Consider the following 56,961-nt stretch of genomic DNA (forward strand, 5'->3'; position numbering starts at 1 on the left):
GGTCAGCGCCAGCCGCTGAGCGACCAGTCCTACGTCGGGACGCTCTTTGCTCCTATTGGGAAGTCGGCGCCATGCACCCAACTGCATTGCATATCAACGCATCCAGGAGAACTGCATGAATAACGACAACACCAACGCCCCTAAAGACACCGGCCTGCGCGATGGCGGACCTGATTCATATGCGGGCTTCGTGGCCAACGATGCCGACGGTGACTCGAGCATCGGTCATCCTGCCAAGGGCACCAGCCAATCGGGCATCAACAGCAATTTTGCGAAGGCCTCGCCAGAGAGCAATGTCGGCCCTGCTGGCGCACCCCAAGCCAGCCACGGGCAGGCAACCGGTGACGTACCGGGTGGCTCGCGCCCCAAGGCGCCGGGCGAGCCGGATGGCGAAGCAGCCGATGGCGGGACAGATACGCCGACGCGCCAGGACTGATTGCCGTTCATACAGTTATTAGCCGCGCAACAGGCGCGCCGATGACGTTCCCGGCGTCGAACCGGGAAACAAGACGCGCGCCGTGCGTTCCGGATCCAGCTGAAACGCTTCGGCGCACGCGTGCGCTACCAGCGCATCCAGGCCGAGCGTCGGCCTGAGATCGCGATTGTCGAGCAAATCCCCAGGCGCCAGCCCGGGCCAGTCGGCAACGATCCTGCCTCCCTTGACCGCACCGCCAATCAGCATGGCAGCCGACGCCGTCCCATGGTCGGTCCCGCCGGTACCATTTGCCGCGACGGTGCGCCCGAACTCGGTGGCAACGAGAATCGTTGTCTGACGCCATGCATCGCCAAGGCCCTGCTGCAAGCCGCTGATCAAGTCATCGAGATTGTTCAGCTGCGTGGCCATGCGCCCTTTTTGCGCACTGTGCGTATCCCAGCCGTTGGTTTCGATCATGGCAATCCGGGGGCCGTCCGCGCGCGCAAGAAAGCCGGCAGCGGTCTTGCCCAGTTCGACCGGCGACTGTTGGCCCTTGCTGCCCTCGGTCGTACCAGCCATGCCCTGGGCCTTGAGCGCCGTCGACCAGAGTCCGCTCAGCTGGGCATCGCCTTCATACAGCTTCTGCACGCGCAGCAGCAGATCGTCGTTGGCATGCGGCAGGCCGGATGGCGCGTACGACGCGACATCGATCGCGCCACGCAGCGCCAGCGGCAGTGTGGGCGCAAACGCGATCGCCTGATTGCTGCGCCGTGGCAGCATGCCGGCCAGCCGGTTCATCCAGCCGTCCTTGACGTCGAACGGCGCCTTGCCGCCCGTCTCGAGAACATTTTGCGCGTCGAAGTGCGAGCGATCGCGGTACGGTGACGCCACCGCATGGAACAGGCTGGCCTGCCCTGCCTTGTATAGCCCGGCGATGCCGGTCAGCGAAGGGTGCAGCGCAAACGTGCCGTCCAGCTTCAATGCTTCGGTGGGATCGATGGCAAGCGCACCGCGCAACCTGGCATACGCGGGATCGGCATAAGGGATCAGCGTGTGCAGGCCATCGGCAGCGCCGCGCTGGATGATGAACACGAAGCGGCGCTCGGTGTCGGCGCCTGCAAATGCGATGCGGGGCGCGGCAAGCAATGCGGCGGCGCTGGAAATAAAACCTCGTCGGTTGAGCATGTTTTACCTTCTCAGGAATTCAGGCGATGCCAAAAGCAACGCCAGCGCATTGGCCGGGCTTTCTGCCTGTGCAATCGCGGTGGCGGTCGCGCCACTCAAGGTACCCGGCAGCACGCGCGGCGCCAACGCGCGCGCATCGATCTTGCCGCCAAACTCCGTGGCCAGGCGCTGTGCGATTTCTACCCGGCGCAGCAGCGCATCGGGGGCCGCCCAGGTGGCAGTCACGTCGCCATAACCGGCTGGCGAGCCAGGCCGCCAGACGGGCTGGCCAAGCCGGCCCGTCAGAAACTGGATGCGCGCCGCCGGCACGGTCTGCACGCCCATGGCGCGCAGACCGGACAGCGTCCAGTCCCAGGGCGACTTGAACTTGGCGGCCACTGGCGGCACATCACCGGCTGCGCTCACCAGTTCGCGGTACAGCGCCGGCAGGTCACCGCCGGTCTGCAGAAACCGGTCGGCCAGCCGCTTGACCAGTACCGGCGGTGGATCGTCGGTGATGAAATGGCGCGCGAGCTTGGTGGCGATGTGGCTGGCGGTGGACGGCGCCCGGGCCAGGTCGCGCAGGATGGCCGTTGCCTGCTGCTGCCCATCGTCGGCATAGCTGCGACCAAGCACCGTCCGCACGCCGGGCTCGTGCTGGTTTGCCTGGAACCGGAAAGTTTGCGCGGCGTCCTCAGGCGACTGTTGGCCAGGCAGCGTCCAGCCGGTCAGTGCGCGGGCGAATTCCAGCACGTCGGCCTGGGTATAGCCGCTGCGCACGCCCAGCGTGTGCAGTTCGAGAATTTCACGCGCCAGGTTTTCGTTCAGGCCACGGGTCGGGCGATCCGGCGCTTTCGCGCTGGCCCGGCGCGCAGCGACGCTGTCCGGCCCGGTCGATACGGACTGGTCGAGATACAGCAGCATGGCGGGATGGCGCGCCGTGGCGAGCAGCAGATCTTCGAACCGCCCCAGTACATGGGGCCGAATGGCATCGGCCTCGAAGCTGGCGGCAAAGCCCAGCACCGGTACTTTGTCGACCGAGATTGCAAAATGGTTGGCCCAGAAGTGGGTCAAGCGCTCGACGAACGGCGTGCTGCTCTGCAGGGCGCTGTTGGTGCGCGCCTCCACGCCGGCCAGATAGGCTGCCCTGCCCGCGCGCTGGTAGTCTGCACGGACGCTGGCACGCTGCGCCTCGGGTGCGCTGCGGATGGCGGCTTGCTGCTCGGTCCACTGCGCCACGCGCATCGAGGTGCGCTCGATGGCGCGCCATGGCGGCGGCAATGGCTCGTAATCGTCGAGCTGCGCCAGCAACCAGCGCCGTGGATCGGCAACGGGCTTGTCGTCCGGTCGCGCACCGAGGCCCAGGCGGTTGCGCGCAATGGAATCGTTGATCATGGCCCGAGTATAGAACCGTAACTGCCCTGGCAGGCCATACCGGCCTGTATGGGATGTAACTGTCCGTAACCGCCTGGACGGTAATGCGTGCAGAATTTCTTTTATATTTGTGTCATTACAACAGTGTGGGCGCAAATACATTCGCACAAATCTATATAATGTGGCCTCGTCCCCTCGAGCCCACCATGTCCCACGACCCCTCCCCGCACGACGTACGCTCCGCCTTTAAACGCGAACTCATTTCTGCCAATCTCTGGCGCACCCGCATCGTTGTCGTCGGCACGGCCTCCATCGCCGGCCTCGTGGTCGTGGCGTTTACCTGGCTGGCCGAATCGGCATTCGCCCAGTTCAACAAGATCGCCGATTTCGCCTGGTGGGTGCCCCTGATCTGGACCCCGCTCCTGTGCGCCGCCATCGTCTGGGTTACCCGGCGCTTCGTGCGCGGCGCGGGCGGCTCCGGCATTCCGCAAGTGATGGCGGCGCTCGACCCGGCTATTTCCGGCGGCCGGCGGCCCCTGCTCGTGTCCCTGAAAATCAGCTTCGCCAAGATTGGCCTGACCTCGGCGGGCCTGTTGGGCGGCCTGTCACTGGGGCGTGAAGGCCCGTCGGTCCAGATCGCTGCCGGCGTGATGCTCGCCGCGCGCCGCTGGCTGCCGCGCGGCAGCGGCATCAGTGCCCATTCGCTGCTGGTGGCGGGCGGCGCTGCGGGGATTGCGGCCGCGTTCAACACGCCGCTGGCGGGGATCATGTTCGCGATCGAAGAATTGTCGCGTGCGCCCGAGCAGCGCAACAGCGGCCTGATCGTCGCGGCGATCGTGCTGGCCGGCCTGATTGCCGTGTCTGTTCACGGCAACGGCCCGCACTTCGGCGTCATCCATCCGGGACCGATCGGATTGTCGCTGCTGTGGCCGGGCTTGCTCGCCGCCGTCGTCTGCGGTTTTGCAGGCGGCCTGTTCGCGCGCGTGCTGATCGCCAGCCTGCGGGGCGTCTCGCCCGACCTGCCCACGCGCTGGCGCGCCCGCTATCCGGTACGCTTCGCACTGGGCTGCGGTTTCCTGATCGCGGTCATTGGGGTGCTCAGTGGTGGAGCGACCTATGGCAGTGGCAACGAAGCCACACGCAGCCTGCTGGAGAACGAAGCCAATGTGCCGGCGGCGTTTGCGCTCTTCAAGTTTGTCGCGACCTGGCTGACCGCCTGGTCGGGCGTGCCGGCCGGTATCTTCGCGCCATCGCTGTCCATTGGCGCGGCCATGGGCCAGAACATCGCCTCGCTCACCGGTTACCCGTACAGCGCGGCGCTCATCGCGCTGGGCATGGTGGGCTTTCTGGCGGCCGCCACGCAGGCGCCGCTGACGGCCTTCATCATCGTCATGGAAATGGTTGATGGCCACAGCATGGTGCTCAGCCTGATGGCCTGCGCGGTCGTTGCCAGTACAGTCTCGCGCGTGCTCACGCCGCCGCTGTACAGTGCACTCGCGACGATCCAGTTGCCGCCGCGCCCAGTTCACCCGGCAAGCCCGGGCGAGCCGCCAGAGCGTGCGCCATGACGCGCCGCCCGCGCCAAAGCGTGGGCGGCTTGTCGATTGATTACGTTATAATCCGACCAGGGTGTTCATGCCGCCAGGCATGACAGGATTTGCGCTGGTCGGGCCGCCACGCGGGCTACTACGCGACCACCATGCACCTGCACCTTACGCCGCACTCCACTCGCACGCCAGCAGCAGCTGCGCCGCCTCATCCAACACGGGGGTTGCCAGATGACGCCCAAGCACTTTTGGAGAACCACCATGCGCATTGAAAAGCGTCTATCGAACACGTTCAAGGCATTCGCCGCGTCCGGCAAGGCGGGCGGCACGGTCCTGATCCTGTGCACCATCCTGTCGCTGCTGGTCGCCAATTCCCCGTGGGGTGCGCCTTACCTGGCGTTCTGGCAGATCAACCTGGCTGGCCTCAGCGTCGAGCTGTGGATCAACGATGCACTGATGGCCATCTTCTTCCTGTTGATTGGCCTCGAACTGCAGCGCGAACTGAACAATGGCGAGCTGTCCGACCTGCGCAATGCGCTGCTGCCGATCATTGCCGCGGCGGGCGGTGTGGCGGTGCCGGCGCTGATTCACTTCACGCTCAATGGCGGCACGCACACCCAGCCGGGCATGGGGATTCCAATGGCCACCGACATCGCGTTCGCGCTGGGCGTGCTAGCCCTCTTGGGCAGCCGCGTGCCGGCGTCGCTCAAGATTTTCCTGACCGCGCTGGCCGTCATGGATGACCTGGCCGCCATCATCGTCATCGCCGTGTTCTATACGGCAGAGCTCAAGGTCGGCTACCTGGTCGGTGCGCTGGGCATGTTCGTCGCCTTGTTCGTGATGAACCGCCGCCTGAAGGTGCTGGCGCTGTGGCCCTACCTGCTGGGCGGCGCGGTGATGTGGTTCCTGATGCTGATGTCGGGCGTGCACGCGACGATTGCCGGCGTGCTGCTGGCCTTCACCATTCCGTATTCGCACACGCAGGACGATCCCGCGTCGCCAGCGCACCGGATGGAGCACGTGCTGCACACGCCGGTCGCTTTCCTGATCCTGCCGATCTTCGCGCTGGCCAATACCGGCATCGTGATCGGCGCTGGCTGGGCCGGCGAGCTGATGTCGTCGAACAGCCTGGGCATCATCGCCGGCCTGGTCGCTGGCAAGCCGGTGGGCATCTTCCTGTTCACCTTTGCCGCCGTGATGCTCGGCGTATGCCGCTTGCCGCTCGACCTGGCATGGCGCCACGTGATCGGCGCGGGCCTGTTGGGCGGGATCGGCTTCACGATGTCGATCTTCATCACCAACCTGGCGTTTGTCGGTGAGGCCGAGATCATCAACGCGTCGAAGATGGCGATTCTGGCGGCGTCGCTGACGGCGGGCGTCCTGGGCTTCGTCTGGCTCAAGCTGTTCGGCGCGCCGGCCGAAGGCGATCTTGACCCGGACACCATGGATTTCGACGACGGCGCCACGGACACCGGGCCAGCCCGGGCGGCATGACCACCATCCTGCATCCGGCCAGGGTCGTCGTCCTGCTGTTTGCAGGCGCGATCCTGGCCGGCACGCTGCTGTTGATGCTGCCGCTGGCCAGCGCCAGCGGCCATGGCGCGCCGTTCATGGTGGCGTTCTTCACGGCGGTATCGGCCGTGTGCGTCAGCGGCATGGCCGTGGTCGATACGGGCACCTACTGGTCGGGCTTCGGCCAGGCGTCGATCATGGTGTTGTTCCAGCTGGGCGGCTTCGGCATGATGACGGCGGCCACGTTGCTCGGCCTGATGGTCAACCGCTCGTCGCGCCTGCGCACGCGCCTGATCGCGCAGACCGAGACGCGCTCGCTCGGCATGGGCGACATCGCGAGCGTGGCCCGGGTCGTACTGACCGTGTCGGTGCTGCTGCAACTCGTGATCGCCGGCATCCTGTTCGTACGGCTGCGCGCCGGGCACGATCTGGCGTGGGGCGATGCGGCGTGGAGCGCCCTCTTCCACGCCGTTTCGGCGTTCAACAATGCCGGCTTTTCGCTGCACGCCGACAGCCTCACCCGCTATGCGAGCGACACGCTGGTGCTGCTGCCGATCATGGTGGCCATCGTGGTCGGCGGCATTGGTTTTCCGGTGCTGCACGACCTGCGTCACCGCTTGCGCGATCCGCGCCACTGGTCGCTGCACACCAAGCTCACCCTCACCGGCACGCTGATGTTGCTCGTGGGCGGCTTCGCCACGGTGCTGCTGTTCGAGTGGAACAACGCCGCCACGCTGGGCGCCCTGTCAACGCCCGACAAGCTGATGAACAGCATGTTCATCTCGGTGGCATCGCGCACGGCGGGCTTCAACACCGTCGACTACAGCGCGCTGACGCCCGAGACCTGGGCGCTGCACTATCTGCTGATGTTCATCGGCGGCGGCAGCGCGGGCACGGCGGGCGGCGTCAAGGTCGCCACTGTCATGATCCTGGTCCTGCTCGTGGTGGCCGAAGCGCGCGGCCAGTCCGATACCGAGGCCTTCGGCCGCCGGGTGGGGATGGCGGCGCAGCGCCAGGCGGTTACCGTGCTGGTACTGGGAAGCGTGATCGTGGCGCTGGGCACGCTGGCGCTGCTGCGGATCTCGCATTTCCCGACCGATCAGATTATCTTTGAAGTCATCGCCGCTTTTGGCAGCGCCGGCCTGTCCACCGGCATCACGGCCCAGCTGCCGGCATCCGGCCAGGTGGTACTGGCCTTACTCATGTTCATCGGCAGGGTCGGCACGATCACTCTCGCGACCTCGCTTGTCCTGGGCAAGCGGCGCATGCCCTATCGTTATCCGGAGGACCATCCAATTGTTGGGTAGAATTTTCACAGAACAGTTCGCCTTTTCGGCGGGCGACAGCGTCGTCGTGATCGGCCTGGGCCGCTTCGGCGGCGCGGTGGCGCAATCGCTGATGCGCCTGGGGCACGACGTCATGGGCATCGACCGCAAGGAAGAACTGGTGCAGCTCTGGAGCGAGCGCCTCACGCACGCCGTGCAGGCCGATTCGACCAACGAGAACGTGATGCTGCAGCTGGGCGTGGCCGACTTTTCGCACGCCATCGTCGCCATCGGCTCGGATCTCGCCGCCAGCCTGATGACGCTGATGGTGCTGTCCGAACTGGGCATCAAGGATATCTGGGTCAAGGCGATGACGCCCGAGCACGGCCAGATCGCGCAGCGCATCGGCGCCCATCATGTGGTCTACCCCGAAGCCGACATGGGCGCGCGCGTGGCCCACCTGATCACCGGGCGGCTGATGGACTTCATCGAGTTCGAGGACGGGTTTGCGATCGCGAAGATCAATGCACCGGCCGAGACGCACAACCTCACGCTGGCCGAGTCGCACGTGCGTGCGCGCTTTGGCGTCACGGTGGTGGGGGTGAAACGGCTCAACGAGGATTTCCAGCATGCGCTGGGCGAGACCCGCATCCTGCCGGGCGACCTGTTGATCGTGTCGGGCCCGACCAAGAAGATCGAGCTGTTCGCCGGCGGCGAGAAGAAAGGCAGGAAACGGTAGGGCCGTGCCAAAGCCCTGGGGCTAAGCGACCGCTTACTCGAACACTTCCGCGGTGGCGAACATGGTGCCCTTCTCGTCCTTGGCCGACACCGATGGCGTCGCGCTGATCGGCCAGGTAATGGCCAGGCTAGGATCGTTCCAGACGATGCAGCGCTCGTGCTCGGGCGCGTAGTAGTCGGTGGTCTTGTAGACGAACTCGGCCGTTTCGGACAGCACGACGAAGCCGTGCGCGAAACCTTCAGGCACCCACAGCTGGGCCTTGTTCTCGGCCGACAGGATTTCACCGACCCACTGGCCGAACGTCGGCGACGCGCGGCGCAGGTCGACCGCGACGTCGTACACGCTGCCAGCGACCACGCGCACCAGCTTGCCCTGCGGCTGCTTGATCTGGTAGTGCAGACCGCGCAGCACATTGCTGGTCGATTTCGAGTGGTTGTCCTGCACGAACGACACCTTGCGGCCTACCGCTTCTTCAAAGCGGGCCTGGTGAAAGCTCTCGTAGAAAAAGCCGCGGTCGTCACCGAACACACGCGGTTCGATCTTCAGGACGTCTGGAATTGCCAAGCGAGTAATCTGCATCAAAATACCTTTTCATTCAAAACGCGCACCAGATACTGGCCGTAGCCGTTCTTGCGCAGGGGTGCCGCCAGTTCTTCGAGCTGGGCGGCGTTGATCCAGCCCTTGCGAAACGCGATTTCTTCGGGGCACGCCACTTTGAGGCCCTGGCGCTGTTCGATCGTCGCGATGAACTGGCCGGCGTCGAGCAGCGACTCGTGGGTGCCGGTGTCGAGCCAGGCGTAGCCGCGCCCCATGATCTCGACATCGAGCTTGCCGATGTCCATGTACATGCGGTTCAGGTCGGTGATCTCGAGCTCGCCGCGTGGCGACGGCTTGAGCGTACGTGCCATTTTGGCGACGTTCTCATCATAGAAATACAGGCCAGTCACTGCATAGTTCGAGCGCGGCTTGGCCGGCTTTTCTTCCAGGCTGATCGCCTTGCCGTCGTCGTTGAATTCCACCACGCCGTAGCGTTCTGGATCCTGCACGTGGTACGCGAAAACGCTGGCGCAGTCGGTGCGGGCATCGGCGCGCTCGAGCAGCTGGTTGAAATCGTGGCCGTAGAACAGGTTATCGCCTAGCACCAGTGCCGATGGCGAATTGCCGATGAAGTCTTCACCGATGATGAAGGCTTGCGCCAGGCCATCGGGCGACTCCTGCACTGCGTACGACAGGTTCAGGCCCCAGCGCGCGCCATCGCCCAGCAGCTGCTGGAAGCGCGGCGTGTCTTGCGGCGTCGAGATGATCAGGATGTCGCGAATGCCGCCGAGCATCAGGGTGCTCAGCGGGTAGTAGATCATCGGCTTGTCGAAGACAGGCAGCAGCTGCTTTGAAATTGCCAGCGTGGCCGGATGCAGGCGGGTGCCGCTGCCACCGGCGAGGATGATGCCTTTACGTTGCATAGCATTGCTCATAGGTTTCCTTGTGCCGACAGTTCGGCGATCAATCGGTTGACGTGGTGGCGCCAGTCGGGCAGGCTCACGCCGAAATTGGTGCTGAACTTGCTGCAGTCGAGCCGCGAATTGGCGGGCCGTGCGGCCGGGGTCGGGAACGCGCTGGCCGCGATCGGCTGCACGGCGTCCGGCCCGGCCTTGAGCACGGCGCCGTGGCTTTGCGCCTGCGCCAGCACGTGCTGGGCGTAGGCATGCCAGGTGGTGGCGCCGGCGGCGGCCAGGTGGTACACACCCGACAGGTGCTGCGCATCCAGGCCAGGCGCGGCGATGCGGTGCAGCGCCAGCGCGGTGACGTCGGCCAGCAGCTCGGCGCCGGTCGGCGCGCCATGCTGGTCAGCGACCACATTGAGCGTCTCGCGCTCTTTGGCCAGGCGCAGCATCGTCTTGGCAAAGTTGCCGCCGCGCGGTGCGAACACCCAGCTGGTGCGCAGGATCAGGTGGCGCGCGCCGCTGGCGGCAATGCGCTGCTCGCCATCGTACTTGGTGCGGCCATACACCGACAGTGGATTGACGGCGTCGGTTTCGACCCAGGCGCCCTCTTTCGTGCCATCAAAAACATAGTCGGTCGAGTAATGCACGAGCCAGGCATTGCCGGCGGCGGCTTCCTCGGCCAGCACGCCCGGCGAGACAGCATTGACATTGTGCGCCATGGCGGCGTCGGCTTCGGCCTTGTCGACCGCGGTGTAGGCAGCGGCGTTGACGATGACGTCGGGCGCAAACGCGCGCACGACGGCGCGCAGCGATTCGGGATCGGTGAAATCGGCGTCGACGCGGCCCAGCGCGCGCAGTTCGCCCAGCGGCGCGAGCGCGCGTTGCAGTTCCCAGCCGACCTGGCCATCTTTACCCAGTAGCAGGATCTTCATGCGGCAGCGTTTTCTGCCGTGTACTGGCGGTCGACCCATTCCATATAGGCGCCGCTGGTGACGTTCTCGACCCAGGCGCCATTGGCGAGGTACCACTCGACCGTCTTGCGGATGCCCGTGTCGAAAGTTTCGGCCGGGCGCCAGCCCAGTTCGCGCTCGAGTTTGCCGGCATCGATCGCATAGCGGCGGTCATGGCCCGGACGGTCTTTCACGAACGTCATCTGCGTTGCGTACGACGCGCCGTCGGCGCGCGGCTGCAGTTCGTCAAGGATCGCGCACAGCGTGCGCACGACGTCGATATTGGCTTTCTCGTTCCAGCCGCCGACGTTGTACGTTTCGGCCAGGCGGCCGTCTTCGAGCACGCGGCGAATCGCGCTGCAGTGGTCGGTGACGTAGAGCCAGTCGCGGATCTGCTGGCCATCGCCGTAGATCGGCAACGGCTTACCGGCCAGCGCGTTGTGGATCACGAGCGGGATCAGCTTTTCCGGGAAGTGGTACGGGCCGTAGTTGTTCGAGCAGTTGGTCGTCAGGACCGGCAGGCCGTAGGTGTGGTGGTAGGCGCGCACCAGGTGATCGGACGCTGCCTTGGTCGCCGAGTACGGGCTGTTCGGTTCGTAGCGGTGCTGCTCGGTGAAGGCCGGCGCATCGCTGCCCAGCGTGCCATACACTTCATCGGTCGACACGTGCAGGAAGCGAAAGTCAGCCTTGGCTTGCTCGTCCAGGCCGTTCCAGTAAGCGCGCACGGCTTCGAGCAGATTGAAGGTACCAACGATATTGGTCTGGATGAACGCACCCGGGCCTTCGATCGAACGGTCGACGTGGCTTTCGGCCGCGAAGTTCAGCACGGCCCGCACCTTGTGCTCGGCCAGCAGGCGCGCCACCAGGGCGCCGTCGCCGATGTCGCCGCGCACGAAGTGGTGGCGGCTGTCGCCTTCCAGGCTCGTCAGGTTTTGAAGATTGCCGGCGTACGTCAGCTTGTCGAGGTTGACGACGGGTTCGTCATTGTGAGCGAGCCAGTCGATGACGAAGTTCGAGCCAATAAAGCCCGCTCCGCCAGTCACGAGGATAGTCATGCCTGCAGTTCCTGGTAAAGGTATCGGTGGCTGCGCGGCGCCCTGGGCGCTGCGCGAACCTGAGAATTGTCGTGGACGAACGGCGCTGGCCATCCATGCACTGTTGCTACTATTTTATGATGACTAGATAGCAAAAACGTGACATGTCGGCACATTCTCCCGGCACTGTAGGTATTTTGTCAATGCCGGATAGCTTCGTACGTTTCATTGAGGTAATACTAACATTTGGCTGGAAAGTGTGCCGCGCGAATAAGCGGCCGGCTGGGTGGAACCAGCTACATCCCGTCAGATTGCGGGAACACCAGGGTGAAGCGATTGCCCGTGTCGTTGCTTTCGGCCCGGGCTTCACCACCGTGCAGATGCATGATCGAGGCGACAATGGCCAGTCCCAGGCCGCCCGAATCACCGCCCTGGCTGCGTGCCGGGTCACAACGATAAAATCGTTCGAACACGTGCGGAAGGTGGACGGCCGGGATGGGTGCGCCGGTATTGTGCACGGCGAGGCTGACCGTGTCGCCATCGGCGCGGGTGTGGATCGTCACCGTACCTTTGGCATCACCATAACGCAGCGCATTGGCCAGCAAATTGGCGAGGGCACGCCGCAGCAGCGCGCGGTCAGCAACCAGTTCGCCGGCCGCGTGCACCACCACGCTGATCCCGCGTTCTTCGGCCACGCCTTCGAAATAGTCCACCAGCTGGGTGCACAACTCTGCCAGATCAATGGTCTCAAGCGTGACGCTGCTGGCCGGCTGCTCCGAACGCGCAAGGAACAGCATGCTGTCGATCATGCGCGCCAGGCGCTCGTATTCTTCCAGATTTGACGCCAGCAGCTGTTCATAGTCGTCGGCGCTGCGGCGCTTGCGCAGCGCGTGTTCCGTGTGGCCCATCAGGTTATGCAACGGCGTGCGCATCTCGTGGGCAAGGTCTTCAGAAAAGCGCGACAGCTGGACAAAGCCGTCGGCCAGGCGCGTCAGCATCTGGTCGAGCGCTGCGCCCAGTTGCTGCAGTTCCTGCGTTTCTTCCAGCGGCACCGGTGTCAGCTTCACCGCCACGTTCTGCTGCAGGCGCCGCACGTCGACAGCGGCGGCCTGCTGCGCCATCAGCCGCACAGGCCGCAGCGCGCGCTGGCTGATCAGCCAGCCCAGTACAAACGACAGCAGCGCCCCGCCGGCCAGCGCCGCCCCCAAGGTCATGCGGTAGCTGGCCAGCATGCGCTCGCGCTCAGCCAGCATCTTCGCGGCGACCACAGTGAAACGGCGGTTGCCCTGCCAGACATCGACCCAGGCCAGCCGCGCCGCCTGGCGGGTGGCGACATCGGTGAGGCGGATCGATGGCGCGGGCGGCAGGGACGGCAGCGCCAGGCCGCCCGGATTCACGGCGATCAGCAGCTGGCCCGTGGCATCGAGCATCCACAAGGCGTTGTCGCGGTTGCCCAGCATGTTGGCGTACAGCTGCGGGCGCCGGCGCAACGCCTCGATACTGTCGCTGTCGGCAACCAGCGCGCGCATGCGATCGATCCGGCCTGCCAGCGCGATGTCGTCGCGCCACGCCAGCTCGCTTGCCAGGGACCGGTACAGGAACACGCCGATGGCCCCCAGCAGCAGCGCGCTTGCCAGGGCAAACCACAGCGCCAGGCGCATGCTCAGCGAACGAGGCGTGAACGCAAGCCTCATGGCGTCTCGCCCAGCATGTAACCCATGCCACGGACTGTATGAATCAGTTTCAATGGATAGGGATCGTCGATTTTCACGCGCAGGCGGCGGATGGCCACATCGACGACGTTGGTGTCGCTGTCGAAATTCATCTGCCACACGTGCGAGGCGATGACCGCACGCGAGAGCACCTCGTCGACCCGGCTGACCAGCAGGTGCAGCAGCGCGAATTCCTTGCCCGTCAGGGTGATCCGGTCACCCTGACGCGTGACCCGGCGGCGCAGCACATCGACCTGCAGGTCGGCGACGCGAAATTCCTGCATGTCGCGCGGCGGTCCGCGCCGCAGCAGCGTGCGCACGCGCGCCAGCAGTTCGGCAAACGAAAATGGCTTGACCAGATAGTCGTCGGCGCCCAGTTCGAGGCCGCGCACGCGGTCTTCGATGGCGTCGCGCGCCGTCAGGAACATCACCGGCGTGGCCGACCTGGCGCGCACCAGTTGCAGCAGCGCCCAGCCGTCAATGCCCGGCAGCATCACGTCGAGGATCACCAGATCGAAGTCGAACTCCTCGATCATGTAACGGCCGTCAAAGCCATTACTTGCCACTTCGACGATGTAGCCGGACTCACGCAAGCTCTTTTGCAGGTAGTCGGCCGCCTTGCGTTCATCTTCCACGATCAGTATGCGCATTGCCTGCTCCTTGTGCCGCAATCTTACTGCCCGCCGCGCGCCAGATGACAAAACTGTCATCTGGCCGTCATCTGGTTGTCGCCGGGCGCTGCGTACCATGCGGCCATTCGAACACCACCGGGATGATTCCATGTACCACCCACTGCCTGCAGGTTTGCTGACCGCGTTGTTACTGGCCTGCCCTCAGGCCAGCACCGCCGCCCCGCTGACCGTACCCCACCGCACTATTTCACTCGATGGCGCCAGCCGCCTGCTTGACGCAGCAATGGCTGCCTGCCATGCCGACGGCAAGGTGCTGGCCGCCGCCGTGGTCGACCGCGGCGGCAACCTGGTTGCCCTGCGCCGCGATGATGGCGTCGGCCCGCACAACACGATCGCTGCCCAGCGCAAGGCCTACACGGCGCTGTCAACCAGAACGGCGACCCGCCTGCTGGCCGCCAATGCCCGCGCCAGCACCGAAGCGGCCAACCTGAACACCGTCGACACGCTGCTGCTGCTCGGTGGTGGCGTGCCACTGATGGCTGACGGCGAGCTCATTGGCGCCATCGGCATTGCCGGCGCCGGCGGACCGGCCACAGACGAAGCCTGCGCACAGGCCGCCATCGACAACGTGTTCCGCAAGACACCCTGATCGCTGGCGGCATTGACGTTCAGCTTATTTCTACACTTACCCCTACGGAGAACGCATGAAATTCCTTCAGACCCTGCTCGTTATGACCCTCGGCGTTGCTGCGCACTGCCCCAGTGCCGCGGCCGCAACCACCGTCGCACCTGCCACTGCGATCAACCCGCTCAGCGTCCACGTCCTCAACCTGCAGGACGGTTTGCCATCAGCCGATGTGGCTGTGACGCTTGAGCAGCGCGTGGGAGACGGGTGGACGATGCTCGGCGAAGGCGTCACCAATGCCCAGGGCCGCATCCCGGCCCTGTTCCCCGCCGGCGTGGCCATGGTACGCGGCACTTACCGGGTCACATTCAAGACTGGCAAATGGTTTGCCGAGCACAAGAGCCCGACGTTCTTCCCCGAGATCCCTGTCATCTTTACGGCCGACGGCAGTGTCCCGCATTACCACGTGCCGCTGCTGCTGAGCCCTTACGGCTATTCGACTTACCGCGGCAATTGAATCCGTGCAGCGGGAAAGACAATCAGCAGCGCGCCGGCACAGAGCATCAGGCGCCTGACGTCAAATCCCGCACCAGGTCGGTCAATACGTCGACCAGTGCTTTGCTTGCAGCCGTGCGATACGCCCCTTTGCGCCAGGCATAGACGACATAGCGCGACGGCATTGGCGGCAGCAGCGCAACCGCGTGCAGATCGGTATAGGCGGCAGAAATCGGGTTGGGCAGAACTGTTCCCAGCGTTCCCTGACGAACGATTTCGACCAACGCGCCGATGGCATTGACTTCGACGGCGACCTTTGCCGCGATACCGTGGGACGCGCAGTACGCATCGATTTGCTGGCGGGTGGCGAACGACTTGTTGAGCAACACCAGCGGTTCGGCAACGAACGCCGCCAGCGGCAACGCGGCAGACCCGGCGGCGAGTCGATGACTGGCGCCGGTCACGAAGCCGAGCTGTTCTTCGTACACCGGTGTGTAGTCGAATATTCGCAGCCCGCAACCCAAACAATCTCCTCATTTTTTAGAAAGATGTCATCTTGTCGTCCTTTCAGCAATGGTGTCGCGACTTCCTTCCCGCCCCGATTCAAATAGCGCCTCGTGAACAGTTACGCAGCAGTCTGGGCGCGCTGATCGGGATCTTCTTTACGGGCGTGATTGCCTGGTTTTTCGGCGGACCAATCGACAATCTGCCATTGCTGGCAGCGCCCTTGGGCGCGTCTGCCGTGCTGTTGTTCGGCGTACCGGCAAGCCCGCTGGCCCAGCCATGGGCGATCATCGGTGGAAATCTGATCGGCGCAGTAACAGGCGTCAGCTGCGCTTACCTGATTGCGATGCCGCTCCTGGCGGCAGCAGTTGCCGTGGCGGTCACGGTCATGCTGATGTTTTCGCTTCGCTGCGTGCATCCGCCGTCCGGTGCGGTGGCAATCACCGCGGTGCTGGGAGGCAGCAAGATTCATGCGCTTGGCTATGCATTCGTGCTGTTCCCGATCGGCCTCAATTCTGTTGCCCTGCTTGCCGGCGCCCTGGTTTATCACAGGCTCACCGGGCATCGCTATCCTCACCGCGCGGTTCACAAGACGCCTGCGGCCAACCATGACGCGACGGAGATATTCACACGTGCGGATCTTGACGCGGTATTACTCAGGCGCACCGAAATACTGGATGTCGATGTCGATGACCTGGAATCGGTGCTGGAAGAAGTGGCGCAGGAAAGTCAGCGACGTCGTATGACCATATCCAATTCATCCTGAAACGGGCGATGATGGAATACAGGCCACTTCGATTGGGTTGCTGCCTGTTGAGACCGGCAGCAATTTTCAGCCTGACGACCTGCTAAACTGACGCGGGCGGCCAAATTCGGGCATGACGGAACGCTAGTAACACCGCCAGCCTTATCGTGCTCATCTCATGGATTACCTTGCAAAATATGAAAAATTTTCTGAGTACCGGGTCGGGAACTGCCATTGGAACACTTCTCTACACTGGCTTCCTGAGTACGGCGCATGAATTTGACTGGGCGCGTGCTGCATTCGTGGGAGTCGTTTGCGGCGCCTGCGCCGCCGTATGGTCCAAGAAAAAGCATGAACAATAATCTGCGCGATGAAATCTCTGCCTGAACTTCGGCTCAGGTACGATTCCTGCAGATCACGGTAGTCGCCGGATTTTAGCTCGGCAATCTACTACGCTGGCCGACTGACTAAACTCCACCTTGGATTCAATCGCTCGACATGACTGAAATACGTTGGCACTGGGTCGCTCCCTTAGCCCTGGTCGCTATCGTGACCTTATTCCTCATTTTCCGCTTTCGAAACAAGCATTGGTTGCGGCCAATCGCTGTCACAGCTGCAGGCGCAGTTTTCTCACTTCTTTGGGAGGGCATCAGCGGCGACAGTAGCGCTCTTGGTCCAATTTTGCTCACTGGTTTCATTCTGACTATTACTACTGCAGCCGTTGGGCGCAAATAATCGCCTTGTCTCTACGCTCGGCACGTTGACCCGCATCCTGATTCGGTATTTGAGCAGTGTGCGCCAGGCATCGACAGCAGCTGGCAGAACCGCGCTCAGGGCTTGCGAAACACGACCGCATGCTGGATCGGCAGCGACTTGATGCTGCGTTCCCACTTCAGGCCATGCGCCGTGGCTTCACGCCGTATCTGCGCCTCGCTCATCTTGTGCAGCGGCTTGATCGCGACTGCCGGATCCTCGGCGCGATATTCGACAAAGACAACGCGCCCGCCCGGCTTGAGGGCGCCGACGATGCTGTCGAGGACTTCTGCGGGATAGGCAAGTTCGTGATAGACATCGACCATGATGGCCAGGTCGATGCTGGCCGGTGGCAGTTTGACGGTGGTTTCGCTGCCCAGCACCGAAACGACGTTGCGCACGCCGCGCTTTGCCATCTGGCTGTCGAGCATGGCGATCATTTGCGGCTGCACGTCGACGGCGTACACACGTCCGCCAGGCCCGACCTTTTTCGCCAGCTGCCAGGTGTAATAGCCGGTGCCGGCGCCAATGTCGGCCACCGTCATGCCGGGCGCCAGCGCCAGTTCCCGCAACAGCAATGCCGGCCGCTCCTCGTGCGCGCGGCTTTCGCGTTCGAGCCATTGCGCGCCCTCCCACCCCATCACGCCGGAGATCTCGCGCCCCATGTAGCGCTTGCCGATCCCATCCGGGCTGGGTGCGACACGTTCATAGCGCGTGTCGGCGGTCGCTGCCTGTGCCACGGCATCGATACTGAAGGATGACAGCAGCGTCAGCGCCGACAGGCAGGCGAGCAGGATGGGGAGCGCACGGTAGGTGCGGCCGGTGCGGCAATTGCTCGGGAGGGTGCAGTGCATGATCGGTTTCCGTAAGAAGTCGCGGCCGGCAATGGCGCCGGCAGGCGTGCCGTGGTTGGGAATGATCAGTGTAGCTGTGTTGACTGTCCGACGTACTTTCACGTGGCGACCTCCGTCGAACGATGGACGCTATTCAAAAGGGAATCAGCGAATCCGCGAATCGCGCTCGGCTCGTGACTGCTTCGCTATTCAACTGGTGCGCTCCGGGAGGAACCAACTGTCCGTGAAAGTATGCAACGCTTTCCCCTTGGCACCCTGTTACGATGAATTTAACTACCGGGTTCGCCCACAGCGGACATTCTCCTGTTTTCACATCTGGAAGCGACTTATGAAAATCCGCTGTGCTTCGTGCGCTTTGGCGTTCCTGTTATTGACTAACATTGTCGAAGCAGCCCCTCTTGTGAGCTATTTCCCATCGAAGGATCTAGGACTCTTTTTGGCGGATAAGTTTGACTTGGCCAGTATCCGAAGTTCTTTCGGGCCACGCCGCTCCCCTGCACTGCGCACATTTGCTGATTTCGGCATGACGCCGAGTAAAGCCATTGAGAATGCGCTTGTGTTTGAGACGCCAGGCAGCTGGTTGTATGAGTTGAAGATTGTGAGTAGGAAGGATGTCAATGGGGATGGCATCGAGGACCTGGAGGTTTGCTTCGTCGATCAGGCATTGAACGGCGGAACCTACAACACATCAAAAGGCCTGCTGGTTACGCGCTACTCCGCTGACGGCTATGCAGTTGCCTTGAATTTCAGTCTTAACGATGGCATTTGTCATGAACATGCTCGGTAGTGGTGCTGGCTGCCTGCGCTTGCTCGCGATATCTGCCAGCACGCCAAAAGAAAGTCGACATCGATTTAATAGAAAGCCAGCAAAAAGAAGGAAGACGGCGAGAAATTAAGCCGGCAATGCTATGAACCGGAGCTCGCGTGACCGCTTCAGGTCCGTGCTAGTTCTGGCCGCCAAGTGGCAATCCAGGACCAGATCCCGAACAGTTTTCGCCCATGGTCAAGGCCTTATTCCACCACCGGCGGCCGAGCCACATTGTGTGTCATGGATATGACGCGGCACGCTGCCTTACACAGGTACACCCCGCAAATTCCAACGCACACGAAATGCATCGATAAAGGCACGCCATTGCGAAACAAATAGTAGGCTATCAGGACGTGTTGTTTGTTGGTCACATCGATACACGAAAGTTTAAGTTAGTTGTATGATTTACTCTTTCCATAGTGCAACTATGATTGCACTCCCTTTTGTCAGTGACATCACAATTTAGGAACACGAACATGCCAGTACCATTCCTCTTATGGGGCGCAGCTGCATTGTTAGCCGGGACCGGTGTAGTCAAGGGTGTCGGCGCGATGAGCGATTTCGACGAAGCCAAAAAAATCGGTGAGACCGCGCGCCGACGTTATGAAAAGGCTGAAGCAGCGCTCGATAAAGATCGGGATAATACGAATACCGCGTTCGAAGATTTGGGCAGGTTCAAGCTGTCGATCTTCAGCGAACAAATCAAGCATCTCGTAGAAGTCATAAAAAGGTCGAAGAGCGCAAAATCGATCATGAAGGACTTCGATGTCAAAGTCAGTGTGGACGAACTCAAGGAAATGGAACGCCTTGTGCTGAAATCCCTGGAAATCGAAAAAGGGTTGGGTGTTGGCGCGGCAGCTGGAGCGCTAGCGGCCATGGGTGCATATAGTGGGGTTGGAACCCTAGCTGCAGCTTCGACTGGTGCAATGATCTCAGGCCTTAGCGGCGCTGCTGCCACCAACGCGACTATGGCCTGGCTCGGCGGTGGAGCATTGAGTGCTGGCGGCTACGGCATGGCCGGTGGCGCAATCGCGCTAGGGGGCATCGTACTGGGACCGGCATTAGCCATTGGTGGTTTCATGATGGCCAGCAAGGCGGAGGAAGCACTTACCCAATCGCGTGCCTACGAGGCAAAAGCCGATACCGCTGTAGCAGAGATGAAAAAAGTCACTCTGGCGCTAGCGGCTCTACGCTCCAACGTCAAGGAGTTGTCGGCAGCATTGGAAGGTCTCGTGCAACGTTTCGATGCCGTTAAAGTCGACGACGACAGCGATCCGCAAGCATTCGCGACCATGGTCATGGTTGGCAAAGGGCTCAAAAATCTGCTCGACGTCGCGATCATGGGAGCAGACGGCGCCGCTGTGCCAAACATCAAAGCCAAGATCTCTGGTCTGGCAGAGTTGTCTTAAGGTCAGCCATGCTCCACATCCTCTCAAAAGCAGCCCCTGTCGCTGGTGATGCCGGTCGAGCGCTCGAGAATATCGTCGACGCGTGGAAGCAATACAAAATAACAGCAGAAGTCGAACAGACGAAACGGGAATCGATCCGCGCCACGCGTGACGTTAACATCAAGATGATTGATGAGAATGCCGCGATCCTGAAAGCTTACCTGGCCAGTATGTTCAAGGAACGTGCAGAAATCATCGAAGGCATGTTCGTGCGGCTCGACCAAGGCTTAGCTGCCGGTAATGCTCAAGCGGCTTCCGATGCCATGGCCGCGATCGTTGCGGTGACTAAACAGTCCCCGTTGGCCGGCGCACGTGAATTGCTGCTCGATCTTCGTAACCCTGAGGTCACTAGCATCGAGATATGAGGGACGCTTTTCCGTGCAATCAATGCGGAGCCTGCTGTAAGTCGGTTGAACTATCTCCACAGACTGCAGGGCTGGATCGCGGTGACGGTACCTGTCGCCATTACGACGATGAAGAACGTCAATGCCGCATCTATGCACTGCGTCCCGACGTCTGCAATGTAGAGAAAACCTACGAAGCCCAGTTTCAACATAGATTGGTGTGGGCCGTCTATGTCGAATTGAACGTGCGAGCCTGTGTCGAACTCAACGCGCGACAGGTCGAACGGAGTGGCATTAGAGAGGCGTAGTCTAATCGTGAAACGGTGCCGTGCCAGGCCTGTCCCACCGATAGCCTGTGGCAGACTTCTTTATTCGGCCAAAGAATAAACGTGCGTGCGCCTATGCCGCGGTCGTGAGATTGCCCTGCTGGCCCTGACCAGCAGGCGCTGCGCGCAGCAGCGCTTCGATGGCATCCGGCGCCACTGGCCGGCTGTAGCAGAAGCCCTGCATCTGGTCGCACCCGTGGGCCAGCAAGAAGGCGAGCTGGTCGGCCGTTTCGACGCCTTCGGCAATCACGTTGAGCTTCATCGAGTGCGCCAGGCCGATCACGGCGTCGACAATGGCGGCGTCATCGGCATCGTCGATCAGGTCGCTGACGAACGAGCGGTCGATCTTGAGGCTGTGGATCGGGAAGCGCTTCAGGCTGGCCAGGCTCGAGTAGCCGGTGCCGAAATCGTCGATCGCCAGCTGCACGCCCATGGCCGCCAGGCGCGCCATCGTGGCGGTGGCCGCCACCGGGTTCTGCATCAGCACGCTTTCGGTGATTTCCAGTGTCAGCGCGCGCGGATCGCACCCGGTTTTTTCGAGCAGCACCGCGACGCGCTGGGCCACGTCCTGGCCCAGGAACTGGCGCGCCGACAGGTTCACGCTGACGCGCACCGGCGGCAGGCCGCCCTGCTGCCAGGCCACCTGCTGGGCCATCGCGGTTTCCAGCACCCACTCGCCGATCGGCACGATCAGGCCGGTTTCTTCGGCCAGCGGGATGAAGTCGGCCGGCGACACCATCGGTTTGCCCTGCGGCTGCCAGCGCAGCAGCGCTTCGACGCCGCCCAGGTGGCCGGTGGCAATGTCGACCACCGGCTGGTAGTGCAGCACGAATTCGCGGCGCTGCAGCGCGCGTTGCAGCTCGCTTTCCATGCGCAGGTGCAGCGCGGTCTGCGCGCCCATGTCGGCCATGTAGAAGCTGAAACCGTTGCCGCCCTCACCTTTCGAGCCGTACATGGCGCTGTCGGCGCACTTGAGCAGTGTGGCGCTGTCGGTGCCGTCGCGCGGGTACATGGCGATACCGATCGAGCCGGTCGGGAAGACCTCTTGCCCGCACAGCAGCAGCGGCTGGAACAGGTTGTCGAGGAGCTTACGGGCCACGCGCGCGGCGTCGGTCTCCCCGGTCATCTCGGGCAGCACGACGACGAATTCGTCGCCGCCCTGGCGCGCCACGGTGTCGCTCTCGCGCAGCGAACCGGCCAGGCGGCGCGCGATCTCGACGATCAGCTGGTCGCCCGCGTCGTGCCCGAGCGTGTCGTTGACGTGCTTGAACCGGTCCAGGTCGATGAACATCACCGCTACCTGGCTCCCGGCACGGTGTGCATGGGCAATCGCGCGTTCGAGCCGGTCTTGCAGCAGCACGCGGTTGGGCAGGCCGGTCAGGGCGTCGTGGTTGATCACACGCAGCAGCGCTTCTTCGGCGCCCTTGCGGCGCGAGATGTCTTCGACGACCGAGATGAAACGCTGGTTGCCATAGGCATCGCGCATCGTCGAGACGCTGACATTGACCCAGATCGGCGTGCCGTCGCGCCGCAGCAGGCGCCGCTCGCGCTGGTAGTCGCTGATCTCGCCATCACGCAGGCGTTTGACCAGTGTCAGCTCGTCGGGTAAATCGTCGACGTGGGTCAGTTGCTGGAAGAAGCGCTGCAGCAGTTCGATTTCGGTGTAGCCCAGGATCTGCGCCATCTTGCCGTTCACGCGCAGCAGGCGCCCGTCCGGGCCCAGCAGCACGATGCCCACCGCCGCCTGGCTGAAGGTCAGGCGGAAGAACTCCTCGCTCTCCTGCAGGCGCAGGCGCGCCTTGCGGCGGAAGGTGATGTCCTGGCCAATGAGCAGGAGCATGTAGCCACCGGCCTGCTCGGTGCGGCGGATATTGAATTCGAGATGGCGCACGCCGTCCGGGTGGCCTTCGAGCGAGACGAGGATGTGGTCCTGCGGCATGCCGGTAGCAAGTGCATCGCTGACGCGCGCGGCCAGGCCGGCGTCGGGCAGCCAGCGCGCGAGGGGATGGCCAGCGCTGGCCGATTCTTCCGGCGCGTCGATCAGCTCGGCCATCATGCGGTTCATCGAGCGCACGCGGCGCTCGGCGTCGATGACCAGCAATCCTGCCGGCATGCCGTCGATCACTTGCTCAAGATAGTTGCGGTTCTGGCCAAGCAGCGCATGGGCGTCCCGCAGCGCGTGGGCTTCGCTGGTCTCAGGTTGATCCTGGGTGGCTGCGGCGTGCAGGCTGGGGGCCACATCGGTGTGTGGTGCGGGAGTCTCGTTCGTCTGGATCATCATGGGAAGCGCCTCTGGCTATCCAACATGATCGAGTGTTATTTTTTGTTGGATACGATTGTTGCATGATAGCAAAGCAACGCCGTGCAGGCGACCGTTGTCGATCCTCTGTTGTTATTTTGTGTGAGATTTCTGCGTAGCAGATGACATGATTCAAGTTCACTAATGTCCGGCGCTGCAGCGGCTCAATGTGGACAGAGAAAATAAGGTGAGAGTTATCCGGTCCAACCCAACCGGAGTCCACCATGCATTCAGGTTTTCTGCTGTCGCGCGCCGCTGGCGCACTCGCCATCGTGTGCAGTGCCAGCGCGGCGCATGCCCAGGTCAACGTCACGCTCAGCCCGGCGCAGCCGGCGGTTGGACGCGACGACAACGTCCTGGTAACCGTCACGCTGACCAATACCTCGAACACGGTCCAGCAATTGCTGCGCTGGCGCACGCCGCAGCAGGTGCTGGAGGCGCCGCTGTTCGAGGTGCAGCGCGACGGCCAGCCGGTGCGCTACCTGGGCCGCCGCATCAAGCGCGCCGCGCCGGGGCCGGCTGATTACCTGCAACTGGCCCCGGGCGAGGCGCTCTCGCAGACGGTCGAGCTCTCGCGGTTCTACGAGATGCGCATCACCGGCAACTACACGATCCGCTACCGCAGTCCGGCCATGCCGGCGCCGGGCGCGACCACCGGCGCGGTCGTGGGCGAGCTGGCCTCCAACCCCGTCACGATCCGGATCGACGGCAGCAGCACGCCGACCCTGCAGGATGCCACCGCCCCCGGCCCTGGCTTTGCCAACTGCACCAATGCGCAGCAGACGCAGCTGACAACCGCAATGGCGGCCGGACGCGCGATGGCAGCCGACAGCCACGCCTACCTGACCTCGGGCACACCATACGGCGCGCGCTATGCGATGTGGTTCGGGGCACAGGACGCCGCCCGCGGCGCAAAGGTCACGGCCAATGTCACAGCGATCAGGGAGGCGTTTGAGAACAAGCCCATCAAGATCGACTGCGATTGCGACGAGTCGTATTTCGCCTACGTGTATCCGGCGCGGCCGTACACGGTTTGGGTGTGCAAGGCGTTCTGGGCCGCAGCGCTGACCGGAACGGATTCGCGCGGCGGCACGCTGATGCACGAGCTGAGCCACTTCAATGTGGTGGCGGCGACCGACGACCACGTGTACGGCCAGGCCGCGGCAGCGGACATGGCGCGCAGCGCGCCGCAACGGGCGATCAACAATGCCGATTCGTATGAGTATTTCGGCGAGAACACGCCGCGGCAGGCGACTGCGGCCCAGGCTGCAGGGGAGTGATCGACCATGACACTGCTCCCCACTACTCTTGCTGCGGCCTTGGTCAACTACCGGCTCGACACGCGTAACCGGCCCCTGCGCATGGTGCTGGGCCAGGCCGGCTCCGCCGATTCCAATGCGCTGCTACCGCACCATGCCAGCGCCAGCGAATCAGTGTGCGGCGGCCTCGAGCTGCAGATTCTGTGCCTGTCCGAAAATGCGACGCTCGAACTGAAGCGTTTTATTGGTCTGCCCTGCGAACTGCAGATCGTGACCGACCGGGGCAACCTGCGCAGGCTGTGCGGAATCGTCACGGCGGCGGCATCGGGTCACAGCGACGGCGGGGTCGCGAGTTACAAGCTGACTGTGCGCGACGCGCTGTCGGTGATGGACGCGACGCGCACGACGCGCGTTTTCCGCGACAAGAGTGAGCTCGAGATCATCGAACTGGTCCTCAAAGAGTGGCAAAGAAACAATCCCGTGATCGCGGCGACCTTCGACTTCGATATCCACAGCGGTCTGCTCAACCGCAAGCTCCCGAAGCGCGCGCTCACGATGCAGTTGAACGAATCGGATGCCAGCTTCGTGCGCCGCCTGATGCAGCGCCGCGGCATCGCCTGGTTTTTTCGCCCGGGCAGAACCGACAGGCAGCGTCAGGCCGGCGGCGATGTCGCCGGCATCGGCCACTCGTTGGTGCTGTTCGATGATGACAAGGATCTGGCGCGCAATGCAGCCGGGACGATCCGTTTTCACCGCGATGGCGCGACCGAGGAGCGCGACGCGATCACGCTCTGGAGCGCCGAGCGCACGCTGGTGCCGGGCCATACGTCGTTGCACAGCTGGGATTACCTGAACCCCGGCAAGGGCGGCTCAACGACCAGTTCGCCGCTGCGCGTCAACCAGGGCAAGACGGGAAACGCGCTGGCCGCCAACCTGGAACAGTACCAGGTGACGGCGCCGCACCTTGGCGACAACCGGCTCGACCTGCTGGCCATCAGCGATGCGCTGGTGGCGTACCACGAATTCGTCGCCAAGTGCTTCCATGGCGAAGGCACGGTACGCGACCTGGCCGTTGGCGAGTGGTTTAGCCTGACCGGCCATCCCGAGATCGACAAGCACCAGCCCGAACAGCGCGAATTCGTCGTGACCGCGCAGCGCATCGATACCACCAACAACTTGCCGGCGGACGTCAATGCCAAAGTCGAGCGGCTGTTTGCACGCAGCGGCTGGGATATCGTCCGGCTTGACGACACTGCACAAGCGCTGCGCTACCGGTCCAGCTTCAGCTGTGTGCGGCGCGGCATACGGATCGTGCCGCCGCCACCGGTGATTCCGCAGCCGCAGCTGCAAAGCGCAATCGTTGTCGGACCGAAGGACGAGGCCGTGTGGTGCGATCACCTGGGGCGCGTCAAGATCCGTTTTCCGGCGACGCGCGCACAGGAACACGCGGACGGCGCAGGTGCATCGGGTTCGGATCGCGACTCGGCCTGGATACGCGTCGCATCCGGATGGGCGGGTAATGGCGCCGGCAACCAGTGTGGCGCGCGCCTGCTGCCGCCCGTGGGCGCCGAGGTGCTGGTGGCGTTCGCTGGTGGCGATCCCGACAAGCCGGTCATCATCGCCCAGGTCTATAACGGCGCTGCCCCACCACCGGCCTTCCGGCGCGAAGACGGCCTGCCCGCCAACCACTTTCAGTCGGGCCTGCGCAGCCGTGAAATCCACGGCCAGCGCGGCAACCAGCTGCGGCTCGATGACACGACCGGACAGATCAGCGCGCAGCTGGAGAGCGACCATGCAGCCAGCGAACTCAATCTGGGCTACCTGACCGAACCGCGCCAGGAAGGCAGCGCCAGGCCGCGCGGCGAAGGGGCCGAATTACGCACCGAAGAAGCCATTGCACTGCACGCGGCGCGCGGCATTCTGCTCAGCGCCTGGAAGCTGCTGGGTGGCGGCGACAAGGGTGCGCAACTGGCGCGCGACGATTATCTTGGCCTGCTGCGCGACTGCGGCGAACTGTGCGCGTCGCTGGGCACCTACGCGGCGCAGCACAACGGGTTGGCCATCGACACGGCCGAGCAAGAGGCGCTGCTGGCGCGCTTCACGGGGTGGGAAGACGGCAGCAATACCAAGCCGGAGGCGGCGCAGCCGGGCGAACCGGTGATCGCCGTGACGTCCCCGGCAGGAATCGGCTTTGCCAGCTCGAAAGCCGTGGTCAGCTACGCGGGCACCAACGTCGACACCGCCGCGCAGCAGCACATGCAACTGACTGCGGGCCAGCGGTTCTCGGTCAATGCCGGCAAAGGGCTGTCGCTGTTCGCGCATCACGGCGGGCTGCATGCAATCGCCCACAACGGCAAGCTCCTGTTGCAAAGCCAGCACGACGACACGGCCATCGAATCGGCGCAGAACATGCAGCTCACGGCGACGGAAGGCACGGTGACGGTAACGGGCAAGGTCATCCTGCTGGTGGCGGCGGACGGTTCGTTCCTTAAGCTGGGCGACGGCCCGCCTGTACTGGGCAGCAAGGCGCCTCTGCGGTTTCATGCACCGGATTACACGCTCGACGGGCCTGAATCGATGGCGGCGCAGTTTCCTGATTTTGGCGCCGGCGGTGCGGATCAAAAACTGGAACTGCGCTACCCACGGGGCGTGGCGGACGACGACGGCGCCGAGCCGCTGGGGGCGCTGGTGAAGGACATGAAGATGCACGTGGCGCTCAGCGACGGCACGAGCCTGGAGGGTGTCAGCGATGCACAGGGCAAATCTGAATTGCTGGCGCGTGATGCGATGCATATGGCTGAGATCGTGCTGTCGCGCGGCGGCAAAGAACAATAGGAGAGTGAGATGGCCAACAAATATCCGAAAAGTGAATACGTCATCAAACGCGATAACGCGCTGCTGCAACCTTGTCGCATCGGCGACAAAATTGTCGACGTACCTCGCGAGCAACCCTGCAACATCATCGTGGTACATGGCGTAAATGATGTGGGCACCAGCTATAACGCGGTCGAAGAAGGGCTGTGCGCGGGACTGCAGGATCGCCTGCTGCGCAAGTTCAAGCCTGGGACGTACCGGATGCCTGGCGCGAAGGACAAGGAGACGCTGCTGGATGATCCTGATGCGGTGTTTTTCAAACGTGACCAGAAGGAGGATGCAGATAGTCCGGTGATTCCATTTTATTGGGGTTTTCGTGAGGTCGGCAATCTGACGAAGACAGTGAACGGCCAGAAGACGGATCGCAACGGCAATCGCCTTGACAAGGACCTGTCCAAGGGAGGTGGCCCTTTTGGCAATGCCACCAGCACCCTGCCCGATATGTGGAACAAGGGGGTATTTGCGCCGTTCGACCCGGCCGGTGATCCACTCCGACCTGTCAAGAACGGACCGGGCCGAATGTACATGGTGCTTGCTGCGCGACGCCTGGCGGCGCTGGTGGCAATGATTCGCCAGTATGAGCCCAATGACACTGTCAACATCGTTGCGCACAGCCAGGGTTGTTTGATCAGTTTGCTGGCACAGGCTTTCCTGATGGAGATGGGTGAGCGTACGGCGGATACGCTGATTCTGACGCATCCGCCGTATAGCCTGGATGAAAAGATGGGCATGGCAATGCGGACCGCTACCTTTGTTACAGGTGACAGCGACAAGGCCATGGAAGGGTTTTACGACCTGATCGCCAGCAGACAAAACGTCCACGCGCGCCTGCAGACGCTGGTCAATATTGTCGCCGGTGTTGCGAAGTCGAAGGGAACCTCACCCCTGTTCGGAAAGATCAGCGAGACCGACTCCTGCGGGATGGTGCACGGGCGCTGGAAGGCGGATGCTGATCGCGACAACCGGGGCAAAGTTTATTTGTACTTCAGCCCGGAAGACATGACGGTCGCTCTCGACAATATGCGCGGGATTGGCTGGCAAGGGATACCTGACGCTGTTGCGTACTTAATCGCCCCACCCCCTTCGAACAAGATAGACGTGCTCAGCGATGAAGCGAAGTTCGGGCCGTCGCCGTCAATGCTGAAGGTAGAACGCATGGCGCTCAAGGAAATGGGGCCCTCGTTTCGTCAACGCGTTTTTACCGGAAAGCTGCGAGCTGCCGCCGGGCTGGCGAAACCTGCGCCAGTGCTGATCGGTCAACCACCACATGACTTTGTATTGCGACTGCCAGGAGAGGATGACCATGCCCATGTAGCATCCAGCGGACGTATGCTGCGTCAATCGTTACCGCAGGCAGGACAGTTCAGCCTCGACTATCCCGTGTATCGCTTTGGCATCCGAACAATCAATGGAGAAGCGCTCAAAACACCCTGCGAAGCCGATATTTGGGGCAACCAAGTCAGTCCAGACAAAATTCCAACGCATTCCATGCTCGCGCACCTCAAGCGTGAAAACCGCGGGCCCTGTGAGGAAGTCGATCCGATTGATGCCGCCACCGCCGTTGCGAGCAATAAAGGCCTGCTTGTCAAGACCGTAGGGCTGCCGGCGTCTGTTGTCGCATCGGTCGAGCGCGGAGGGGCTGATGACGTCTCGGAGCAAGACCGTCAACGGCTGGAAGTCGCATACAACAATTCCCAATTCCCAGGCAATACCAACCCGGATGACATGTCGCGCATCTTATGGGCCACGCGCTACAAACATGTCATTTCCGCGCAGGTACAGGAAAGTCCAAATGCTGCAAGGCTGCGCTGGCAGCAGGAAGTCAGTCCGAAATCGTTTCATAGCGCAATTTTTGGAAGCAGCAAAAATCATCAGCGAGTCACTGCGTACGACTTATCGATCGGAAGTGGCAAAGCGGTAAGTGATCCGGCCTTCTATGCCTATTTGTGCGCGGTGGCGGATTGGCGGTTGAAGAAGACAATAAATATTAAAAAAGCACGTAAAGGTATTTTGACTTGGAGCGAATTCCTTTTTTCATTCAGTGCCTTCTACGCAAATGAGCCCGATTGGAGAAGGCAGCTAATAGTAGGCAATGCCGACTATTACAGCAGCGGTGCGCTTCCACACGGACTGCCTCTGCTTGGGGGTGGACTTTGGGACATCGTCATCTCAGAAACAATCTCAGGCAAGCGCGTGATGTCCGCTTCGAAAGGAAAATCGTGAAAAATAGCCTGTTGGATGACTTCCCGACCGCGTTACCCAAGAAGTGGAAATATGTATTGGGAGCAGCAATCACTTTTCCGGTGTTATTCCTGATAGGGATCGCATTCGATCTCAGCGTATTACGCCCGGATCTTGGCAACTTCAATGTGGAGACAACGATGGACAAAGTGCATTGGTTCGGCATTCCCCTCATGGTAGTCATGATTTTATTCGGCGGAAAGTGGCTGTTTGACTCAAGTGCTATTCATGAACGCCAACGGGCATGGCAGCAAAAAAATCATCAACTCAAGGAACAGGAAAAGCTCGATAAGAAATCGGAACAATCCCGGCGCGAATACGTGCTGGAAGTAATTGGATTGGGCGTTACGGTCGAACAGTACCGTCAAGGCAAGCTTTGGCAAGCGTTGCAGGGAGGCGAGCCCTACAACAGCATTCGTGAACCCGATCCCAAAAAATATCCATGGTCCAGAATCGACAAAATAGGACAGACAGGCAGCCGCGCTTGCGACGCGCTGGAAAATGGCGCCGATCCATCTCCCATGTTTTGGGGTGTGCCAACCATGTATGCCGGCGGGCCGATCAACAACCCTGCAGAGCAGCCGAGTGCAGTCATGCCGATGGAGGGCCTTGCATCCAGCGCCGAAGGTACCGGCATGGCCTGGCACCTGTTCGTCACTGGCCCATGGATGCTTGCAGAAAGGCCAGACCGGTTACTGGAGCAGGCCTTTGCCTTTTTCGATGCACATCCCGATCTTCCTTATCTCGTCCTGTTAAGTGCCGACGATGCAGCAGACCGCGGTTATATGCAGATACCCGGCAGCGCCCCCCTTGTCCGTGACGGATACTACATTCCCGAGTACTCCGATGCCAGTGCGGTCTTCGTCCTAGCCCGGCGCGAGCGGGTCGAGCCGTTGCGGCCCTATGCATGGACCGACCCGGACAATAACTATTTGCAAGAAACCCTGCGCCAGATGTACTACCAACTCATGAGCACAGTCCCCATGCGCCCAGAGTTGAAAGCCGAGTGGCCCCACATCACCAGACAACCCACCGTCGCCGAATGGCTCCCCGCCGCCGCGAAATTCGCCAAACACCCCATCTTCGACCGCCCCGAAAGCACACTGCTCGACGACTACAAGCGCTGGGCCAATCCGCCCCCGAAAGACTGGAAGCCCACCCCCTGGTTCCCGGTCCCCTGGAACCGCAACCAGCTCGCTGCCTTCGACGCCCTGCCCTCGATGGGCTTCATCCACCGCCCCGTATTCGTCAAGTTCGAGGATGACGAAGGCAAGCCGGTCAAGCGCCGCGACGCGCGTCAAAAGCTGCTGGAAGCCGGCTGGCAGCAGGCGCTGCAGACGCTGCCCGAAGCGCAGCGCGCCGCAGGCCCGGCGCGCATCATCGCCGCGTTCAATCACGACACCGAACAGAAGATCGCGCTGGCAGGCACGCTGCACGCATACGCCGCGCAGGGTGGCCCGGACATCGACACCGGCAAGACGTCGCAGTTCATCGACACCGACCAGCGCATGGGCAATACCGGGGCCGCGACCTTCTTCGTGCAGATGGCGGTGGGCGTGATGGGCAGCTATATCGACGGCGGCGCCTCGGCCGCGATCAACCTGCGCGATCCGACCGGCGCCAGCATCGTGTTCATCAGCCCGCCGAGCAAGGAACGGCGCGAATCGCAAGGCGCGAACATCTTCAAGCACATTGTCCAGCCGTCGATCGATCCGGACAACTACAAGCCACCGACAGTAGCCTCGGTGCTGGGCGAAAAGGCAGACGCCATCCCCGAACACGACAGTGCAGGCGACTAAATCACCGTCAAAAGAAAGGCTCAATCATGCGCAACATCATCAGGCTCGGCGACGCCACGTCGCATGGCGGCAAGGTCCTCAGCGTCAGCGCGCGGCATGTCAGGGTGGGCGGTATTCCTGTAGCGTGCGTGGGCGACACCTGCAGTTGCCCCATCAAAGGTCACAATGGCTGCAAGATCGTCAGCGGCTCGGCGCAGCATAAAATCGACGGCAAGCTGATTGCCTTCGATGGCGACAAGACGAGTTGTGGCGCGACGCTGATTGCCAGCGCCACCAACTGCAAGGCGCCCTGAATCAGCGCGCGGCCATCCTGACCGTGTGCGAGAACTTCACCGGCAGCGCCGGGCTGCTCTTGATGCCGCCCGCGTCGAGCTTGCGCAAATCGGTCACCCACGGGCCGGCGTAACGGATCTCGTAACTGTGCTGGCCCGGCTTGAATGCATACGCCTGCGTGATGTCGAGCGTGTTCAGGTAGGTCGTCTGCGGTTTGACCTCAAGATAATCGGCAGCATTCAGCGGGCCGCGCTTGACCATGCGGCCCGTGTACGCAACCGTGTCCGTCAGTGAACTCAGCGCAAAACGGGGGGCGCTCAGATCGTCGCCCAGCGCGATCTCGCGCGGGATCCATATCGGTACATCGCCCCGGTTCTCGATCAGCACCCGCACCTTGACCTTGCCGGCCCCGGTTTCCACTTCAAGCCGATGCTGGACGTTCACCTTGGCCTCCACGGCCTTGACCACGCCAACTACGCCGACCAGCGCCAGCACCATTGCCAGCTTGGCCGCCGGCGAGCTTCGTTTGACATGCATTGCGACTCCTCGAGGATCACGGCAGGCGTCACCCGCGCGACGCTGCCTGTCGATTATGACATGATTCGATCAATACATTCACGGAAGTATGTTTCCACCGGTCTCAGGCAGCGCTGCCAGGATCATCACCGCCACGCGCCGGTTGCGTGCCTTGCCTGCTTCGTCGGTGTTAGGCGCCACCGGGCGCGTCGCGGCAAAGCCGATCGCCGACAGGCGTACCTCGGGCACGCCGTTGGCGGCGAACAGCCGCACCACGCTGCTCGCGCGCGCGGTCGACAATTCCCAGTTCGACGGATACAGCGGATTGGCGATCGGCAGGTCGTCCGTATGGCCTTCGACCTCAATCCGGTGCGAGTCGTTTTTGAGCAGGCCGGCCACCTGCGCCAGGATGACCTGGCCTTCGCCATCCAGCACTGCCTCGCCCTGCGGGAACAGAATGCTGGCGTTGATCTCGACGCTGATGCCGCGCGCGTTCTGGATCACCCGCACCTGGCCCGACTTCACCAGCGGCAGCAGGGTCGCCGACAGTTCGCGCGCCATCACGCCCATCTTTTCCTGTTCGCGCCGCGCGGCTTCGTTGCGGCGGCGGTTGATGATGTGCGACAGCGGCAGCACGGGTTCGACATTGGTGTTGACTTTGGTGGCCGCGCCGCGCCCGCCAAAGGCATCGCCCAGCGCATCGGACAGCACCTGGTACTTGCCCTCGTTGACGATGGAGATGGCGTACATGACGACGAAAAACGCGAACAGCAGCGTGATCAGGTCGGCGTACGAAATCAGCCAGCGTTCGTGGTGTTCGGTGGGGACATCGTCGTCGTAGCGCTTGCGGGCCATGGCGGTTGGCTAGTGGTGCGTGAGCAGGCTGGCGACGCGTTCGTCGATGACGCGGCCGTGGTCGCCGCTGGCCAGGTCAGAGAACACTTCGGCCAGGATCTCGTACTGCGACACCTTGTCGCTGACGATGGCCTTGAGTTTGTTGCCGACCGGGTAGAAGAACAGGTTGGCCATGCCCACGCCATACACGGTCGAGACGAATGCCACCGCGATGCCGGAGCCAAGGCGGGCCGGATCGGACAGGTTTTCCATCACGTGGATCAGGCCCAGCACGGCGCCCAGGATGCCGATGGTCGGCGAATAGCCGGCGGCAGATTCCCAGATACGCGCCGCCTGGCGCTGGGCAAATTCGTAGCCGTTGATTTCGTGTTCGAGCAGGCTGCGCACCTTCTCGGGCGCGATGCCGTCGACCACCAGGCGCAAGCCCTTGGCGACGAACGGGTCGGCCTTGCTCATGAACTGTTCGAGCGACAGCAAGCCATCGCGGCGCGCCGTCAGGCTCCACAGCGCGATCTCGCGCGACAGTTTCTGACGACCGTTTTTTGGTGGCACGAACACCCAGCGCAGCATGGCGATGCCGCGCAAGAAGGTGCGGGTCTCGCTTTGCAGCAGCACGGCGCCGAAGGTGCCGACCACCACGATGGCAAATGCGGCAGGCTGGATCAACGACGAGAACTTGCCGCCGTCGAGGGTGTAACCGAGAAAGATGCCGGCGATTGCCAGCACCAGGCCGATTACGCTGGCCCAGTCCATAATTGCTCCCGTAAGGTGGTGCGCAAACGTGCGACGGCCTGGGTGTGCAGCTGCGACACCCGCGATTCACTCACGCCCATCACGGCGCCGATTTCCTTCAGGTTCAGTTCTTCTTCGTAGTACAAGCCCATCAGGAGTTTTTCGCGCGGCGGCAGCTTGTCGATCGCGTCGATGACGGCCTGGCGGAAATCGGTTTCCATCAGGCTGCGCAGCGGGTCGGCATCGTCCACGGCGTAGCGGTCGAGGAAATTGTCGCTGCCTTCGTCGGCATGAAAGTCTTCGTAGTACAGCAGCTGGTGGCCGCCCGAGTCGGCCAGCATGTCCTGGTACTCGTCGAGCGAGATCTTGAGCGACGCGGCCACTTCGGATTCGCTCGGCGGGCGGCCCAGGCGCTGCTGCAGCGACTGCATCGCACCTTCGACCTTGCGCATGTTCTGGCGCGTGCTGCGCGGCATCCAGTCGCTCGAACGCAGCTCGTCGAGCATCGCGCCACGGATGCGCAGCACGGCATAGGTCTCGAACTGGGCGCCGTGGTCGTCTTCGTAGCGGTTGATCGCGTCCAGCAACCCAATCATGCCGGCCTGGATCAGGTCATCGACCTCCACCGAAGGCGGCAGCTTCGCCTTCATGTGGTGGGCAAGACGCTTTACCAACGGCATATGCTCCGTCAGCAAAGAATTCTTGTCCGCTTTCCCTTTGACCGTATACATGCTGGCGTATGTCTTTTTCTTTATAAGTCGTTGGCGACGGTGTCAGGAACCGATGGACGCGCTGCCCTGGCGGCCGAACTGTGGCATTGCAGGCAGTGCGAACTTGCCGGCCAGCTGGCGAAACGCAACCGATGCGCCAGCCAGCGGGAAGGCGTCGACCACGGCCCGGCCCAGGCGCGCGGCGCGGTGCAGGTATTCGTCGGCCGGCACGGCGCCCATGAAACTGAGCTTGACGGCCAGATAACGTGTTGCTGCCAATGACATATTATCGTAAACCACCTTGGCCTCCCCCTCAGTCGCGCCGGTGACCAGGATGCCGAATGGCCGGCGGCCCAGTTCCTGCGTCAGGCGCTTGATGAGCGAGTAGGCATTGGTGATCGAGGCCGCACTGGTCGACACCTGGATCACGATCTCCGAACTGGACATCAACGGCACCGGAAACTCGCCGTCGGGGCCCAGTTCGCCATCGACGATCACGATGGCGGCCTGCGTGGCCAGCACGTCGAACGTCTTGCCCAGGCGCCGCACATCGTCGGTCGATTCGGGCGTGCCCATCGGCACCACCGAGAAGCCTTGCGGGGCCGGATGGATCACCTGGTTCAGCGCGCTTTCCTGGCGCGCGACCTGCAGCAGCGAGGCACCGCGGTTCAGGCCCAGGCGGCGGGCGACGCCGTACTCGACGTTGCAGGCATCGACGATCAGCACTTCGTTGCCGGCCTGGGCCAGCGAGGCGCCCAGGTTCACCAGCATCGCGCCCTTGTCGTCTTCCGGCGTGGCCGACAGAAACGTGACCACGCGCGGACGCGGGCCTTGCAGCATGCGGCGCAGGCCTTCGGCCTGGTCGAAGTCAAAACTAGCCATGCGACACCTCGCGGCGGTTGGCTTGCGCGGTGGCTGCCATCAGCATCGGCAGGTCGGCGTCCGCCGGGGCGGTGCCGCGGTTACGGAACGCGCGGTCGATCAGCATCGCGCTGTCGGCCACGTGCAGGTCTTCCGGCACGCGCTGGCCGTTCGAGACGTAATGCAGTTTGAGCTTCTGGCGGATCACGATGTCGAGCACGCCGCCGGTCGAGGCCGCTTCGTCCATCTTGGTCATGATCGCACCGTGCAGGCCGCTGCCCTGGTAAGCGCGCACGACTTCGTTCAGCGTCTCGTTGGTCGACGTCGAGTTCAGGCACAGCAGGCGCTTGACTTCGGCGCCCGAGCCCGACAGCATCGCGACCTGCTCGGCCACCATGTGATCACGCTGCGACATGCCGATGGTGTCGATCAGCACCGTGTGCTTGTTGCGCAGTTCTTTCAGGGCGATGCGCAGGTCGGCCTCGTCCTTCACCGAGTGCACCATGACGCCGAGGATCTTGCCGTAGATGCGCAGCTGTTCGTGACCGCCGATACGATAGGCGTCAGTGGTGATCAGGGCCAGCTTGTCCGGGCCGTGGCGCATCACGCAGCGCGCGGCCAGCTTGGCCGTGGTGGTGGTCTTGCCCACGCCGGTCGGGCCGACCAGTGCGAATACGCCACCTTCGGACAACATCGCGTCTTCGTTGCCGATGGTCGCCAGGTTGCGCGCCAGCACGGTCTTCACCCAGCGCATCGCTTGCGCTGCGTCGTTCATGGCCGGCATTTTTTCGATGATGTAGCGTGCCAGCGTGGCCGAGAAACCGGCAGCGAGCATTTCACGCAGCACGGTCGCCTTGTGCGGCTCACGCTGGGCGGTCGAGCCCCACGACAGTTCGGCCAGCTGGGTTTCCATCAGGCCGCGCATGGCGCGGATTTCGCTCATCATGTTGCTCACCTCCGAGGTCGCCGATTCCTTGGCCTGGGTGATGGCAGCGCTCATCATGGCGGTCATGGCAGCCATGTCGATCGTTGGTTCAGGTGCGGGGGCGCGGCGTTCGGCGTAGGTTGCGGCCGGCTCGACCGGGGCCAGTGGGGCGACAGGCGCGACATAGGCCGGCGCGACCGGCGCGTTCAAGACCGGACCGGCATCCTGGTAGCGGCGTGCCGGGGTGGCGCGCGGCGCGGCTGGTGCGAGTTCGTCAAAGTGCTGCAGCTGCGGCTTCGGCTGGGCCATCTCGGAATCGGCGACAGGCGCGGACAGCGACGCGACATCGTCGTTATCGAGTGCCAGGATTTCGACGGCGCCGTCGACCGGACGGTTGGACAGGATGACGGCATCCGGACCCAGGGCTTCGCGCACCTTGCGCAAGGCATCCCGGGAAGTTGCCGCTGTAAATTTCTTCACTTTCATCGTGGTTCTCCGCACTTCAATCTATGTTCTGCATGACGGGCACATGCCCATCGATAGGAATCATTATTGTCGATGCCGTGTGGAAACGATCAACCGAGAAGGACGGGGAAAAGGGCCTATTTCCCCACAATCAGAAAAAGTGATACTGGTTTCTTGAAATTTGGCAGGGAGGTGCGGGTGCTGCACGGGTTTGCGTCGGCGCAAACAGGTGGCGTGCGCGTGCCGATCTTGCCGATGCCGGCCGGGTCGAACCGGGACTGGTACGGCTGGCGTGCCAGTTCTACTCATCAGGAGACTCTCATGGCACGCTCGATCCGGCTGATCTACCGAAACATAAAGGGCCGTGTACGCCAGAATTTCGGCTGGGACGGCCTCACCGAACGCTCCGCCGTACTGATTACGGCGGCCGAATGGCGGCCGACGGCCGACCCGTTCGATTCACCACCCGGCCGCCCTCTGCTGGGCGAAGCCAATGTGTATGTCACCAATATCGGGCCGCACGATCCTGAAGGCAACGTCGGTGGTGTCGAGTTTCATCTGCATGTCGACTGGAACAGCCCCTTGCATGTGATGGTGACCATCACCGACCTGGGTCCAATCGAAGAGCAGATCGTGATTGGCTAGGCGCCATGGCGCGCCGCTGTGGCAGCGGGCAACCCGGCATGACGGGCACAGGGCAGCGCCTGCGCTGCCCCTGCCTGTTACATCGGCACACCCACCAGGCTCGTCACGCGAATCGTCTTGGTCTCGGGCACTTCAGCATGCGACAGCACCTTGAGAGCCGGCACGGCGCGGCGCAAAAAGCGCGAGAGCAGCACGCGCAGTGGCGCCGGCACCAACAGCACGGGCGACAGGCCCATCTGCTCTTGCTGGTTGGCGGCGTGCGCAGCCTGCTGGGCAATGGTGTCGGCCAGGCCCGGCTCGATGCCGGTACCGTCGCCGCCGGCGCCCATCGCCTGCATCAACAGGCGCTCGAGGCGGTTGTCCAGCGTCATCACCGACAGCTCGTTCTCGCCCGGGAACAATTGCTGGACGATCGCACGGCCCAGCGACACGCGCACCACGGCGGTCAGTTCGGCCGGGTCCTGCGTCATGCCGGCGTGCTCCGACAATGCCTCGATGATCGAGCGCATGTCGCGGATGTGCACGCCTTCGACCAGCAGGTTCTGCAGCACTTTCTGCAGCGTCGACAGCGAGACGACTTTCGGCACCAGGTCTTCGACCAGTTTCGGGGTTTCCTTGCCCAGGTGGTCCAGCAGCGCCTGCACTTCCATTCGGCCCAGCAGTTCCGACGCGTGCAGCGTGATCAGGTGGTTCAGGTGTGTGGCAACGACGGTGCCCGCATCGACCACCGTGTAGCCCATGCTTTGCGCTTCGTCGCGCAGGCTCGCTTCGATCCAGGTCGCCGGCAGGCCGAAGGCCGGGTCGGTGGTGACCACGCCTGGCAGCGTGCCGCTGGCCATGCCCGGGTTGATCGCCAAAAACTGGCCGTTGAGTGCTTCGCCACTGCCCACTTCGACACCCTTGAGCGTGATGCGGTAGGCCGATGGCTTGAGTTCCAGGTTATCGCGGATATGCACTGGCGGCGCCAGAAAACCCACTTCCTGCGCGAACTTCTTGCGGATACCCTTGATGCGCTTGAGCAGCTCGCCGCCCTGGTTCTTGTCGACCAGCGGAATCAGGCGGTAGCCCACTTCCAGGCCCAGCGTGTCGACTGGCATCACGTCCTGCCAGGTCGCTTCTTCGCTCTCGGCCGGGGCCGTACGGGCAGCGGCTGCGGCATCGGCCACGGCGGCAGCTTCCGCCTGCGCCGGCGCTTCTTTCTTGCGCTTCGAGATGAAGTAACCACCGGCAGCCAGCGAGCCGGCCAGCAGCAGGAACACGAAGTTCGGCATGCCCGGGATCATGCCCAGACCGCCGATGATGGCCGCGGTGATGTACAGCGATTCAGGGCGGGCAAACAGTTGCGTGGTCAGCTGCGAGCTGACGTCTTCATCGTTGGCCACGCGCGAAACCACCATACCGGCCGCGATCGAGATGATCAGCGATGGAATCTGGGCCACCAGGCCGTCACCGATGGCCAGCAGCGTGTAGATCTTGGTCGCTTCGCCAATGGCCAGGTCGTGCATCACGACGCCAACGATCAGGCCGCCGATGATGTTGATGACGGTAATCATGATACCGGCGACGGCATCGCCCTTCACGTACTTCGAGGCACCGTCCATCGCACCATAGAATTCGGCTTCTTGCGAAACTTCCTGGCGGCGCTTGCGCGCTTCGTCTTCGCCGATCAGGCCGGCGTTCAGGTCGGCGTCAATGGCCATCTGCTTGCCCGGCATCGCGTCCAGCGCAAAGCGTGCACCGACTTCGGCGATACGGCCCGCGCCCTTGGTCACGACCGAGAAGTTGATGATGGTCAGGATGACGAAGACGACGATACCGACGGTGTAGTTACCGCCGATCAGGAAGTGGCCGAAAGCCTCGATGACCTTGCCGGCAGCGGCGCCGCCCGTATGGCCTTCGGTCAGCACGATACGGGTTGAGGCAACGTTGAGCGCCAGGCGCAGCATCGTCGAGACCAGCAGGATGGCCGGGAAGGCCAGAAAATCGAGCGGCTTGACCGTGTACAGCGCAGTCAGCAGCACGATGATCGACAGCGCAATATTGAAACTGAAAAACACGTCCAGCACGAACGCCGGCAACGGCAAGATCATCATCGCCAACAGCATGATGATCAGGATCGGGGCTGCTGCCTTGCCGCCTTGTGCTCCAAGGCCGCTCATCCAGGCTGGCAGTTTCATGCTGTTGGTCATTCAGTTGCTCCATTATCGGGTGCCGGTCGCTGTTGCGAGGCCGGGTTCAGCGGGTCCATCTCGGCAGGTACTTTCAACCTGGTCGGGCGATCCGGATAGTCGCCCTCGCCTTTCTTGTAAGCCCGCAGCTGGTACACGTAGGCCAGCACTTCCGCCACCGCCGAGTACAGCTTTTCCGGAATCTCTTCATCGATCTCGGTGTGCTTGAACAGGGCGCGGGCCAGGGCCGGGGCTTCGAGCATGGGCACCTTGTTCTCGGCGCCCATTTCGCGGATCTTGGCCGCGACGTCATCGACGCCCTTGGCCACCACCCGCGGTGCTCCCTTGCCATCCGCGTACTTCAGTGCGACTGCATAATGCGTCGGATTGGTAACGATCACATCAGCAGTAGGGACATTTTGCATCATCCGCCCTCGGGCCATTTCGCGCTGCATCTGCCGAATCTTCCCCTTAATCTGAGGATTGCCGTCCGATTCCTTCGATTCCTGGATCATTTCCTGGCGCGTCATTTTCAGTTTGTCTTTCCAATGCCACAACTGATACGGCCCATCGATGAGGGCGATCACCCCCAGCGCGCCGGTGATGAACAGGAACGAGCGGCCGATCATGTCGCCGACATGGGCGCTGCTTTCATTGAGCGGCTCGACCGCCAGGCCCAGCATCGCCTCTTTCTGGCCGCTGACGACGATCCAGGCCACCACGCCGATGACGATCGTCTTGATGATGGCTTTGAGCAGCTCGACCAGCGCGTTCTTGGAGAACATGTTGCCGATCCCCTTGATCGGGTTGAGCTTGCCGAAGTTGGGCATGAATGCCTTCGCCGAAAACAGCCAGCCGCCGATCAGCATCGGCGAAATCAAGGCGATGAGCATGACGGCGCCGGCAATCGGCAGGCACGCCAGCATGACGCTGACGATGTCGTTGAGAATGCGTTCGAGCAGGATATTGGGATTGAAGATTTGTTCCCGGTCGAGCGTGAGACCGGACTTCAGCGAGGTTGCCAGCCGGCCGACGAGCATGCCGCCAAAGGCCCACAGGCAGGCGCCGGCCGTCATCAGGACCGTGAATGTCGCCAGCTCGCGCGATCGGGGAACGTCGCCTTCTTCGCGCGCTTTCTCGATCTTTCTGGGCGATGCGTCTTCGGTCTTTTCTGCGTCGCTATCATCCGACATGGTGCCCCCGCTCGATTGCTCTTGAATGTCTCAGCCGCGCTTTGGTACGCGCGAGCGAGATTATCGCTGAAATTGCTGTGGGGACAGATCGAGAACAAACGGGGAAACCGGCCCCAGTTCAGGGGCGGCGTCGTGCGGAGGACTTGCGACAGACTGCGTGGAGATTACATGCGGCGGCGCGCGAGGACCGGCGCTGCCTGCTTGTGGCTGTGATCCGCCAGGCCGCCAGGCTGGTTGGCGGAGGGATTGGCAGCGATGCGGGCAGCCACCAGGCCAGACGTGGCGCCCTGGCCATTGCTGCTGGTCGTGACAAGGGGCTTGACCGCCAGCGGCGCAGCAGCGACCGGCATCAAGGCCGGTGCGTGGCGGCGACGGGCACGCCAGGCCGAAACGACCAGTGCATACACCCCGAGATACAGCGCAAAGCTGGCCAGCGCTCCCTGCACCAGCACCTCTGGGTCGCCCGCATAATTGACGGCCAGCGCCGCCGGCACCAGGGCGATACCCCACGAAACCGGCGAGACGAAGGCATTGCGCAGGGGTGGCGGCAGCATGCGCAGGTAGCGCGCCGTGATCGCCGTTTTGACTAGGCTATGCAGGTGCCAGCTGTCCGGATGGCCCGGATGGCGGCGGCACCAGAGGCGACGCATGATCGTAAACACCGTCTCAAAAACCGGGTAGGCGCAGGCCAGCAGCGGTGCCCAGGCCGACACCGACGGATTGCGGTAGACCAGCATCACGGACAACCAGGCCAGCAGGAAGCCAAGCAAATAGGCGCCGCCATCCCCAAGGAACAGCTTGCCTAATGGGAAATTGACGACGAAAAAGCCGGCGGTCACGGCGCAGATCACGAAGCACAACTGCGCCAGGTGAACGTCGCCAGCGCCCATGGCGATCAGGCCCAGCGTGCCCAGGCCAATGACGACCGTGCCGCTGGCCAGGCCATTGAAACCGTCGATGATATTGACGGCATTGGCCACGCCGCCAACGGCAAACGCGGTGAACAACACCGAGAACGGCAGCCAGCCGAGCATGCCGTCGAGCAGTGGCAAGCCCGTGTGCTGCAGGGTGACGCCCGTGAGGAACCAGCACACCACGCCACTGCCGATCGTGGCCAGCAGGCGGGTGCGGACGGAGACAGTGCGGGTCAGGTCTTCGGCCAGGCCAAAGACAAAGGCTGGCAGCGAGGCAATGAGAACGGGCAGCAGCAAATCGCGCTGTGCCTGCGGCAGGACGCTCAGCGCCAGCCAGAGGCCGGTCATGATGGCGGCGCCGCCGATACGTGGGGTTGGGGTGATATGGAATTTCTGCACGCCACGCGTTGCATCAAGCGAGTAGCGGCCGTGCCAGCGTGTGGTGAGCACGAGCAGGAGCGATACGATCAGCGATGTGGCGAAGCCGATTTCGAGGCCGGCTAATGGCAGGTTATAAATACTCATAGAACCACTTTGTTAACTCGTCAATTCTATCGCATTTCGGGTCATTTCTCCCCCAATCGTGTTGCTGCAGAGTTTCTCATGCAATTTCACTCATCATTAATAGTGATGTGCAAGCCCTTGATTGTGAACGACTTATTTGGTGATTTTAGGTACGTTGCGCTGCAACAATCAATAGTACAGATACTTCTCCTACCATTTCTCCACAAATTGTTACACTTTTCTCTAGTGATATTTAGATAGATTTATTTCTTGTTAATCAATTGGAGCGAATCATGGCGTGTCGATATTCAACCGCACGAGCGTTCTATTTGATCGTCATGTTATGTCTGGGCGCCCTGTATTCTGCACATTCAAATGCGCAACCTTCTGCATCGTCCGACCTGTCCGAAGCACGGGCGCGGCTGCAGGAAGCAGAAGCCCGGCAGGCAATCGCCGAAGCCGAGCGCGCCGAATTGCTGGCGCGCCTGCCGCTGGCGCAAACCAAAGCGCTGGGCGGCAGCGTCGATACGCGCGGTTTCGGCGCCGCCGGTCTGGCGCGTGCGTTCGACCTGACGCTCGAACTGGCAGCCGACGTCTGCCGGATGTTGCCGGCCGATCGCCTCGTCATCCTGTACGACCCGCTTGTCAGCCAGGGCATCGTGGTGGCACGCACCGTCGATGCCGCGCTGGTCCGCCAGGCGCAAGAGCTGGCCCTGCGCAACGCCGCGCTGCAACGCTACATCGAGGCCAGCACGCCAGCGGTCGCGCACCGGCGTAGCGCCCTGCTGCTGGCCTGGCTGAGCGCGCCGGCGATGATGCTGCGCGCCGGCGCCGACCTCGCTAGCCTGTTCAAGACCGACACCACGCTGGCCGGCACCGCCTACGGTGACGGCGCCCGCGCCCTGTTTGCCAGTGCCATGGCGCGTAGTTGCCCTGCCCGCCTGGCTGGCCTGAGCGGCGGCTATATGGGCGAACTCGACGTCACGCGCCATGCGGCGCTGCTGGAACGGGTGCGGCTGGTGGGGCTGGAACGCGCCACGCTCGCGCAGCACATCGATGCACTCGACGCACTGGCGGCCGGCGCCAAAGGCGAGCGCAAGAAAGAGCTCGCCGCTATTGCGGCCGCTGTGACGGTGCAGCTCAAGGCGGTCGACAGCTTTATCGACTCGCTGCGCGCGGGCGAAGCCAGCGACAAGAGCCCCTTGTTCACAACGGCGCGCTATCTCGGCCAGGCCGAACGCAGCGGCGGCGCACTGGTGCTCGATGTCGACCTGCGGCTCGAAGGCCTTGCCATACAGCGCGATCGCCTGTTCACGGGCGAGCACCTGGCCTTGTCCGGCGTGGCGTTTCTCTGGTACCGGCTGCATGAACCGGATGGGCGGCTGGTGCGCGCCGATGCGCTGCGCCGGATCAGCCGGCCGGTGCGCGTCGATCTGCGTGGCGTGCCAGATAATGACGGCTTCTGGGACGAACCCGGCGTCAAGTCCCCGCGGCCCTGAGCGTCTGCTCGATCGCCCCGAACAGCGATGCGCCCTTTTCGTCGAGCATCTCGATGCGCACCGTATCGCCAAAGCGCATGAACGGCGTGATCGCGTCGCCGCCAGCAGCCATCTCGATCCAGCGTGCCTCGGCAAGGCTGGCGTAGCCCGGCGTGTGGCGCCGGGTCGCCCGGTTCGACACGACGCCAGCGCCGACAATCGTCCCCGCCGTCACCGGCCGCGTCAGCGCCAGCGCCGACAGCAGCTGCGCAAAATTGAACGTCATGTCCTCGCCCGCCTCGAGCGTGCCGACCGGGTTGCCATTGAGGCGCACGCGCAGCGGCAGCGCGGCTTTCCCGGCCGCCCAGGCGTCGCCCAATTCGTCCGGCGTGACGGCCACTGGCGCAAACGCGGTGGCCGGTTTGGCCTGCAGGCCAAAGCCCGCCGCCAGTGTATCCGGCGCCAGGTTGCGCAGCGTGATGTCATTGGCCAGCAACAACAGGCGGATCTGGCCCAGCGCCGCGTCGGGCGTCGCGCCCTGGCGCAGATCGCCACTGACGATGGCCAGCTCGGCGCCAAAGTCGATGCCCCATTCTTCGCGCACCAGCACCAGATCCTGTGTGGGGCCGAGCAGCCCATCGGCTGCGCCCTGGCGCAGCTGCGGCGCGTCGCGCCATGCGGCCGGCAAGCTGCTGCCAAGGGCGCGCTGTTCCAGGTCGTGATGCTGCAGATAGGTGGCGCCGCACACGCGGGCGCTCGCGCGCGGCAATGGCGCCATGCAACGGGTGGGGTCGAAGTCGAACGCGCGGCGCGCTTTGGCGTCGCCCTTGCCATCGTTCAGTTGACGGTAGAGTGCATCGAGTTGCGGGGCAATGAAGACCCAGTCATCGAGCGCGGCGCGCAAGCTTGGCGCGATGCCGTCGGCAATGTGGGCAGTGGACAGGTCGCGCGACACCACGGCCAGTTGGCCGTCGCGGGTGCCGTCGTCGAGCGAGGCAAGTTTCATGGGCGGGCTCGAAGAATCAAGCCCGCCATTCTACGGTACGGCAGGTGTGAAACGATCAATACTTGACGATGACACCGACGCCCAGACTGCGCTGGAAGTAGTTGTAGTCGATCATGCTCTGGCCATAGCCGGCGAACGCATTGACATAGCCCTTGATCGGGCCGACCAATGGGAAGGCCCAGCCGACCTGCACTGCACCCTTGTCGGTGCTGAAGTTACGGCGCACGAGGGCCGAGACTTCATGGCCACTACCCATGCGGTAATTACCGGCCAGTTCGAAGCGACCCATGTAATCGGTGATGTCCGGGTTGTTGTCGTCTTCCAGCGATTCATTGACGCGCTTCCAGAGCTTGGCGGTCATGGTCAGCGGACCACGTTCCAGGCCGACCTGGGCGTAGTAGCGGTTCCAGCTGCGCGACAGGCTCGACGACTGACCGTTCGACTGGTGCACGAAGCCCAGGTTCAGGAAGCGCACATTGATGCCGGCCAGCGCGAAGTCCAGTGGCATGACAGCCATGATCTCCGGCTGGTAATTGGTTTCGCGGAACGGGCTCGATGCCTTGTGGTTGGCCGCTTGCCAGAACGAATTCTGGGTGTAGCCGAACCAGACGTCGATCGGTTGCTCGAACAGGGTCTCGACCAGTTTCATCTTCACGCTGAGCTGGAATTCCAGTTCGGCCTTCGACAAGCCTTCGGCATCCGGATCGGTCGCCAGGAAGTCCGCATACGGCGCTTCGTTCGGGCGGTGGGTGCGGGTGGCGATCAGGTAGTTCGGGTGGTGCGGACGGAACTTGAACGCGCCGCGCTTGTCACGTGGATCGAGTTCCCAATGGCTGCTCAGCGTGTATTCAGCGGCGGCCTGGACGGTTGGATCGACGGTGGCGGTGTGGTCGACGGCGCTGTTCAGCGGTGCGTCGAACGCGCTCTGGGCGGCCACGGCCGGTGCGACGACCGGGGTCGATGCGGTGCTCGCGGCAGCGGCGCTGCCGGTGCTCGCAACGCGGTCGAAGCAGGCGAGGCGCTGGGCGCTGTCGAGGATCGGGGTGCATTCGGCCAGGGTGGCCGGCTGGCTCTGTGCCATGACTGGCAGCGCCAGCAGCAATGGAATCAGGGCGAGGGAATGGGAGAGGCGCGGTCGGTATGCGTACATGGTTATTTTTCTGGAAAATTCATTCGTGCGACAACCGGTACCCGGACGCCGTCGAAACGGAGTGTCGCGGAAATCGGCTGACTATGTCGCACGAATATTGTGGTTAAGCATGTTCCGTTGTGAAATTTCCACAACAGCATGCGGATGTGGTATGTCAGGCGGGCACGAGCAAATCCAGCTGTGCCTGGTCGAGGAAGCACCACTCGCCTTCTTCGAGTCCCAGCGCGGCCAGCGTCAAGCCGCCGATCTGGGCCCGGTGCAGCGCGCTGCAATGATTCTCGGCAGCGGCCAGCATGCGCTTGACCTGGTGGTATTTGCCCTGCTCCAGCACGATCTCGATCAATTGTTCGCCCAGCTTGACGCACGACACCGCCTTCAATGGCGCCGGCTCATCGTGCAGCTGCACGCCAGCGAGCAGCCTGGCGACGAGTTCCTCGGTCACGGGCTCGGCCGTCGTGGCGTGGTACACCTTGGGCACGTGGCGCTTGGGCGAGCTTTGCGCGTGGATGAACGGGCCGTCATCCGACATCAGGAGCAGACCGGTCGTGTCATGATCGAGTCGGCCGACCGGCTGCACATCGCGCCAGGTGAATTGCTCTGGCAATAGGGTCAGCACGCCAGGATGGTGGCTCGGCTTGCGCGAGCATTCGAAGTTGGCCGGCTTGTACAGCGCGATATAGACGTGCTCGCGGTACGCCCACTCTTCATCGAACACGGTCAGCACCAGACCGTCCGTTTCGAAGGTGGCCTTGAAGTTATCGGCAACCTCGCCATTGATGGTGACGTCGCCATCCTCGATCAGGGCGCGGCAGTACTTGCGGGTGCCGAATCCCTGCGATTGCAGGATGCGGTCTAGGGACAATTTACTCATGGGGCGAGACTTTACCAGAAGCGGTCCGGCGCGGACAGACTGACAATTAGAGCAATGTTTTTTAGTCAACATGCATGCCGCGATTCATTTGAGCAGCGTCAAGTCTGCAGAAATTCTTATTGATAGACTTCAACATGTTAGGAATCCGCCTAACGACCGTGATGGTTGTTTGCCATACATCAAGGTGCAATTCCGTCAGAGAACAGGACTGAACGTGAACGATGATCTCGATCCCTGCTACGAAAAGCTGTCCCCGCATGAAGTGCATTGCGCGCGCCAGCGCCTTGCACGAGCCCATGCGGCGCTTTTTCCCACGCTGATGGCATTGTCGCGCTGGAGCAGCGGCGCCCGCCTGTTGCCACACGACGAACAGTTCCGGCTGCGTGCTGCGTGGTTTGCACGCGTCGGCGGTGACCATCAGGGCTGGCTCGAACGCGGCGGCTTTGCCCAGCATGACGATTTGCCACCCTTGCGCCAGCCCACCATGTGGCACCCGCCGCGCCTCGTGTCGCCCGTAACGCCCCATGCGGATGACAGCGTAACCGACCACTGCAGCGACAATGAACTGCACCACCCGTCACGCCGCACCGGCCGCGATGACGACGCCGCCAGTGCGGCAGCCTGACCTGATTCCTGCAACGCCCGTCACGGCAGCGCCAGCCGCACTCCCTGTCCACCAAAAAAAACACGGCAGCCTGGTCGGCAGACGTAGGGTGGGCGGCTGCGCCGCCCACGCGTTCAAACCAAGCGTGCTCCGTGATAAGCGAAGGTGCGTCGAACGCGTGGGCGGGAAAACCCGCCCACCCTACGTCCACGATCACGCCAGATCGGGCCCACCAAAAGAAAACGACGGCCTGAGCCGTCGTTTCCATTCCCGCTGCGCGCATGCACGCGCCCGGGACAGTCTTACCGCGAGGAATAAAAATTCTCTCGAAAACCGCACAGGAGTGCGGTCGCCAGCGTTCACCGTCCGGGATCAATGGGCAAGCAGCTTGACTGATCCACCGCAGCGTCGGCCACCGTTTCACTATAGCCGCATATTCTCTGGTTTCAAGGACAACATGCTCAGCGCAATTTGGGCACGGCGCTGTGATACGCCGCCCGGACGGCGCTTTCACCCACCGACGCCCCAAATTTCTTCAGCACCCGTTCCGGCAAGCCTTCGTGCGCCGTGTAATCGACGATGTCTTCGGCCTTGACGATGTCGCGCGCCACGGTGTCGACCGTGCCGAAGGCATCGGCCAGGCCCATGTCGATGGCGCGTGCACCGGTCCAGTACAGGCCCGAGAACGTCTCGGGCGTTTCTTTCAGGCGCTTGCCGCGCCCGGCGCGCACCACCGAGATGAATTGCTGGTGGATCTCATTGAGCATCTCCTGGGCATGTTCGCGGTGCTTTTCCGATTGCGGGCTGAACGGATCGAGAAACCCCTTGTTTTCGCCGGCCGTCAGCAGGCGGCGCTCGACACCCAGCTTTTCCATCGTGCCCGTAAAGCCGAAGCTGTCCATCAACACGCCGACCGAGCCGACGATCGAGGCCTTGTTGACGTAGATGCGGTCGGCGGCCGAGGCGATGTAGTAGCCGCCCGAGGCGCAGATCTCGTCGACCACGACGTACAGCGGTTTATCGGGATAGCCACGCTTGAGGCGCTGGATTTCGTCGACGATGATGCCGGCCTGGACCGGGCTGCCGCCCGGGCTGTCGATGCGCAGCACGACGGCGGCCGAGCCGGGATCGGAGAACGCCTTGTTCAGCGACGGGATCACGGTGTCGGCCGCGCCGCTGCCTTCGGCTTCGATTTCACCATTGATTTCGATCAGCGCCGTGTGGCGGCCGAGGTTTTCGGTGTCGCCGCTGGCGAAGTTGAAGTCGTAGTAGGCCCACAGGCCCAGCAGCGCCACGATCAGGAAGCCGAGCTTGAAGAAGATGCTCCAGCGGCGCGCAGAGCGGCGCTCCTGGACCGTGGCAAATACCAGTTTCTCGAGCGTGTCGCGCTCCCAGTTGCTCATCGTCGGATTCGACGCGAGCCGGCTGTCGCCAGGTTGGTCAATGCTCGTATGGTCACTCATAAAGTCGGAAGGTGGACGACGAAACGCCGTCCCCGCGCGTCACGCGCGGGGCTGTTCGTGCGGCAGTCAGTATATCTTGCCAGCGCCGTCGCGTACGGTCGGCAAGACCACCCGTACGCCACGGGCCGGCCGCTTCCCAGGCTTTAAGCGTGCTCGAGCAGCCAGTCATGCAGCTCCGGGATGTTCTTGGCAGAGAACAATGGCTGGCAGGCGTGAAGCTGACTGACCGGATGGGCGCCGAACTCGACCGCGATACCGGCGGCGCCGGCATTCGTGGCCATCAGCAGGTCGTGCGTCGTGTCACCGATCATCACCGTGCGTCGCAAATCCTGGCCGAGCTCGCGCGTCAGCTCCTGCAGCATCGCCGGATGCGGCTTGGAGAATGTCTCATCGGCGCAACGTGTGGCATCGAAGATCGACAGCAGCCCGGTCGCATTGAGCGCGCGGTTCAGACCAACCCGGCTCTTGCCAGTGGCGACGGCCAAAAAGTAGCCTTCGTTCGACAATGCATTGAGCATCTCGGGCACGCCCTTGAACAGCACCAGCTGGTGGTCCTTGGTCAGGAAATGGTGCCGGTAACGCTCGACCATGCGCGGATACAGCGCCGGCTGGATATCGGGCATCACCGCCTGCATCGCTTCGGCCAGGCCGAGGCCGATGACGTGCGCGGCCGACGAGTCGGTTGGCACCGGCAAGCCCAGGTCACGCGCCGCCGCCTGAATGCACTTGACGATGGCGGCGGTACTGTCCATCAAGGTGCCGTCCCAATCGAAGACGATCAGGTCGAATTGTTTTCTAGCCATAATTAGTGGCGGCAAGGCCGCCGGTCCCCTGTTGTTTTTTATTGGTGCGCGGTCGTGCTTGCGCGATTGGTTGCTCTGCGCCAGCCGGTGTTACACCGGGGCGCCCAGACTGGTCAGGAAGCGCTCGCACTCGGCCGGCATCGGCGCGCGCAAGGTCATGCGCTCTCCCGAATCCGGATGCGTGAACGTGATCTGGTGCGCATGCAAGAACATGCGCTTGAGCGCGCCACGGCTGTCGGTCGCCTTGTGCAATTGCTTGTTGAACGCGAAGTCACCGTACTTTTCGTCGCCCAGGATCGGGAAGCCCGACGAGGCCAGGTGAACCCGGATCTGGTGCGTGCGTCCTGTCTTGAGCTCGGCTTCAAGCAAGGCGAAATTGTGCCATTTTTTTAACAAACTGAAAATCGTGTGCGCTTCCTGACCACCGGCCTGGACCAGCACGCGCTTCTCGCCTTCGGCGCTCGTGTATTTATGCAGCGGCAAGCGGATGTGCTGGCGCTTGTTCACCCAGTCACCTTTCACGGCTGCATAGTAACGCTTGTCGGTCGTGCCTTCGCGCATCTGGTCATGCAGGTGCGTCAGCGCGCTGCGTTTCTTGCCAATCAACAAGAGGCCCGAGGTTTCGCGGTCGAGCCGGTGCACCAGCTCCAGAAACTTCGCTTGCGGGCGCGCCGCGCGCAACTGCTCGATCACGCCATACGATACGCCGGAGCCGCCGTGCACGGCCACGCCACAGGGCTTGTCGATCACCAGCAGATGCGCGTCTTCATAGACGACGGCAAATTCAGCGCCGGGCGCGGCGTGTTCGCTCGACTTTTCAGCGATGCGGATGGGTGGAATACGGACGGTGTCACCGGCAACCAGGCGGTACAACTGGTCGATGCGGCCCTTGTTGACACGGACTTCGCCGGAGCGAAGGATGCGGTAGATGTGGCTCTTTGGTACGCCTTTACAGACACGCAACAGGTAGTTGTCGATGCGCTGGCCGGCTTCTTCTTCGTCGATTGTCACGAACTGCGCTTGCAGTGCTGCGGGGGATGAAGGGGGGACACTATCGTTCTGCATTGCCATTCGGTCTGTCTTCCCAGAAATTCTCTCTAAGTCCTTCATTTTGAATATATAATCGACAGGCGGCGGTCAAACCTCTGCTGGTGTAAGAATTAAAATGAAATTTTACACTGGGGCACGCCCCATCGGCCCCGCCAAGTGCAAATTCGATGGAAAGAACGTGTACGCACATCCTTGCGCCAATCAAGGTTGCAACCGATTTGTAATCGGATTGCGCGCAATGATGCCGGATTGGATTGTCAGGATTCTTAAGGATAAGTACCAGCAAGCATCCTTAACAAAGTGCTTGCCGGTTGATGGTGTCGATAACGCTTGTCGTTTTCGCTGACCCCGCTGCTGCAGCATCCACACCGCTTGAGCAAGGCTGTCTCTTCGCCTCCAGGCCGGTCGGTTGCTGGCGCCCAGGGTCGGCTGGCTGTGGCACACCCTCCCTTGTTCGTTGCTGTGCCAACCCCAATGTGGTGGCAGGTAACGAACAAAAGTTGCGGCGTGTTTAGACAATGACGTTCGGCCCCACAGCGCCCCGTTGCGGCAGCGAAATTACTTTGCTGTACCGCACGCCCGGGCATACCCCCTCCTGTCACCCGTCCCCGCATACATCCCTGTAGCTGCGCCGCCCGTGAGGGCGGCCTTCACACGGCCCCCGGGTCACGGAGTACTAAAAATGAAACGCATGTTGTTTAACGCGACGCAGCAAGAAGAGCTGCGCGTCGCTATTGTCGATGGCCAGAAGCTGATCGACATCGATATCGAGACTGCCGGTCGCGAACAGCGCAAGTCGAATATCTACAAGGGTGTCATCACCCGCATCGAACCCTCCCTCGAAGCCTGCTTCGTCAGCTACGGCGAAGACCGCCACGGTTTCCTCCCCTTCAAAGAAGTCGCCCGCACGTATTTCCGTGAAGGTGTCGACGTGCGCAATTGCTCCATCAAGGAAGCGCTGCGCGAAGGCCAGGAAATCATGGTGCAGGTCGAAAAAGAAGAACGCGGCAACAAGGGCGCTGCCCTGACCTCGTTCATCTCGCTGGCCGGCCGCTACCTCGTCCTGATGCCGAACAACCCGCGCGGCGGTGGTGTATCGCGCCGCGTCGAAGGCGAAGAACGCCAGGAACTGCGCGAAACGATGGACAAGCTCGACCTGCCGCAAGGCATGTCGGTCATCGCCCGCACTGCCGGTATCGGCCGTAACGTCGAAGAACTGCAGTGGGACCTGAACTACCTGATGCAACTGTGGCGCGCGATCGAAGGCGCCGGCAAGTCGTCCAACGGCGCGTTCCTGATCTATCAGGAATCGTCGCTCGTCATCCGCGCGATCCGCGATTACTTCCAGCCGGACATCGGCGAAGTGCTGATCGACACCGACGAAATCTATGAGCAGGCGCAGCAGTTCATGAGCCACGTGATGCCCGACATGGCGCACCGCGTGAAGCGTTACAGCGACGACGTGCCGCTGTTCTCGCGTTTCCAGATCGAACACCAGATCGAAACCGCCTACGCGCGCACCGTGCCGCTGCCATCGGGCGGCGCCATCGTGATCGACCACACCGAAGCGCTGGTCTCGATCGACGTCAACTCGGCCCGCGCCACGCGCGGTTCGGACATCGAAACGACCGCCTTCAACACCAACTGCGAAGCAGCCGACGAAGTGGCGCGCCAGTTGCGCCTGCGCGATCTGGGCGGCCTGATCGTGATCGACTTCATCGACATGGAAGTGGCCAAGAACCAGCGCGAAGTCGAACAGCGCCTGAAGGACGCGCTACACCATGACCGCGCCCGCGTTCAGATGGGCAAGATTTCGCGCTTCGGCCTGATGGAACTGTCGCGCCAGCGCCTCCGTCCGTCGCTGTCGGAAGGCTCCCACGTGACCTGCCCGCGCTGCTCGGGCACCGGCCACATCCGCGATACCGAATCGTCGGCCCTGCAAGTCCTGCGCATCATCCAGGAAGAGGCCATGAAGGAAAATTCGGCCGCCATCCACGTGCAGGTACCCGTCGATGTCGCCGCCTTCCTGCTGAACGAAAAGCGTGGCGAAGTGCTCAAGATCGAGAACCGCCACCGCATCACCGTGATCCTGATCCCGAACAAGCATCTGGACACGCCGCATTACAAGCTCGAGCGCATCAAGCACGACGATCCGCGCCTCGAAGACGCACACGCCAGCTACGCGATGGCCGAGTCGGCCGATACCGACATGGCCTACGCGAAACGCCAGAAAGAAGAAGCCAAGCCACGCCAGGAAGCCGTCGTCAAGACGATCACCCCGGCCCAGCCTGCGCCGCTGGTCGACCGCAGCGAAGCGGCCAAGCCGGTCAAGCCCGCCGTCGCCCCTGCTGTTGCGGTGCCCGTGCCTGCGCCGGTGGAAGAAGAAGGCTTCTTCGCCAAGCTGCGCAACTTCTTCTTCGGCAAGCCAGAACCGAAAGGTGCCGCACCGGCTGTTCTGGTGGAAGTGCCTGTCGCCGCCCCTGCGCAGGCAGAGCGCGACCGCAACAACCGCACCAAGAATGGCCGCACCGGTGGCCGTCCAGCTGGCAAACCAGGCCGTGAACGCGAAGAGCGCGAGCCGGTTGCCAAGACCGCCGCACCGGGCGAAGAGCTGGCCAAGGGCCCGGACGCCGAAGCGCGCCCACCACGCCCGCCGCGTCCGCCACGTCCACCGCGCGAAGGCCGCGAGCCACGTGAACCACGCGACCCGGCCGATGCCGCGCCACGTGCCGAAGGCGCCGAGCGTCCGGAACGTGCCGAGCGTCCTGAACGCGGCGAGCGCAAAGAGCGCCAGCCACGTCAGCCGCGCGAGCGCACCGAGCGTACGGAACGCACCACCCAGGTCATCGAAGCCAAGCTCGATGAAATCAATGTCAGCCAGGTGGTGTCGAACACCACTGTCGCCGTGACCACCACCGGTCCGGAAGGCAGCCAGGAAGTCGTGCAGCAAGTCATCAAATCGGTGACCACGATCGGCCCGGATGGCGAAGAAGTCGAGATGGATGGCGACGAGCCACGCCGTCGTCGTCGTCGCGGTGGCCGTAACCGCAACCGTCGCGATCGTGACCAGATCGAAGGCGAAGGCGGCGAAGGCAGCGAAGACGCACCAGCGTTCGCGCCGGTCGCGGACGAAGAAGTGGCCAAGGTGGCAGCAGCCGCCCGCGCCGCCCGCGGCAAGCAGGCGCAGTCCGGTGCCCAGGCACCGTGGCCGTTCCCGACCTCGGCATCGATCGCTGCCAAGGATGATGCGGCGCACGCTGCAGTTGCATCTGCGGCAGCAGCAGCGGCTGCACCGGTGGTTGCGCAAGCGGCGCCGGTCGAGAGCACCATGTTCCCGACGTCGGCATCGATGGCGGCAACGACGGCTGAGGCAGCGCCTGCCAATGTTGAGCCGGTGAACTTCCCGACGGCAGCATCGATGGGCGCGCCGGCAGATGTTTCGGCACCAGCACCGGCATCGACCGAACCGGTCATGTTCCCGACGGCGGCGTCGGTGGCGGCTGAACATGTTGCTGAACCGGTCGTGGCCGAGGCTGCTCCTGCTCCTGCTCCTGCTCCTGCACCAGTGCCTTTCGAGCCGGCACCGGTGGTGGAAGTCGCCCCTGCGCCAGTGGTCGAGCCTGTGACCGCTGTGGCCGTTGAGCCAGCACCGGTTGCAGCACCGGAAGTAACCACGGCGCCTGCGCCAGTGGCTGCTACCCCTGCGCCAAAGCTGGATGACATGCTGGCCGAAGCGGGCCTGCAACTGGCCGCGACCGATCCTGAAAAGCTGCGCGCCGCCCAGGCCGCAGCAGCGCAGGCAGCCACGCCAGTGCGCGTTGGCCGTGCCCGCAAGCCGGTCGTCGTGCCGGTGGACGAGCCGCTGGTGCAGGTCGATACCAGCCGTCAGTAAGCACTAGGCAATAAGCCGTAGCGCACGTCGTTCCCGCGCAGGCGGGAACCCAAGTTCATTAGCGTTGCAATAACGCTGGCAACTTAGGTTCCCGCCTTCGCGGGAACGACGCATTTGGGCCGCATTACTCCCTCCAACGACACACCCTCGCCCGGCAGTATTCCCGGGCGCATGCTATCGTATTGGAATGGCTGAAAAAATCATCCTTATCAATGACCTGCGCTCATCGAAGCTACGGGTCCCGGCCGTGCCGGAAGCACCTACGGGCCTGCTGAGCGACGCGCTCGGCCGGCCGCTGCACGACTTGCGCATTTCCGTCACTGACCGCTGCAATTTCCGCTGCGTGTATTGCATGCCGAAGGAAGTGTTCGACAAGGATTATCAATACCTGCCGCACGGCGACCTGCTGTCGTTCGAAGAGATCACGCGCGTGGCGCGCCTGTTCGTTGCGCACGGCGTCGAAAAGCTGCGCCTGACGGGCGGCGAGCCGTTGCTGCGCAAGAATCTCGAACGCCTGGTGGGCATGCTGCGTGCGCTCCCTACCCCCAGTGGGCGCCCGCTCGACCTCACCTTGACGACCAACGGCTCGATCCTGGCGCGCAAGGCGCAAGCCTTGAAAGACGCTGGCCTGGACCGGGTCACGGTCTCGCTCGACGCGCTCGACGATGGCGTATTTCGCAGCATGAACGACGTCGACTTTTCGGTGGCAGATGTGCTGCACGGCATCGATACCGCGCATGCCGTGGGCCTGGGGCCGGTCAAGGTGAATATGGTGGTCAAGGGCGGCACCAACGTCGACCAGATCCTGCCAATGGCGCGCCACTTCAAGGGCTCGCCGACGATCCTGCGCTTCATCGAATTCATGGATGTGGGCGCGTCGAACGGCTGGGACATGCGCGACGTCGTGCCGTCGGGCGACGTAGTGCGCCGCATCTCGGCCGAGCTGCCGTTGGTACCAGTGGCCGCCAACTACAGCGGCGAGACTGCGTCGCGCTGGCGCTACCTCGATGGCGACGGCGAAATCGGCGTGATTTCCAGCGTCACGCAGGCGTTCTGCGGCGACTGCAGCCGTCTGCGCCTGTCGACCGAAGGCAAACTCTACACTTGCCTGTTCGCCACACGCGGCCACGATATGCGCGCGCTGCTGCGCGAAGGGCATGACGACCTGGCCCTGAGCGGCGCGATCGCGCAACTGTGGCGCGGCCGGGCCGACCGCTATTCCGAGACCCGCTCGGCAGAGACCGGCACGGGCCAGCTGGACGGGCCGCGCCGGGTTGAAATGTCCTATATCGGTGGTTAATTGACGATGCAAACAGGCTTGATCAGCGGGTTGGTTCTGGCGGGCGGGCGTGGCTCGCGCATGGGCAACGTGGACAAGGGCTTGCAGCCGTTTCGTTCCAGCACGATGGTTGAGCACGTGCTGGCGCGGCTGCGACCGCAGGTCGGGCCGCTGGCGATCAGCGCCAACCGCAATCTCGACACGTACCGCGCGTTTGGCGCGCCCGTGCTGACGGACGAGATGGCGGATTTTCCGGGTCCGCTGGCCGGGCTTGAAACGGGCTTGCGTCACTGCGCCACGCCGTATCTGCTGACGGTGCCGTGCGATTCGCCGTTCCTGCCGCTTGACCTGGCTGCACGCCTGTTCGCTGCGCTGCAGGAGCACGGTGCGGACGTGGCCTACGCCGCGACGCATGATGCAGGCGAGCGGGTCCAGTCGCATCCGGTGTTTTGCCTGGTGCGCGCTGACCGGCTGCCTTCGTTGTCGGCTTATCTCGCGGCAGGCGGTCGCAGCGTCGAGGGCTGGTTGCGCGACGTGAACGCCGTCGAAGTCGTGTTCGACGATGCCGACGCCTTCCGCAACATCAACACGCTCGACGAGCTGCGCGGACTCGAACAACCCGCCTTCCCTGCCAGCCTGGCCCAAGTGGCCAGCTGCATCAACGGCTATGATCCGGACGCGCTGCCGGTGCGCGACGCCCAGCGCATCATCCGCGAATTCGTCCAGCCGGTGCGCGCCGTCGAAATGGTGGCGCTGCGCGCAAGCCTGGGCCGCGTGCTGGCGCGCGACCTGGTCTCGCCGATCAACGTGCCGGCGCACGACAATTCGGCGATGGATGGCTACGCGCTGCGCGGCGCCGACCTGCCGCTAGACGGTGTGGCGACGTTCAAGGTGGTCGATATTGTCTATGCCGGCAAGCCGTCCGCTGTCGTACCCGGTCCCGGCGAATGCGTGCGCATCATGACGGGTGGCGTGATGCCGGCCGGTTGCGACAGCGTACTGCCGCAGGAATTCGCCGACAGCGGCGACGATGTCGCCATGACCGTGCGCGCCGGCGCCATCCGCGCCGGTGACAACCGCCGGCTGGCGGGCGAAGACCTGAACATCGGTAGCGCAGCCCTGAAGGCCGGCCGCATCATCCGGCCATCCGACCTGGGTCTGTGCGCATCGCTCGGCTTTGCCGAAATCCCCGTGCAACGGCGTCTGCGCGTGGCGTTCTTCTCCACCGGCGACGAGCTGCGCTCGATCGGCGAGCCGCTGGGCGAAGGCTGCGTGTATGACAGCAACCGCTACACGATCTACGGCATGCTCCAGCGCCTCGGCTGCGAGATCATCGACATGGGTGTCGTGCGCGACAGCCCGGAAGCGCTGGAAGACGCGCTGCGCACCGCCTGCGAAAACGCCGACGCGATCATCACGTCGGGCGGGGTTTCGGTCGGCGCGG

At 63.0% G+C, this 56,961-nt stretch carries 50 protein-coding genes (2 of these 50 running past the window's edge); 24 read left to right on the forward strand and 26 right to left on the reverse strand.

Annotation, left to right across the window (positions count from 1 at the left end; genetic code table 11):
• Together HD842_RS16135 and HD842_RS16140 are read left to right on the forward strand one after the other, a co-directional pair.
• Window positions 1-19: the 3' portion of a GGDEF domain-containing protein gene (locus HD842_RS16135; protein ID WP_183555743.1), read on the forward strand. The gene continues 1,217 nt to the left of window position 1, outside the view; 19 of the gene's 1,236 nt are visible here — the last part of the coding sequence; its start codon lies off the left edge, out of view; the stop codon is at window positions 17-19.
• A 96-nt stretch (window positions 20-115) separates the two neighbouring features.
• Window positions 116-436 (forward strand): hypothetical protein, encoded by a 321-nt coding sequence (locus HD842_RS16140; RefSeq protein ID WP_183555744.1) that lies wholly within the window; start codon window positions 116-118, stop codon window positions 434-436.
• An 18-nt stretch (window positions 437-454) separates the two neighbouring features.
• Here the strand turns inward: HD842_RS16140 and HD842_RS16145 are convergent, their stop codons facing one another.
• Window positions 455-1,600: a DUF1501 domain-containing protein gene (locus tag HD842_RS16145; RefSeq protein ID WP_183555745.1), complete on the reverse strand. Its 1,146-nt coding sequence runs from the start codon at window positions 1,598-1,600 to the stop codon at window positions 455-457.
• A 3-nt stretch (window positions 1,601-1,603) separates the two neighbouring features.
• Complete coding sequence (locus HD842_RS16150) at window positions 1,604-2,974, reverse strand: DUF1800 domain-containing protein (protein WP_183555746.1); 1,371 nt, start codon at window positions 2,972-2,974, stop codon at window positions 1,604-1,606.
• Between the two features lie 185 nt (window positions 2,975-3,159).
• Here HD842_RS16150 and HD842_RS16155 point away from each other — a divergent pair, with 185 nt between their 5' ends.
• The 4 genes from HD842_RS16155 (at window position 3,160) to HD842_RS16170 (ending at window position 8,016) form a co-directional block, all read left to right on the forward strand.
• Window positions 3,160-4,521, forward strand: coding sequence for a chloride channel protein (locus HD842_RS16155; protein ID WP_183555747.1), 1,362 nt, complete (start codon window positions 3,160-3,162; stop codon window positions 4,519-4,521).
• A 240-nt stretch (window positions 4,522-4,761) separates the two neighbouring features.
• Window positions 4,762-5,994 (forward strand): Na+/H+ antiporter NhaA, encoded by a 1,233-nt coding sequence (gene nhaA / locus HD842_RS16160; RefSeq protein WP_183555748.1) that lies wholly within the window; start codon window positions 4,762-4,764, stop codon window positions 5,992-5,994.
• The gene (locus HD842_RS16165; RefSeq protein WP_183555749.1) at window positions 5,991-7,319 is read left to right on the forward strand and encodes a TrkH family potassium uptake protein; all 1,329 of its coding nucleotides are present in this window, start codon (window positions 5,991-5,993) and stop codon (window positions 7,317-7,319) included. Before nhaA ends, HD842_RS16165 begins: the two co-directional genes overlap by 4 nt.
• The gene (locus HD842_RS16170; protein WP_229424789.1) at window positions 7,309-8,016 is read left to right on the forward strand and encodes a potassium channel family protein; all 708 of its coding nucleotides are present in this window, start codon (window positions 7,309-7,311) and stop codon (window positions 8,014-8,016) included. The genes HD842_RS16165 and HD842_RS16170 overlap by 11 nt, the downstream gene beginning before the upstream one ends.
• A gap of 33 nt (window positions 8,017-8,049) precedes the next feature.
• Here the strand turns inward: HD842_RS16170 and rfbC are convergent, their stop codons facing one another.
• The 6 genes from rfbC to HD842_RS16200 all read right to left on the reverse strand — a co-directional run bounded on the left by rfbC (window position 8,050) and on the right by HD842_RS16200 (window position 13,804).
• Window positions 8,050-8,595 carry a dTDP-4-dehydrorhamnose 3,5-epimerase gene (gene rfbC / locus HD842_RS16175; protein WP_183555750.1) on the reverse strand — a complete coding sequence of 182 codons (546 nt, stop codon included), beginning with the start codon at window positions 8,593-8,595 and terminating at the stop codon, window positions 8,050-8,052.
• On the reverse strand, window positions 8,595-9,476 hold the full coding sequence (rfbA, locus tag HD842_RS16180; protein ID WP_183555751.1) for a glucose-1-phosphate thymidylyltransferase RfbA: 882 nt from the start codon (window positions 9,474-9,476) through the stop codon (window positions 8,595-8,597). Before rfbA ends, rfbC begins: the two co-directional genes overlap by 1 nt.
• 8 nt (window positions 9,477-9,484) lie before the next feature.
• Complete coding sequence (gene rfbD, locus HD842_RS16185) at window positions 9,485-10,390, reverse strand: dTDP-4-dehydrorhamnose reductase (RefSeq protein WP_183555752.1); 906 nt, start codon at window positions 10,388-10,390, stop codon at window positions 9,485-9,487.
• Complete coding sequence (rfbB, locus tag HD842_RS16190; protein ID WP_183555753.1) at window positions 10,387-11,463, reverse strand: dTDP-glucose 4,6-dehydratase; 1,077 nt, start codon at window positions 11,461-11,463, stop codon at window positions 10,387-10,389. Before rfbB ends, rfbD begins: the two co-directional genes overlap by 4 nt.
• Window positions 11,464-11,738: 275 nt before the next feature.
• Window positions 11,739-13,136, reverse strand: a complete 1,398-nt coding sequence (locus tag HD842_RS16195) for a heavy metal sensor histidine kinase (protein WP_183555754.1) — start codon at window positions 13,134-13,136, stop codon at window positions 11,739-11,741.
• A complete protein-coding gene (locus HD842_RS16200; protein ID WP_183555755.1) occupies window positions 13,133-13,804 on the reverse strand; it encodes a heavy metal response regulator transcription factor in 672 nt (223 codons plus the stop codon). Before HD842_RS16200 ends, HD842_RS16195 begins: the two co-directional genes overlap by 4 nt.
• A gap of 130 nt (window positions 13,805-13,934) precedes the next feature.
• On the opposite strand from HD842_RS16200, the gene HD842_RS16205 reads away from it, so the two are divergent.
• Both HD842_RS16205 and uraH read left to right on the forward strand, forming a co-directional pair.
• Complete coding sequence (locus tag HD842_RS16205; RefSeq protein ID WP_183555756.1) at window positions 13,935-14,435, forward strand: GlcG/HbpS family heme-binding protein; 501 nt, start codon at window positions 13,935-13,937, stop codon at window positions 14,433-14,435.
• Window positions 14,436-14,490: 55 nt separating this feature from the next.
• Window positions 14,491-14,928, forward strand: coding sequence for a hydroxyisourate hydrolase (gene uraH / locus HD842_RS16210; protein ID WP_183555757.1), 438 nt, complete (start codon window positions 14,491-14,493; stop codon window positions 14,926-14,928).
• Window positions 14,929-14,974: 46 nt separating this feature from the next.
• Here the strand turns inward: uraH and HD842_RS16215 are convergent, their stop codons facing one another.
• On the reverse strand, window positions 14,975-15,430 hold the full coding sequence (locus HD842_RS16215; RefSeq protein WP_183555758.1) for a LysR substrate-binding domain-containing protein: 456 nt from the start codon (window positions 15,428-15,430) through the stop codon (window positions 14,975-14,977).
• 32 nt (window positions 15,431-15,462) lie between these two features.
• On the opposite strand from HD842_RS16215, the gene HD842_RS16220 reads away from it, so the two are divergent.
• Window positions 15,463-16,176, forward strand: coding sequence for an HPP family protein (locus HD842_RS16220; RefSeq protein WP_221290652.1), 714 nt, complete (start codon window positions 15,463-15,465; stop codon window positions 16,174-16,176).
• Between the two features lie 809 nt (window positions 16,177-16,985).
• Here the strand turns inward: HD842_RS16220 and HD842_RS16225 are convergent.
• Entirely contained in the window at window positions 16,986-17,762 is a 777-nt protein-coding gene (locus HD842_RS16225) for a class I SAM-dependent methyltransferase (RefSeq protein WP_183555759.1), read from the reverse strand.
• Between the two features lie 328 nt (window positions 17,763-18,090).
• Between HD842_RS16225 and HD842_RS16230 the strand changes: the two genes are divergently transcribed.
• The 4 genes from HD842_RS16230 to HD842_RS16245 all read left to right on the forward strand — a co-directional run bounded on the left by HD842_RS16230 (window position 18,091) and on the right by HD842_RS16245 (window position 20,670).
• Window positions 18,091-18,549, forward strand: a complete 459-nt coding sequence (locus tag HD842_RS16230) for a hypothetical protein (protein ID WP_183555760.1) — start codon at window positions 18,091-18,093, stop codon at window positions 18,547-18,549.
• 497 nt (window positions 18,550-19,046) lie between these two features.
• Window positions 19,047-19,979: a hypothetical protein gene (locus HD842_RS16235; protein ID WP_183555761.1), complete on the forward strand. Its 933-nt coding sequence runs from the start codon at window positions 19,047-19,049 to the stop codon at window positions 19,977-19,979.
• 8 nt (window positions 19,980-19,987) lie between these two features.
• On the forward strand, window positions 19,988-20,383 hold the full coding sequence (locus HD842_RS16240; protein ID WP_183555762.1) for a hypothetical protein: 396 nt from the start codon (window positions 19,988-19,990) through the stop codon (window positions 20,381-20,383).
• The gene (locus HD842_RS16245) at window positions 20,380-20,670 is read left to right on the forward strand and encodes a YkgJ family cysteine cluster protein (RefSeq protein ID WP_183555763.1); all 291 of its coding nucleotides are present in this window, start codon (window positions 20,380-20,382) and stop codon (window positions 20,668-20,670) included. The genes HD842_RS16240 and HD842_RS16245 overlap by 4 nt, the downstream gene beginning before the upstream one ends.
• Window positions 20,671-20,761: 91 nt before the next feature.
• Here the strand turns inward: HD842_RS16245 and HD842_RS16250 are convergent, their stop codons facing one another.
• Window positions 20,762-22,969: a putative bifunctional diguanylate cyclase/phosphodiesterase gene (locus tag HD842_RS16250; RefSeq protein WP_229424790.1), complete on the reverse strand. Its 2,208-nt coding sequence runs from the start codon at window positions 22,967-22,969 to the stop codon at window positions 20,762-20,764.
• Between the two features lie 242 nt (window positions 22,970-23,211).
• On the opposite strand from HD842_RS16250, the gene HD842_RS16255 reads away from it, so the two are divergent.
• Genes HD842_RS16255 through HD842_RS16275 form a run of 5 tightly spaced genes read left to right on the forward strand, consistent with a single transcriptional unit; the run spans window position 23,212 to window position 31,453 of the window.
• The gene (locus tag HD842_RS16255; RefSeq protein WP_183555764.1) at window positions 23,212-24,267 is read left to right on the forward strand and encodes a M35 family metallo-endopeptidase; all 1,056 of its coding nucleotides are present in this window, start codon (window positions 23,212-23,214) and stop codon (window positions 24,265-24,267) included.
• 6 nt (window positions 24,268-24,273) lie between these two features.
• The gene (locus tag HD842_RS16260) at window positions 24,274-27,081 is read left to right on the forward strand and encodes a type VI secretion system Vgr family protein (RefSeq protein ID WP_183555765.1); all 2,808 of its coding nucleotides are present in this window, start codon (window positions 24,274-24,276) and stop codon (window positions 27,079-27,081) included.
• Window positions 27,082-27,090: 9 nt separating this feature from the next.
• Window positions 27,091-29,343: a T6SS effector phospholipase Tle3 domain-containing protein gene (locus HD842_RS16265; protein ID WP_183555766.1), complete on the forward strand. Its 2,253-nt coding sequence runs from the start codon at window positions 27,091-27,093 to the stop codon at window positions 29,341-29,343.
• Window positions 29,340-31,160 carry a type VI lipase adapter Tla3 domain-containing protein gene (locus tag HD842_RS16270; protein ID WP_183555767.1) on the forward strand — a complete coding sequence of 607 codons (1,821 nt, stop codon included), beginning with the start codon at window positions 29,340-29,342 and terminating at the stop codon, window positions 31,158-31,160. The genes HD842_RS16265 and HD842_RS16270 overlap by 4 nt, the downstream gene beginning before the upstream one ends.
• Before the next feature lie 26 nt (window positions 31,161-31,186).
• Window positions 31,187-31,453 carry a PAAR domain-containing protein gene (locus tag HD842_RS16275; protein ID WP_183555768.1) on the forward strand — a complete coding sequence of 89 codons (267 nt, stop codon included), beginning with the start codon at window positions 31,187-31,189 and terminating at the stop codon, window positions 31,451-31,453.
• A 1-nt stretch (window position 31,454) separates the two neighbouring features.
• On the opposite strand, the gene HD842_RS16280 is transcribed toward HD842_RS16275, so the two are convergent.
• The 6 genes from HD842_RS16280 to flhF form a co-directional block, all read right to left on the reverse strand.
• Complete coding sequence (locus HD842_RS16280) at window positions 31,455-31,970, reverse strand: hypothetical protein (RefSeq protein WP_183555769.1); 516 nt, start codon at window positions 31,968-31,970, stop codon at window positions 31,455-31,457.
• 78 nt (window positions 31,971-32,048) lie between these two features.
• Complete coding sequence (gene motD, locus HD842_RS16285; RefSeq protein WP_183555770.1) at window positions 32,049-32,804, reverse strand: flagellar motor protein MotD; 756 nt, start codon at window positions 32,802-32,804, stop codon at window positions 32,049-32,051.
• Window positions 32,805-32,813: 9 nt separating this feature from the next.
• Window positions 32,814-33,557, reverse strand: coding sequence for a flagellar motor protein (locus HD842_RS16290; protein WP_183555771.1), 744 nt, complete (start codon window positions 33,555-33,557; stop codon window positions 32,814-32,816).
• The gene (locus HD842_RS16295; RefSeq protein WP_183555772.1) at window positions 33,539-34,267 is read right to left on the reverse strand and encodes an RNA polymerase sigma factor FliA; all 729 of its coding nucleotides are present in this window, start codon (window positions 34,265-34,267) and stop codon (window positions 33,539-33,541) included. The genes HD842_RS16290 and HD842_RS16295 overlap by 19 nt, the downstream gene beginning before the upstream one ends.
• Before the next feature lie 42 nt (window positions 34,268-34,309).
• Window positions 34,310-35,128 carry a MinD/ParA family ATP-binding protein gene (locus HD842_RS16300; RefSeq protein ID WP_183555773.1) on the reverse strand — a complete coding sequence of 273 codons (819 nt, stop codon included), beginning with the start codon at window positions 35,126-35,128 and terminating at the stop codon, window positions 34,310-34,312.
• Entirely contained in the window at window positions 35,121-36,518 is a 1,398-nt protein-coding gene (gene flhF, locus HD842_RS16305) for a flagellar biosynthesis protein FlhF (RefSeq protein ID WP_183555774.1), read from the reverse strand. Before flhF ends, HD842_RS16300 begins: the two co-directional genes overlap by 8 nt.
• 300 nt (window positions 36,519-36,818) lie before the next feature.
• Between flhF and HD842_RS16310 the strand changes: the two genes are divergently transcribed.
• Window positions 36,819-37,142: a hypothetical protein gene (locus HD842_RS16310; protein ID WP_183555775.1), complete on the forward strand. Its 324-nt coding sequence runs from the start codon at window positions 36,819-36,821 to the stop codon at window positions 37,140-37,142.
• Between the two features lie 77 nt (window positions 37,143-37,219).
• Here the strand turns inward: HD842_RS16310 and flhA are convergent, their stop codons facing one another.
• The 3 genes from flhA to HD842_RS16325 all read right to left on the reverse strand — a co-directional run bounded on the left by flhA (window position 37,220) and on the right by HD842_RS16325 (window position 41,942).
• Window positions 37,220-39,331 (reverse strand): flagellar biosynthesis protein FlhA, encoded by a 2,112-nt coding sequence (gene flhA / locus HD842_RS16315; protein ID WP_183555776.1) that lies wholly within the window; start codon window positions 39,329-39,331, stop codon window positions 37,220-37,222.
• A complete protein-coding gene (gene flhB, locus HD842_RS16320) occupies window positions 39,328-40,503 on the reverse strand; it encodes a flagellar biosynthesis protein FlhB (RefSeq protein ID WP_183555777.1) in 1,176 nt (391 codons plus the stop codon). The genes flhA and flhB overlap by 4 nt, the downstream gene beginning before the upstream one ends.
• A gap of 164 nt (window positions 40,504-40,667) precedes the next feature.
• Window positions 40,668-41,942 carry an MraY family glycosyltransferase gene (locus HD842_RS16325; RefSeq protein ID WP_183555778.1) on the reverse strand — a complete coding sequence of 425 codons (1,275 nt, stop codon included), beginning with the start codon at window positions 41,940-41,942 and terminating at the stop codon, window positions 40,668-40,670.
• A 317-nt stretch (window positions 41,943-42,259) separates the two neighbouring features.
• On the opposite strand from HD842_RS16325, the gene HD842_RS16330 reads away from it, so the two are divergent.
• Window positions 42,260-43,420, forward strand: a complete 1,161-nt coding sequence (locus tag HD842_RS16330) for a hypothetical protein (RefSeq protein ID WP_183555950.1) — start codon at window positions 42,260-42,262, stop codon at window positions 43,418-43,420.
• On the opposite strand, the gene HD842_RS16335 is transcribed toward HD842_RS16330, so the two are convergent.
• The 3 genes from HD842_RS16335 to HD842_RS16345 all read right to left on the reverse strand — a co-directional run bounded on the left by HD842_RS16335 (window position 43,401) and on the right by HD842_RS16345 (window position 46,426).
• On the reverse strand, window positions 43,401-44,405 hold the full coding sequence (locus HD842_RS16335; RefSeq protein ID WP_183555779.1) for a fumarylacetoacetate hydrolase family protein: 1,005 nt from the start codon (window positions 44,403-44,405) through the stop codon (window positions 43,401-43,403). The genes HD842_RS16330 and HD842_RS16335 overlap by 20 nt on opposite strands.
• A gap of 55 nt (window positions 44,406-44,460) precedes the next feature.
• Window positions 44,461-45,555 (reverse strand): phospholipase A, encoded by a 1,095-nt coding sequence (locus HD842_RS16340; protein WP_183555780.1) that lies wholly within the window; start codon window positions 45,553-45,555, stop codon window positions 44,461-44,463.
• Between the two features lie 154 nt (window positions 45,556-45,709).
• Window positions 45,710-46,426, reverse strand: coding sequence for a pseudouridine synthase (locus tag HD842_RS16345; RefSeq protein ID WP_183555781.1), 717 nt, complete (start codon window positions 46,424-46,426; stop codon window positions 45,710-45,712).
• A 214-nt stretch (window positions 46,427-46,640) separates the two neighbouring features.
• Between HD842_RS16345 and HD842_RS16350 the strand changes: the two genes are divergently transcribed.
• Window positions 46,641-47,051: a hypothetical protein gene (locus HD842_RS16350; RefSeq protein ID WP_183555782.1), complete on the forward strand. Its 411-nt coding sequence runs from the start codon at window positions 46,641-46,643 to the stop codon at window positions 47,049-47,051.
• A gap of 440 nt (window positions 47,052-47,491) precedes the next feature.
• Here the strand turns inward: HD842_RS16350 and HD842_RS16355 are convergent, their stop codons facing one another.
• From HD842_RS16355 to HD842_RS16365, 3 genes are all read right to left on the reverse strand, one after another.
• Complete coding sequence (locus tag HD842_RS16355; RefSeq protein ID WP_183555783.1) at window positions 47,492-48,493, reverse strand: S49 family peptidase; 1,002 nt, start codon at window positions 48,491-48,493, stop codon at window positions 47,492-47,494.
• Between the two features lie 143 nt (window positions 48,494-48,636).
• On the reverse strand, window positions 48,637-49,296 hold the full coding sequence (locus HD842_RS16360) for an HAD-IA family hydrolase (RefSeq protein ID WP_183555784.1): 660 nt from the start codon (window positions 49,294-49,296) through the stop codon (window positions 48,637-48,639).
• A 90-nt stretch (window positions 49,297-49,386) separates the two neighbouring features.
• Window positions 49,387-50,367 (reverse strand): RluA family pseudouridine synthase, encoded by a 981-nt coding sequence (locus HD842_RS16365; protein WP_183555785.1) that lies wholly within the window; start codon window positions 50,365-50,367, stop codon window positions 49,387-49,389.
• Between the two features lie 661 nt (window positions 50,368-51,028).
• Here HD842_RS16365 and HD842_RS16370 point away from each other — a divergent pair.
• The 3 genes from HD842_RS16370 to moeA all read left to right on the forward strand — a co-directional run.
• Window positions 51,029-54,238 (forward strand): Rne/Rng family ribonuclease, encoded by a 3,210-nt coding sequence (locus HD842_RS16370; RefSeq protein ID WP_183555786.1) that lies wholly within the window; start codon window positions 51,029-51,031, stop codon window positions 54,236-54,238.
• Window positions 54,239-54,425: 187 nt separating this feature from the next.
• Entirely contained in the window at window positions 54,426-55,538 is a 1,113-nt protein-coding gene (gene moaA / locus HD842_RS16375) for a GTP 3',8-cyclase MoaA (protein ID WP_183555787.1), read from the forward strand.
• 6 nt (window positions 55,539-55,544) lie between these two features.
• A protein-coding gene (gene moeA, locus HD842_RS16380; protein ID WP_183555788.1) for a molybdopterin molybdotransferase MoeA crosses the window boundary here: on the forward strand, window positions 55,545-56,961 show its 5' portion. 461 nt of this gene lie beyond the right edge of the window; 1,417 of the gene's 1,878 nt are visible here — the first part of the coding sequence; its start codon is at window positions 55,545-55,547; its stop codon lies beyond the right edge, outside the window.

The sequence above is a fragment of the Massilia aurea genome (genome assembly GCF_014200505.1).
GTDB classification, from domain to species: domain Bacteria; phylum Pseudomonadota; class Gammaproteobacteria; order Burkholderiales; family Burkholderiaceae_D; genus Telluria; species Telluria aurea_B.

Excerpts from the sequence above, each read along its gene's own strand:
- HD842_RS16140 (WP_183555744.1), top strand. The coding sequence starts at position 116 with ATGAATAACGACAACACCAACGCCCCTAAAGACACCGGCCTGCGCGAT.
- HD842_RS16145 (WP_183555745.1), bottom strand. The coding sequence starts at position 1,600 with ATGCTCAACCGACGAGGTTTTATTTCCAGCGCCGCCGCATTGCTTGCC.
- HD842_RS16150 (WP_183555746.1), bottom strand. The coding sequence starts at position 2,974 with ATGATCAACGATTCCATTGCGCGCAACCGCCTGGGCCTCGGTGCGCGA.
- HD842_RS16155 (WP_183555747.1), top strand. The coding sequence starts at position 3,160 with ATGTCCCACGACCCCTCCCCGCACGACGTACGCTCCGCCTTTAAACGC.
- nhaA (WP_183555748.1), top strand. The coding sequence starts at position 4,762 with ATGCGCATTGAAAAGCGTCTATCGAACACGTTCAAGGCATTCGCCGCG.
- HD842_RS16165 (WP_183555749.1), top strand. The coding sequence starts at position 5,991 with ATGACCACCATCCTGCATCCGGCCAGGGTCGTCGTCCTGCTGTTTGCA.
- rfbC (WP_183555750.1), bottom strand. The coding sequence starts at position 8,595 with ATGCAGATTACTCGCTTGGCAATTCCAGACGTCCTGAAGATCGAACCG.
- rfbA (WP_183555751.1), bottom strand. The coding sequence starts at position 9,476 with ATGCAACGTAAAGGCATCATCCTCGCCGGTGGCAGCGGCACCCGCCTG.
- rfbD (WP_183555752.1), bottom strand. The coding sequence starts at position 10,390 with ATGAAGATCCTGCTACTGGGTAAAGATGGCCAGGTCGGCTGGGAACTG.
- rfbB (WP_183555753.1), bottom strand. The coding sequence starts at position 11,463 with ATGACTATCCTCGTGACTGGCGGAGCGGGCTTTATTGGCTCGAACTTC.
- HD842_RS16195 (WP_183555754.1), bottom strand. The coding sequence starts at position 13,136 with ATGAGGCTTGCGTTCACGCCTCGTTCGCTGAGCATGCGCCTGGCGCTG.
- HD842_RS16200 (WP_183555755.1), bottom strand. The coding sequence starts at position 13,804 with ATGCGCATACTGATCGTGGAAGATGAACGCAAGGCGGCCGACTACCTG.
- HD842_RS16205 (WP_183555756.1), top strand. The coding sequence starts at position 13,935 with ATGTACCACCCACTGCCTGCAGGTTTGCTGACCGCGTTGTTACTGGCC.
- uraH (WP_183555757.1), top strand. The coding sequence starts at position 14,491 with ATGAAATTCCTTCAGACCCTGCTCGTTATGACCCTCGGCGTTGCTGCG.
- HD842_RS16225 (WP_183555759.1), bottom strand. The coding sequence starts at position 17,762 with ATGCACTGCACCCTCCCGAGCAATTGCCGCACCGGCCGCACCTACCGT.
- HD842_RS16230 (WP_183555760.1), top strand. The coding sequence starts at position 18,091 with ATGAAAATCCGCTGTGCTTCGTGCGCTTTGGCGTTCCTGTTATTGACT.
- HD842_RS16235 (WP_183555761.1), top strand. The coding sequence starts at position 19,047 with ATGCCAGTACCATTCCTCTTATGGGGCGCAGCTGCATTGTTAGCCGGG.
- HD842_RS16240 (WP_183555762.1), top strand. The coding sequence starts at position 19,988 with ATGCTCCACATCCTCTCAAAAGCAGCCCCTGTCGCTGGTGATGCCGGT.
- HD842_RS16245 (WP_183555763.1), top strand. The coding sequence starts at position 20,380 with ATGAGGGACGCTTTTCCGTGCAATCAATGCGGAGCCTGCTGTAAGTCG.
- HD842_RS16250 (WP_229424790.1), bottom strand. The coding sequence starts at position 22,969 with ATGATGATCCAGACGAACGAGACTCCCGCACCACACACCGATGTGGCC.
- HD842_RS16255 (WP_183555764.1), top strand. The coding sequence starts at position 23,212 with ATGCATTCAGGTTTTCTGCTGTCGCGCGCCGCTGGCGCACTCGCCATC.
- HD842_RS16260 (WP_183555765.1), top strand. The coding sequence starts at position 24,274 with ATGACACTGCTCCCCACTACTCTTGCTGCGGCCTTGGTCAACTACCGG.
- HD842_RS16265 (WP_183555766.1), top strand. The coding sequence starts at position 27,091 with ATGGCCAACAAATATCCGAAAAGTGAATACGTCATCAAACGCGATAAC.
- HD842_RS16275 (WP_183555768.1), top strand. The coding sequence starts at position 31,187 with ATGCGCAACATCATCAGGCTCGGCGACGCCACGTCGCATGGCGGCAAG.
- HD842_RS16280 (WP_183555769.1), bottom strand. The coding sequence starts at position 31,970 with ATGCATGTCAAACGAAGCTCGCCGGCGGCCAAGCTGGCAATGGTGCTG.
- motD (WP_183555770.1), bottom strand. The coding sequence starts at position 32,804 with ATGGCCCGCAAGCGCTACGACGACGATGTCCCCACCGAACACCACGAA.
- HD842_RS16290 (WP_183555771.1), bottom strand. The coding sequence starts at position 33,557 with ATGGACTGGGCCAGCGTAATCGGCCTGGTGCTGGCAATCGCCGGCATC.
- HD842_RS16295 (WP_183555772.1), bottom strand. The coding sequence starts at position 34,267 with ATGTATACGGTCAAAGGGAAAGCGGACAAGAATTCTTTGCTGACGGAG.
- HD842_RS16300 (WP_183555773.1), bottom strand. The coding sequence starts at position 35,128 with ATGGCTAGTTTTGACTTCGACCAGGCCGAAGGCCTGCGCCGCATGCTG.
- flhF (WP_183555774.1), bottom strand. The coding sequence starts at position 36,518 with ATGAAAGTGAAGAAATTTACAGCGGCAACTTCCCGGGATGCCTTGCGC.
- HD842_RS16310 (WP_183555775.1), top strand. The coding sequence starts at position 36,819 with ATGGCACGCTCGATCCGGCTGATCTACCGAAACATAAAGGGCCGTGTA.
- flhA (WP_183555776.1), bottom strand. The coding sequence starts at position 39,331 with ATGACCAACAGCATGAAACTGCCAGCCTGGATGAGCGGCCTTGGAGCA.
- flhB (WP_183555777.1), bottom strand. The coding sequence starts at position 40,503 with ATGTCGGATGATAGCGACGCAGAAAAGACCGAAGACGCATCGCCCAGA.
- HD842_RS16325 (WP_183555778.1), bottom strand. The coding sequence starts at position 41,942 with ATGAGTATTTATAACCTGCCATTAGCCGGCCTCGAAATCGGCTTCGCC.
- HD842_RS16330 (WP_183555950.1), top strand. The coding sequence starts at position 42,260 with ATGTTATGTCTGGGCGCCCTGTATTCTGCACATTCAAATGCGCAACCT.
- HD842_RS16335 (WP_183555779.1), bottom strand. The coding sequence starts at position 44,405 with ATGAAACTTGCCTCGCTCGACGACGGCACCCGCGACGGCCAACTGGCC.
- HD842_RS16340 (WP_183555780.1), bottom strand. The coding sequence starts at position 45,555 with ATGTACGCATACCGACCGCGCCTCTCCCATTCCCTCGCCCTGATTCCA.
- HD842_RS16345 (WP_183555781.1), bottom strand. The coding sequence starts at position 46,426 with ATGAGTAAATTGTCCCTAGACCGCATCCTGCAATCGCAGGGATTCGGC.
- HD842_RS16355 (WP_183555783.1), bottom strand. The coding sequence starts at position 48,493 with ATGAGTGACCATACGAGCATTGACCAACCTGGCGACAGCCGGCTCGCG.
- HD842_RS16360 (WP_183555784.1), bottom strand. The coding sequence starts at position 49,296 with ATGGCTAGAAAACAATTCGACCTGATCGTCTTCGATTGGGACGGCACC.
- HD842_RS16365 (WP_183555785.1), bottom strand. The coding sequence starts at position 50,367 with ATGGCAATGCAGAACGATAGTGTCCCCCCTTCATCCCCCGCAGCACTG.
- HD842_RS16370 (WP_183555786.1), top strand. The coding sequence starts at position 51,029 with ATGAAACGCATGTTGTTTAACGCGACGCAGCAAGAAGAGCTGCGCGTC.
- moaA (WP_183555787.1), top strand. The coding sequence starts at position 54,426 with ATGGCTGAAAAAATCATCCTTATCAATGACCTGCGCTCATCGAAGCTA.